The sequence below is a fragment of the Methanosarcina spelaei genome (assembly GCF_002287235.1).
Classification (GTDB): domain Archaea; phylum Halobacteriota; class Methanosarcinia; order Methanosarcinales; family Methanosarcinaceae; genus Methanosarcina; species Methanosarcina spelaei.
Genome location: NZ_LMVP01000002.1, coordinates 1 through 51,763, shown reverse-complemented (window position 1 = coordinate 51,763; position 51,763 = coordinate 1). Strand labels below are relative to the sequence as shown.

The following is a 51,763-nucleotide window of genomic DNA, read 5'->3' as shown; positions in this document are numbered from 1 at the left end:
ACCGGGGAAGTTTTCCATCCCCGCAGCAAGCTAGCGGGGTATTCGACTGAAATAAGTTTCAATGGGTTAAAATAAAGTTTATAAGTGAGTTTACTTTCGATTTATTGTAAATCCATTTCATAATAAGTAAATTGTTAACTTAACTTTTCGAGGACATTTCAATATCTGGAAGTTCTTCAATTTCAGCGCCTCCTTCAAGGACTAAAGGAACCCCAGCATCCTGCTTTATAATGACCTTGGACTGAAGATTATATCCGAATATTTTCTTAAAATGCTTTTTCTGCTTCTCTACTTCCCAGATTTCAAGCTGGCACTCATGACGGGCGTGTGTTTCAAGCACCAGGCTGTCGGTAGAAGCTATGTAAAATCGGACGTGTGAAATAACTCCATTGTGAGAACGGTCCAACCCTTCAGCAATGCGGAGCAGGGCACTGAGAACTTTTATACTTTTTACGATATCTTTATTGAGCCCAACAAGATTAGGATGTTTCTTCTTAGGCGTGTTTTTACTGTGGAAATAGGCAAGATTTGCTATTATTTCAATTTCTTCAGGATGGAAACCTGGAAGATTGCTCTCCCTTATCAGGTGGTAGGCGTGAGCCTGGTGGGTATCATACGATAGAAATGTCCCTATGTCGTGCAGGGTGGAACCGTATTCAAGAAGTTCCCTTTCTCCTTCCCTGAACTTATAAATTCCAAGCGCCTGGATACTGTCAAAGAGCTCAAGGGCAAGTCTGGTAACGGTATGAGCATGTTCTTCATCGAAATTGCAGGTAAGCCCAAGCTGCATGATGCTGCGCTTTCTTACCGACATCTGCGTAATCATGTAGGAGAATTCACTCTTTGAGATATAATCTACAAGCAGCCCCTCTCGAAGCCCGCGTTTACTTATCCTGATTTCGGAAAGCCCCATCTCTTCCATAAAAGTTTCAATAATTGCAGCCCCCGCGATAATGATATCAGCTCTTTGCGCGTTAATTCCCGGAAACCTGCGCCTCTCTTCGAGGGGTATGGCGCTCATTGCCCTGACTATTTTCTTCAGGTCTTCATACTCCAGTTTCTCAAAACTCTCACTGGCTGTTTTATGCAGGTAGATAAAAGCGATTCTTGCAAGGTTTTCAATTGTTCCAGAGCTTCCAATTGAACAATTTATATCGTACTCGGAAAGGTCTTTTGTTACATCTGTAATCTTATGTCGAATGTGATTTTTAATCTGCTCGTACTGTTCCTCGGAAACAGGCCCGGCTTCTTCCGGCAAAAACATATTTGTCAGCCTGACAGCTCCAAGGTTAAAAGAATAAAGATAATAACACTGGGTCTGATCCCCTACCGATACTTCGGTACTCCCGCCTCCGATATCTATGAACAGAGCTTTTAAGTTTCCAAGCCGAAGCCCGCTTGAAACCCCAAGGTAAATGAGGCGAGCTTCTTCGGTTCCGGAAATCGTACAGACTTCCAGGTTTGCCTCCTCTTTCAACATTTCGAGAAGCTGAACCTTATTGCTCGCATCTCGCGTTGCCGAAGTCGCCACAGCTATGATCTCTTCTGCCCTGTAGGCTCTGGCAAGTTCCACAAACTTTTTACAGACAACAACTGCGCGTTCTATCGCTTTCGGTTGCAAAATCCTGTCTATGAATTCTCCATCCCCGAGCCGGACTGTTTCCTTCTGCTTGGTCAGGGGAAAGTAAGACCCATTGGGATTTATCCGGACCAGAAGAAGTCGGATGGAGTTAGTGCCTATATCGATAAACGCAACAACTCTGCCTTCGGAAATTCTCTCGGGTTCCATTGTTACCACCTGAAAGCCCTGTTTTTCTTTTCTCTCGAAGGAGTCGAGAAACTCAAAATAAGCTTCACAATACTAGTTCATATTTTTATTCTATTTGAGATTATTTAGTAGTGTACCGAAAGTTTGTAATCGTTGTTATTTTCACACAACCTCTTTCTATATGTTGAAATAGTTGATTATTTATATACATTATAAAAAAAGAGTATTAAGAAAGATGTTTTTAAAAAAAGAGTATTAAGAAAGATGTTTTTCCGGCTTTTTGGATATTCGTTATATGGAGATCAAGCCATTTGTCATTGAAAAACATGTATCTGTAGGGATTTAAAATACTTTTTGTGCTTCATGTCGAGGTAGAGTGCAGGAACCCCAGTATTCATATAAACCAGAGACAATTTAAGTTTATAGACACATTGAAGTTGCAAAAAATTTAGTTTTTTAATTTGTCATTTTGTTGTTTTTGGGCAGTGTGTCAGTTTTTCATATAACCATAAATCTCAAAAAGTTAGAATGTATCAATTCCATATCAGAAGCTCAATTTTCCCATCGTACAAGAAATGACTTTAATTTATAGCAAATTCACGGCACTGTCAAGGGAGGAGGCAATGAAAATGAAAACTAAATTTTTAAATTCTTTAGTTTCGGCGTTATTGATAATAGTAATAATTCCGGGATTAATACCCAGCATAGTATCTGCTGCAGATGGACAATTTGCAGACGGTGGAAACTCGACAAATAGTACACTAAACTCCAATCTCATTTTAGAAAAACTCTCCACTGACCCTGACTATCCAAAGCCCGACAGTAAGGTCGCTATTAATTCACTAGTTAAGAACACAGGAACTGAAGCCTCAGAGCCTACGAATATAATATATAAAATTGGCGAAACCGAGGACAAAGAAGAAGTCCCTGCAATAGAGGCTGGATCGGAAACATTAATTTCCCACACATGGATAACTCCTGACGAAGAAGGAACAGTGTCAATAAAAGCCTCTTTAGAAAACGTAGAGAATAGTGAGAAAGAAATTTCTGTGAAGGTAGTACAGGAAACACTTCCGGATCTGATAGTTGAAGACCTGTATCCAGAATCATCAACACAACCCGAAGCCGGAAAAACTTTGAATTTTACCTTGAAAATAAAAAATATTGGAGAGGAAACTGCCAGCAGTAGTACTGCAAAATATAGTTTTAACGGAACTTCAGAAGGAGAGATTTCTATCCCTGAACTTTCAGCAGGGACAAATACAAATGCAGAGTTTTCTTATACCCCTGGAAACGAAGAAAACATCAGTGTAACAGTAGTCGCAGATTCTGGGAATATCGTTAGTGAAAGTAATGAGGATAATAATAGAATGTCAAAAACCATAAGTATGAAACGCGAACTTCCTGACCTGAAAATAGAATCTATTTCTCTAAGCCCTGAAAACCCTCATCCTGAAGAAAACATAACCTTTACTGTAACAGTAAAGAATAATGGGTCTGCAGCTGCTGAAAACAGCCAAATTAATTACGATATCAAAGGAAACAATGAAAGTTACACTGGAGTTACATCGATACCAGCACTTGCAGCAGGCGAAACCGGAACAGGCACTTTTTTCTGGACTCCTGAAAACGAAGGGCAAATCGAAGTGAAAGCAACCGTAGATGTAGAAAACATCATATCCGAAAGTGATGAAACCAATAATGAGTTCACAAAAACCGCAACCGTATATAAGAAAACAGTTTCAAGCGACTCAGGAAACGATTCAGGAAATGAGAGTTCAGGATCTTCAAGTAGTGACTCCGGAAGTAAGAGTTCAGGATCCTCCAGCAGCAGTTCAGGAGGCGCCATTCTTTCTAAAGAGCCAGTAAGCAATGTAGAAGCAAAGGAGCTTGCCACCGGAAACGTTCAAAGTGGTTATCATGTCAAGTTCGATTTTCCGGAAGGCGTCACATGCATTACATATATCGAGTTCGACCCAATAAAAACATTAAAGAGGACAACCACAACTGTAGAAATGCTCAAAGATAAATCTACTTTTGTCTCAGAAGTCTCTCCTGGGAAAGTATATAAATATGTGAATATCTGGGTAGGAAATTATGGAGCAGGAGTCGCCAATTATTTTGAAAATGGATTTATAGAATTCAAAGTTGAAAAGTCATGGCTTGAAGAAAATAATATTAGCCAGTCACAGATAACTCTTCAATGGTATAATAAAGGCTGGGAGACCCTAGCTACAGAAAAAGTTAAAGAAGATACGAGTTACGTATATTTTAAATCGAAAACACCTGGATTTTCCTGCTTTGCAATAACCAGTTATTCTGCAGAGGGAAAAAATATATTGGAAGGCAATGGATTAGCAGAAGAGGGAGTGTTGAGAAACTGGAATGGTGAAACAAACAAGAGTGCCGTCAACGGAAGTGCAAAAACGGATGACAAAACCAAAAATCCTCTGGGGAAAGCCAAAATAATTCTGGCAATTTCTCTGCCCCTTTTCTTGATTCTTGTAGAGTACTTTGTAATGAAGAAAAAGATTTGAAAATCTCTTTCTTTATAATTTTAATTTGAAATTATGCGTGGATTATTGAAACCTATAAACAACAGACTAATTTTATAATTGAATCAAGTGTCGAGGATATGTTTTCTTTTTTGGAACTGATCAATAACTCACAGAAACGAACAGACAAAGAGTAATAAAGGAACAAAAAGAAGAGATTCTAAGAAGAGATTGTCTTTTTAACCTTTCTTAGAGCTTAAATCCCAGCTTCTGCTATTCTCAAGCATCCATGATTGAGAATCCAGTTCTTCTTCTTCAGGTTGCGGGTAGATCCTTTCAGTCTTGCCGTTAGGGAGCAGCAAGCGGGCTTTTACGTTATCTTTAAGATGAGTGCCAAGGATTACGTCCCTCACGACAGGAATATACTCGGCAGATATCGGAAAGAGAACTTCTACCCTGTTGTCCAGGTTGCGCGGCATAAGATCTGCGCTTCCCATAAGGATCTCTTCTTTTCCTCCGTTCCTGAAATAATATATCCTGGAATGTTCAAGAAAACGACCGACTATCGAGGTAACTCTGATATTTTCACTGAGCCCAATAATACCTGGCCTGAGGCAGCAGATTCCCCGAACAAGGAGGTCAATTTTCACTCCGGCCTGAGAAGCTCTATAAAGTTCCCGGATACACTGGTAGTCCACAAGAGAATTCATTTTAAAGATCAGGTGCCCATTTCCATACTTCTCATGCAGATCAATTTCACGCCTGATGCGCTCTAAAATCTGGTGCCTTAGAGTCTGGGGAGCTACAAGGAGTTTGATATAATGGTCCTTTCGCGAATATCCGGTAAGGGCATTAAAAAGGTCAGAGACATCCTTGCCTATGCATGGGTCACTTGTCAGGTAGCCCATATCGGTATATAGCTTTCCTGTGACTGCGTTATAATTTCCTGTGCTCATGTGCACATAATACCTGATACCTTCTTTTTCGGCCCTGACAACCAGGCACATCTTGGCATGAGTCTTACGTCCTGGGAAGCCATAAGCTACATGAACTCCTTTGCGCTCAAGTTCTTTTGCCCAGCCTATATTGTTCTCCTCATCGAAACGGGCTTTAAGTTCCACCAGAACCGCTACTTGCTTTCTCCGGTCAGCAGCCTTCATAAGGGCCTGAATTATTCTGGAATTGTCATCCACCCTGTACAGGGTCATTTTGATTGCCAAAACATCAGGATCGTCAGCAGACTCTTCCACGAAATCGATTACGGATTCGAAACTGTCATAGGGATGATAGAGAAAAACATCTCTTTTTTTCAGAGTTGCAAAAATTTGCTCTCTGTTCGCTAACTGAGAATGCTTTTTAGGCTCGAAGTGCTCATACTTAAGTTCAGGACGGTTGATCTGTGCAAGTTTGATGAGATTTGATAGTCCCAGAGGAGCCGCAGACCTGAACATAAGGGAAGGGGAAAGTTCCAGGTTTTTAAGGAGGATATCCGAGACTTTTATTGGCATAGTATAATCGGTCTCAAGTCTGACAACAGACCCGAAGTAGTTCCTGCCGACTCTCTGTTTTACAGCGGTCAGAAGGTCTTTGTCTCCATCCTCATCAAACCCAAGGTCTGCATCGCGTGTGATCCTGAAAGGATAAGCTCCCAGGATTCGCTGCCCGGGAAACAGAAGATCAAGGTTTGCAGCGATAAGTTGTTCAAGCCAGACGAAATGACCGTTTTTTAGCTCTTCCAGACTGGAAGTTATTCTCTCCTGGTCACCTTCAGGAACAACTATTAGTCGCATAAACATCGGAGGGATCTTGACCCTGGCAAAACGTTCCCCAAAATCTGGATCATCAATTAATACTGCAAGGTTAAGGCTGAGGTTGGAAATATGAGGGAAAGGATGTCCTGAATCAAAACCGAGAGGAGTAAGTAAAGGGAAAATATTTCTCTCGAAATAATCTCTCAATTTTTCTCTTTCTTTTTTAGAAAGCTCAAAGTAATTAAGGACTTTAATTCCTTTTTCCCTGAGAGCAGGCTCAAGCATTTTGTTCCAGCAACTGTCATTGAGAGGAAGCTGCCTGAGAAGCTCTTCCCGGATGATGCGAAGCTGTTCCTGTGCAAGCTCATCTGTCCGGTCATCTTTTGCAGCTTCCATTATTCTCTTCTGGATGCCTGAAACCCGGACCATGAAAAATTCATCAAGGTTACTTCCGAAGATAGAAAGAAACTTAACTCTTTCAAGTAGAGGATTGCGATCGTCAAAAGCCTCTTCGAGTACCCTGTCATTGAACTGAAGCCAGCTATACTCGCGGTCCGTGTATAAACATGGATCGCTGAGGTCAGGCATACCGGAAACTTCTACCCGAGTTCCTTTAACATTATCCATAATCAGCCTATCAAAATCTGCACACTGAATGGGGAAGTTCCGCTCCATTGCTATCACGCGTGACCTGGGTTTTGCACTTATTCAAACTAATCTTTAAAAATAATAAAAGATCTGAAGATAGGATCTCTGTAAATAGGATCTCTGTAGATCTCATGTTCAATTTCATTACCTGATTGGCACCCGGTTTTACTGGGTTGAAAAGAAGATATCCCCCGGGTTCACTCAAACAACTTAGTACAGTTAGCCTTAAGATAGTATAGTTAGCCTTAAGAAATTTTTCCTTGATAACATCAACCCTGTTAACCGATTAGAGTTTTGAGTCCTTTTGCAGAGGGGGAGCACAATCTCCTTATTAAGTTATCGGACATGCATTGACACCAAAATATATATAAACTTTTGTATCGGCCGGATTTCAGGGATCTAAGGAATCTCTGCTGACTCATTACTATTTATTAGTATATAGAACTAAAGATTTATAATATTATCTCTTCAAACCAATTACTGACAAAAACAAAAAAAAGATGCCCCAGATAAAAAAGAAAAAAAGTAATGGAAGATTGCCAGAAAAGGTCAGAAACTTCTAAGTAAATTCTTTATTAATATTTTTTAAATAGTGTACTAAAGTTTATTTAAAAGTTGCTTTTGAGCTGGTTTTAAATTTATCTTTTAAATGAGAGTAAAACTCCTGCTCTTTTCCAGTGGTCTTTCTGAACAGCCGTTCCACAATCAGCTCTGGAGTGCTTCGAGCAATACGGTTGTATACAGGGTTCCGGTTTACAATTAGTTCCAGATGGGAATCGAGCCCATCTGCCTCAATCCCATCAACTCTTACTTCAGTTCCGGTATTTTCAAGGATGAGTTCTGAAAGATGGGAAACAAAAACCCCAAGACTCTGTTCATTTTTGGATAGATATTCAAGAATTCCTGCTATAATTCGTGCAGAAGCTCCAGGCTCAGTGATGGATTCCAGTTCGTCCGCAAGTACCAGTTTTTCTGAGGCTTCGGAGAGCACTGAGAATTGCTTGAGTGTAGTCTCAAAAGCTCCTGCATCGAGAGTTCCTTTTGATTTTCCGAAGTAGTAGAATTCTTCTACAGGCCCGAGTTCAAGTTTTTTTGCAGGAACTGGAAAACCCATATACCCAAGAATTACGCATTGGGCAAGGAGTTCAAGTAGGGAAGTCTTACCTCCTGAGTTTACTCCACTCAAAAGTACAACTCTGTTTTCCATGCCTGCCGGGGAAAATCTAGTTTTTCCGATGGAATAACTGACAGGATCGATTTCTCCATATCGGGCTTTTAAAAAAAGATTTTCTCCACCTATAAAACCTATTCCAGTTTCAGGAATAAGTGTGGGCAAATTAAGCCGGAATTTTGTCGAGAAACAGGCAATTGAAAAACCCAGGTCAAAATCCAGGACTTTCCTGACAAGTTTTTCTACAGGCTGGTGAAAACCTGAAAGCATTTTTGCCAGTTCCCTTTTTCGGGCAAGCCGTGTTTTCTCAAGGCTATTGTTCAACTTTTGCCTGAGAAACTGCAACTGAAGTTGATTTGCGTAGAGAGGGTAGGAAATTTCATCAGGAAAGAGTGAGTCAAGCATTAGTTTTTCTTGCTTTTGAAGCCCTAGTTTTTCAGCAAGTTCTTCTTTGATTGCTTCAGTCTCAGTTTTATAGATTTTATTAAGTTCCTTTGTAAGCAGGTCTTTAATCTCCATTCCTCCGCTTACAAGCCTGACGAGTTCCTGCCCTCTAAGAGTAAGGGAACTTGCCTCAAGGGTTCGGTTCATGCGCTGGTTAGCCTCATTCAGAACCAAAGTCAATGCAGGGTCCAGGTTTTGAAGGGCTGCTCCGAGCCTGTCAAGTTCAGGATCAAAACCTTCAACAGGTTTTCCATCCTCACTGAGCTTTAAGAGAGCAGCCTCAAGTGTATCAAGCTTCTCTTTTGAAAGCTCCTCAAAAAGCTCAAAGTTCCCTGAACGGAGAGACGATACAATACTCAGGCAGGAACGGATGCAATCCAGATTACGCGCAAAAAACGCCAGTTCTTTTTCAGGCAAAACCTGCCAGAATTCAGCTCTGGAAAGGTCCTGGAAGTATTCGGGTTCAATGCCTTCGGGTAGATCAAAGCCAAGATAAGTATCATCAAAAACGATTACACTGGAGTAACCCCTTGCAAGGTCCACAAATTCCGATAAATTTTCTACGGCCTGGACAGGCAAAAAGTCCTGGAACTTTTCTCTAGCTGCTTTAAGAATTTTTGAATTTCCGCACAGAATTATCCGGTCCCTGACTCTGAGGTTCCCTGGAACTGGCCTGAGTTCACTGACTCTCGTAAGCAATTTTAGAAATTCGGAATTCTCAGGGAAGGCATTTCCCAGTTCAAGATACTCTCTTATGAAAGCCTGTCTCTCCCGGATAAGATCCATGCGTGAAGCAGGTAATGGATAAAAAAGGTTTAGTTTGTCCCTGGCATGCGTCGTATGGGCAAAACTTTTTATTAGCTCAAGCAGGCGAGAATAAAGATCCAGAGCTTCTTTTGTCCTGAGAAAGTCGGAAATTGAGCATCCCTCATCCACGGATCTGGCATACCTGGCAAGGGAAAGAGCAAAATTGCGGCTAATCCCGTTGACCTCAGAAAGCGAAGCTATATCACCCTCGCAAATAGCCTGAAGAGCAGCTTCCTCAGTTCCAAAATGCCCAGTCAGCCTATCGGCTACCCGTTCACCTATTCCATGAATTTCCCGCAGGCTTGAGAGCGGATGAGAAGTTTTCATACCCAAAATACTTTTCATATGCAAGATACTCTTGTTTCAATAAGTTCAGCTGGGCATTAAGCCCGTATTATTTACTTCAAAAGAAAGGCAAGTTCTTTTTCAAGATAGGGACGCATTGAGGTTGTATATCCGTGTGTTCCTTCAGTAACGTTATACATTGCTTTTGGCTCTTTTGCAAGGGAATAAGTCCTGAGCGCCAGATCGTGGGAGATTACCGGATCATTAAAAGAATGAATCAGCACGAATTTCGCAGGCGGAAGAGTAGAGAGATAAGTATCCGGGTCAATTGAACGATAAAAGCGGTAAGCTTCAGTATCATCTGCAAGGGAAGAATCAATTTCTTCAGTGCCGTACCCTGAGGTGCTGATTCCAATAACTCCTTTAAGGGAAGGGTTAAGAGCACAGGCAAGAATTGCAAATCTTCCACCATTGCTTTCCCCCATGATTGCAAGCTTTTTCGGATTAATTTCAGGCTGGGCCGCAAGCACATCTGAAGCTTTAAGAGCATCATAAACCATGGTATATTCCACGGGCTCAAGGCTGGTTTTGAAAAGTTCAAGGTCTCTTTCCGTATTTATGCCGCCCAGGTTGCGCTGGTCAAGAGTGAGAGTTGCATATCCCATTTTAGAAAGTTCAGCAGCCAGACCTTGCTCGGCTTCTTTGCTAACACCTGCCCCAGGCAGCAGAACCAGGCCAGAAGAAGAAAAGGAATTTGCAGGAACTCTTAAAAGAGCCTTGATTTTTTCTCCTTTACTTTCAAAAGACAGAAGTTTTAAAGTATCCGAGCTTTCAGGAGCATATACATCTTCGATTTCCTGAGATGTAAATACTGGCTTTTCTCGCTCTGGAAAAGATAGAATGCCTGCATCCGAAACCTTCCAGGGAGCCGTAGAGCTTGTAGAGTTGGAAGGATTATACAGGACTCCAAAAATACCCACAAGTATGAGAAGAAAACCCAGAAGAAAAATTGTGGGCTTGGAGATTCTAGTCCCTGAAGAAGCCCTGCGTTTAGTTTCTTTTTTTCCTGAATTCTGCCTGCTCAAGGAAACCCTGCCGAAAAAATTGCAATTACGGCCAGAAACCATTTACAGCACTTAAGAATAGTACTGCAATGCCAGCAATAGCACCGACAATAAGCACTATCTTGGGCTGGATTTGAACTGCATTTTTATCTGCTTCATAATAGCGCATGAGCCCTGCAGAAGACTGGAGCCCCGAACCTGATTTTTTAGCCATGTGTTAACACCTGTGTGAGCGCATTGATTGGGATATAATTTCACTGCCTTTACTTGCCTGTAATAGGTTTTCTGGCTGATAATTAAAGACTATGTGGAAGTTAACAGTTAAGAACTAGAATTAGCATAGCTGCTAATTAATTATGATGTTTGATAATTAATTATTGAGTTTGATAATTAACCATTAAATTTACTAACTAACTATTGAGCTTATTAATTATTAAATTTACTAACTAACCATTGAACTTATTAATTATTAAATTTGCTACTTAGGAGTCGTCACAGAACAAACTATGTATAAGTTTCGATTGGATGCCTTGATTTTCAAGATCATTATCACCAATTAAAAATTAACTTTATGAAAAGTTTGCCTAATCTGTTTTGTGACAGTTACTTAGTATTAAATTTGCTAATTAATTATCAAATTGCAATTAACATTGAATAACTGTTAAATCTCCTCTTAAATTTGGTAATGATCACTAATTTACAGTTCTGATATATAAATCCAGCAGAGAAACTTCTTGATAGCCAGGACTCAAAGAACTTGAAGGGAATTTGTCACTCTCTTGAAACAGGCAATTTTCAGACAAGTACTTCGTCCAGCAGAAAAGGTGGATAAAACACTCCTTTCTCAGTAATTATAGCAGTTATATTTTCCATGGGAGTTGCGTCAAAAGCAGGATTGAAAACTTCCACGTCTTTTGGAGCAAGCTGTTCAGATCCGAAAAAGCGCAACTCATCCGGGTCTCGAATCTCTATCTTTACACTGCCTTCCCAGCCATTGAAATCGAAAGTAGAGGTGGGGGCTGCTACGTAAAAGGGAATACCATGCTCTTTTGCAAGAATTGAAAGAGAATAGGTACCTATTTTGTTGAAAACGACATCCTGGGTAATCCTGTCAGCTCCTACAAGCACACTGTCTACAAGTCCCTGCTGCATTACCCATCCAGCCATAGAATCCGAAATAAGGGTTACTGGAATCTTATCCTGCATCAGCTCCCATGCAGTGATCCTGCTTCCCTGATTCAATGGTCTTGTTTCACAGGCAATAACCTTGATCTTTTTGCCTTCAGCAATTGCCGAACGCACAACCCCAAGGGCTGTACCCCAATCCACGCAGGCTAACCTGCCTGCATTGCAGTGTGTAAGTACAGTATCTCCGTCCTTCAGGAGTTCTGCTCCGGATTCACCTATCGACTTGTTGGTGACTACGTCTTCTTCTGCAATGTCCCTGGCTTCCCGAAGGGCAATTTCCCGGACACCTTGAACATCAAAGGCATCCGAAACCGCTTTCAGAACCCTGTCCACACCCCAGCTAAGGTTTACTGCTGTAGGGCGAGTTGACTTAAGGGTTTTTCCCGCAATTTTAAGGTCTCTTATTATTGTTTCGAAATCTCTAGCCCCACTCAGGAAAGCTGCAAGGGCAATCCCGAAACCTCCTGCTACACCTAGAGCAGGCGCGCCTCTTATCCTGAGAGATTTTATAGCCTCACAGAGAGAACTAAGGGTTTTGCATTCTATTATCCTGTACTCTTTAGGGAGAAGGGTCTGATCTACCAGCACCACAGAGTTGGACTCTTCCTTCCAGTCAATTGTCCTCATTAAATCACTTTCCGATATAAGCGTAAGATTCTGCCGGAAAAGTTTCCGCTTTTCTTTCAAGCTCCACATAAGATAAAAACCTATTCAACTGACACGGCTCGTTACTCTCTTCTCGTTATCGTTATCGTTATCCAGCTACTCTCTTGTTTCACTATCCAAGTGTTCTGAGAAACTTAAAAAACAACATTAAAGATGATCCTTAAACTCCAAATAAATAGAAAAATGCGGCAAGCCAAGCTTCTGGCAGCCGGCATCCATAATAAAAACTTTGTTTAGAGAATAAGTAACACGTGAAATATAAATAAACCAAACCCTTTTTCCATATAGCAAACTTACATATAATAGATTTATAGAGTAACAGAGCAATAAGACAAGACTTAAAATCCATAGTTAAAATACAAGAAGTCGTAATTTTCAGAGATATAAATCATTAAACTTCATGGACCTTGAATCCGTAAATCCTTGAATCTATAGATTTAAAAATCATAAGAGATCTGTCATTTCATTAATGCGGTTTATGAGAATCTGGGTATTCATCGGAGAGTAAGCGCTTATGACAAAAATAAAAATAGCAATTGCAGGAATCGGGAACTGTGCAAGCTCTTTGATACAGGGCATTGAGTACTATAAAGCCGAGGATAAAGAACCCATAGGACTGATGCACAGGGAAATTGGAGGGTATAAACCTGAAGATATTAAAGTTGTTGCTGCCTTTGACATTGATGCCAGAAAGGTAGGAAAAGATGTTTCTGAGGCCATCTTTGCTCCCCCGAACTGCACAGCGGTTTTTTGTCCTGATGTTCCGTCTACAGGTGTGAAGGTTAAAATGGGCAGGGTTCTCGACGGGGTCTCTGACCATATGAAGAACTATAAGGAAAGTCAAACTTTTGTTGTCAGCGAGGAACAGGAAGCCACAAAAGTCGATATAGTGAACGAAATTAAAAACTCGGGTGCCGATATGCTTCTCAATTACCTGCCTGTAGGTTCTGAAGAAGCAGTCCGTTTTTATGCCGAGTGTGCCCTTGAAGCAGGTGTGGCTTTCATAAATAATATGCCTGTTTTTATCGCAAGCAATCCTGAATGGGCAAAAAAATTTGAGGAGAAAAATATCCCAATTATTGGTGATGATGTCAAAGCCCAGCTTGGAGCTACTATTACGCACAGGATTCTTGCAGACCTTTTCGAAAAGCGAGGCGTAAAACTCGAGAGAACATACCAGCTCAATACCGGAGGAAACACGGACTTTCTTAACATGCTCAACAGGAACAGGCTTGCTTCCAAAAGGGAATCAAAGACCGAAGCTGTGCAGTCCGTGCTTTCCAGGAAGCTTGAGGACGACAATATTCACATTGGGCCAAGCGATTACGTTCCCTGGCAGAAAGACAACAAGGTTTGCTTCCTGAGAATGGAAGGAAAGCTTTTTGGAGATGTGCCTATGAACCTTGAACTACGGCTTTCCGTAGAAGACTCTCCGAATTCCGGCGGTGTGGTAATCGATGCAATCCGATGCTGCAAGCTAGCTCTTGACCGTGGAATCGGAGGTGTGTTGTATTCTCCTGCTTCCTACTTTATGAAACATCCGGCAATTCAGTACCCTGACGACGAAGCTTACAGGCGGACTGAAGAATTTATATCTGGAACCAGAGAACGTTAAAATTCTGGTTAGAGGTTCCTGTAAAAAGGAATTCTAAAACCCCCGGAATACCGGGAGTTTTAAGTTTTTCTGTCCAGAGTTATCAAAAGAGTGATATTAAAAAGCTCTTCTAAGAATATTTCCCGATTTATTAATTCGGTTTATCGAATCTCTTTAGCTCAGCGAATTTACTCAACTTAGCAAATTCCTTCGACTTAACGAATTTCTTCGACTTAACGAATTTTCTCAGTTTAGCGAATACCTTCGGCTGTAATTCTAAATTCTGCACTCGAACCTTCCGGGCAGGACCGATGTTTATACAGAATGGCACGTCTGGTTCCTTCGCCAGTTTTTTCAAGCTGGATAATCGTCTTTGAAATGTGTTCCAGAGAACTACCACCAAGCGGGCGCACCCCTCCTGAGGTAATATCGGAATACACCTGATTAGTTATGACTGCAACAAAACCGTATTTGCGGGCAAGAGCATGCAAAAATCCTATCTGGCTAGCAAGTTCTCTGCGGCTTTTCATGCCTGTCTCATCGTCTTCAAGCTCGAACCTGTAGTATGAGGTTGCAGAATCCAGGATCACCAGACCGATATTCTCACTAGCTATTTTCTCCACCTCTCTTACGGCCGCATATTGTTCCTCAAAATTCAGGGGTTCATAGATAATTATGCTTCTGGCTATTTCTTTTGCGTTTTCCCCTGCAATTTGTTTGAAACGGACAGGAGAAAGCCCTTCGGTATCTATGAAGATGACTCTCTGCCCTTGTTTTACGCATTCCACTGCAAGCTGAATGCAGATATTTGTTTTCCCGGTTCCTGCAGGTCCGAAGATTTGAGTCACAATCCCTTTCTCGAAGCCTCCTTCCAGAAGTTCGTCAAGGGGCTTGCAGCCGGAAGATAATAATTTCTCTATGAAATGACACCTCTTTTGTACTTGATCAATATAACTGACCCATGATATAACGTTTTTTTATGGTTTTCAACCGTTCCAGGAAAATTAAAGATTTTCTAAGAGGAATAGAAAAGATAAGGGGATATAAAAGAAATGCTCGGGTATAGGTCCTCAACCTTGCTAAGAATTAAAAGATTTCATAAGAGTAGTGAAAATGAAAAGGATATTTTGGTAATATTTTGTAAAGTTTCGAGGAATAATTCCTTATACATGTTAGCCGTACCTGTACCCGGCAAATCATCTGCGGATATTCCTTAAAGCCGTCCGTGCGTGAAATGATTTAACCAAAGATGGCAGTTTTGCAAAAGCAGGAGTCCTTAAATTTATTACCAGATTTGGTAACAAAGAGAGAGTCTTTGTATACAAAAAAAGGGTGTTATTGTATCCAGACAAAAGGATTATTGTATTCAGAGCTGAGTTGAAAAACGATTATTAAGTGAAATAGCATTTAGAATATTTACCTCAAAATAAAGGTCATTTTCATTTAATAGAATGAAAAAAACAATATAAAGGGGAACTTTTTAGAAGCCGTACCCCTTTCCGATATTGCTGACTGATATTTGAAAAGGCACATTTGTAGGGACTATAAGGGTTAGCTGAGGAATGGTAACCCATGTGGGGCTTTGTTTTATGCTGTAGTGCGCTCTGTACCTGCGCGCTCACCCCGAATACAATAGAAATAAATATGAGATGTATGGACGAGTGTAAGAACGAAGCAAGCCCTATGCAAGAAAAGGTAGCTAAAAATCAGATTAAAAATTAGAGTAAAATCAGAGGGACGTAAAGCATGGCAAAAATAATCATATACACAACGGAACGCTGTCCGAAATGCAATAAATTAAAAACTTTCCTGGAGGCACACTCAGTCGCTTTTGAGGTAGCCGACATGTCTACCCCCGAAGCTCTAACGGAACTGCGTTTCAACGGAGTCTTCACAGTGACAGCGCCTGTTTTACAGATCAATGATACATTCCTTACGCACGAGGAAATCTTCAGTGGGGGAGAAGTAAACCCTGAAAAAATCCAGGAAATCCTGCGATGAAGAAAATCCTGTGATAATAAAGGTCTGAAATTAAAAATAAATGAATATTTCTTCAAATTCATTATTAAACTCTATTATTAAGACAATCACTGAAAAATTAAGACAATCACTGAAGATGAGAAAATGACAAGCGAGATTCTCTTACCAGATTACCAGTTATCTGACAACCAATCAGCCCAAAAGACGCTTGAAGAATTGTCCGTCTCTCCTCTCCCCAAAAACGACCAGTTATCTGATAACCAGCCAGTGCAAAAAACCCTTGACGGGCTGTCTGTTTCCCCTCTTCCAAAGGTAAGGACGACAGATGGTTTCATTCTTAACTGGGATAGAAACATCATTGTAAACCAGCTTCTGAAAGAAACAAAATTAAGCGAAGTTTTCTATAATAAACCCTCAATCACAAAAGAAGAAGCTATTGAGATTGCGAAGGATGCAGAAAAGATCATTAAAAAGATGAATCTTAAGTTTCTCTCAGGTCCTCTTATCCGGGAAATAGTAAACAATATTCTGCTTGACAGAGGGCATGTTGAATGGAGAAACATAATGACCAGAGTCGGAGCCTCGGTCTACGACGCCTATGAAATCGATACTGGTTACGGCTTTGAAGCAAATGATAACGCAAACCAGCTGAATAACGCCGAGACCTCACATAAAAGAAAAGCCGACAAAATGTCCAAAGAGCAAAATCTCCTTCTGATGCCAAAAGAACTTGCCGACCTTCACCTTAATGGAGATTTTCATATCCATGATCTTGAATATATGGGTACAAGACCATTTTGCCAGGACTGGGATCTACGTTACTTTTTTTACTATGGGCTCATGCCTGACGGAGTAGGAACTCAATCAAGCGTGGCAAAACCTGCAAAGAATGCTGAAGTAGCTTTCCTTCATGCTGTAAAAGCTATGGGTTCAGCTCAGACAAATTTTGCAGGCGGGCAGGGTTTTTACAATTTTCTGACTTTTATGGCTCCCTATCTTGAAGGCAAGTCTGAAACCGAGATAAAACAACTTATGCAGATGTTCGTCTATGAGATGATGCAGATGATGTGTGCAAGAGGCGGACAGACTGTCTTTTCATCTGTTCAGCTTTCTCCCGGGATTCCGAAGCTCTGGAGAAACATTCCTATTGTCGCTATGGGTAAAGTTTGGGACGGAAAGAAGGCTCCTCTCAGAACTTATGGAGAATTTGAAAAAGAAGTCCGTCTCGGGTTCAAGGCTCTTATGGATGTTATGCTTGAAGGAGATGCCTGGGGCAAGCCTTTCAGCTTCCCAAAACCCGAAATCTCCATTGAACCTGACTTTATGGAAGAAGACAAAGAATTCAATAGAGCTCACCCTGAGCTTCCGACTTATAAAGAGCTGTACAGGATGACCTTTGAGCTGGCTGCTAAATTCGGGACTCCTTACTTTGATAACCAGCTTCCTGAGTACAGAGGAGCAGGAGAAGGGATTTCGTGTTATCAATGTTGTGCGTATCAGTTTTCTGCAAATCCTACTGATGATAAAGAGTTCGATGATAAACTTCATTTCAAGGACGGAAAACACTTTTCAATGGGCTCATGGATGGTCCTATCTTTAAACTGCCCAAGGGTCGCATACAGAGCTGAACATAATGATGAAAAACTTTTCAATGAGCTAAAGACCCTGATGAATCAGGGAGTGGAAGTTTTCAAGATCAAACGTAGATGGATGAATAGTCTGATCAAGAAGAACAGAATTCCCTTTGCAGCCCAGTGTCCCAAAGATCCTGGGACAGAGGAAAAAGGGGCTATAGCTGTGGACTTCGAAAGCCTTGTCTATACTATCGGAGTAGTAGGAATCAATGAAATGGTCCAGTACCATACAGGCTATCAGATCCACGAGTCTCCTGCTGCTTATAAGCTTGCTATCAGAACTATGTTTGAAATGAAAATGCACGCTCAAAAGCTTTCAAATGAAAATGGTATGGAGATTGCTCTTGCAAGAACGCCTGCAGAAACGACAGCCCAGCGCTTTGCAGTCTCGGACCTCCTGCATAAAGAGTATGCCGACAAGGCCGAATTTACAATTAAAGGGAATTTAGAGGCCGCAAAGAGTGAGTTGAACCAGACGCATGACCTGCCAATCTACTATACTAACGGGACTCATGTTCCAGTTAATGCAGATATATCTCTGCCTGAAAGGATAAAGTATGAACATACTTTCTTCCCGATTGTGGACGGCGGAAATATCATGCATGTCTGGCTTGGAGAAGGACAGCCCGATCCTGACGGCCTTCAGGAGCTTGCCATGCATATAGCAAAGAACACCCAGACAGGTTACTTTGCCTTTACCAAGGATATGACCGTATGCACCGATGAAGGATACGTAGCCGATGGGCTGCTGGATAGATGCCCGAAGTGTAAGTCCGAAAATGTGCAGCACCTCTCAAGGATTACAGGATACCTTCAGTCGGTCGAAGGCTGGAACAAAGGCAAACGTCAGGAACTTCTGGACAGAAAGCGATACAGCACAAGGGAACTCAGGTAAGGGTCCCTTAACCCTTTTATTATACGTAAAGGCGTGAGAACGGTAGGCCATGAAAGTAAACTACGCAGGTACTGTCCCTCTTTCGACCGTGGACTGGAGAGGGAGGGCTGCAGTTACTATCTTTTTTAGGGGATGCCCCCTTCGCTGCCCCTACTGCCAGAACCATCCCTACCTCCAGGGACTTAACCTTGTAAAATTGGAATTCGTACAAGAGCAGATTAAAGAATCAAAACCCTTTGTGAGTGCAGTTGTATTTTCAGGAGGGGAACCTTTGATGCAGAAAGCAATTGTGCCTCTTGCGGAGTTTGCAAGAGAAATGGGGCTTTCAATTGGGGTTCATACAAACGGCTACTATCCTGAAACAGCAAGCGAAATGGTTAAACGAAAGCTGGTTGATAAATTTTTTATCGATATAAAAGCTCCTCCGGATGATCCCGAACTTTATGGTAAAATTACGGGCTTCGAAGAATATGAATCAGTGAAAAAAAAGCCTGAACAAGTTACTGCATCTATAATAAAAACGCTTGAAATTGCAGACTCCTGTGACTTGGAACTGGAGCTTCGGACGACATTAATTAGAGATTTTATAGGAAGCAAGGAAGAAATTACCAGCATAGCTGCCTGGATCTCGAAACATATGAAGAACGAGGAACTTACCTATGTACTGCAGCAGGGGATTCCGGAACATAGTTTGCAGGAAAATTTAAGAGAGCTGCGGGTTCTGGAAAGGGAAGAACTATATGAACTCGGTAAAATTGCAAAAAGGTTTCTGAAAAATGTGAGGATAAGAACAAAAGAAAGCGGAGAAGAAATAATCTCTAGCTCTGTATGACCGAACCTGACAGAATCCAGAGTCTGGTTTGTCTAATCTTATCTGATGTTTATTGATATGAGACTGTATTGATATGAGACTGTATTGATATGAGACTGTATTGATATGAGATTGTATTATTGATATGAGATTGTATTGATATGAGATTGTATTGATATGAGACTGTATTGATATGAGACTGTATTGATATGAGACTGTATTGATATGAGATTGTTTTTTCTTCTTGTACTTTTCTTTTTTTGTCCGAAACGCGAATAAAGTGTAAAATATTCTCTTTTAGAGTCCTACAGAAAACAATGCTTTAAGTTCAAATGAATTTGAAGTTTACAAAAGTCTTATACATTCCTAGAGATAAAATGAAAATGTGAAGCCTTTAAGAAATTTATTTAAGAAAATTTGTTAATTCAATGCTAGTGGAAAGAAGTAGAATTTTTAGAAAAATATATCATCCAATGCTGAAAATGATTCTGAGAAGACTGTTGTAATTTTTGTGTAACTTTACATGTTACACAAATTAAATAAAGGAGAGGAACTCAGTGTTTTTTGGCTCACATAATGCATTTATTTATAGAAAAGAAAACAAGAATTAACATTTTCAAAAAAGACCATGAAAAACACAAGAGTATCTTCAGTTGGAGAGCGCGCTCTAATCTCCATTTTATCGGAGATTTTCAAAACATCTGATGGCAGGGAGAAAGAACAGGAAGGAATCCTTATAGGCGCAGGTTCGGATGACTGCGCCGTCATTGACCTGAAAGGTGAAGACTGCCTGGTTGTTACTACCGATATGCTGCACAGGACTACTGATTTCCCGGAAGAGATGACACCCTGGCAAATAGGCTGGATGTCAGCAGCCGTAAACTTCAGTGACATCGCAGCCATGGGTGCAGAGCCCACAGGACTTGTTATGGCAATTGGAATGCCAGTTGATACCGAAACTGCTTTTGTTGTATCCCTTGCAAAAGGTATGCAGGCATGCGCCGAATTCTGCGGAACTGCGATAATCGGAGGCGATCTTGATACACATGCAGAACTGACAATTACAGGAACGGCACTTGGCAGGGTAAAAAAAAGCCAGCTCCTTCTTCGGCGCGGAGCAAGACTAGGTGATCTTGTCTGTGTCACTGGATATACAGGATCGGCCGGAGTAGCTCTGGAAGCCCTTCAGTCAAGAAAACAAGTAAGTGAAAACATTCTAAAAGCACTTTTTGAGCCTGTCCCGCGCACGAAAGAAGCAAGGATACTTGCAGAGTCAGGAGCAGTCACATCCATGATGGATACAAGTGACGGCCTTGCGATGTCCCTTTATGATCTCTCCAGGCAGAGTCATGTAGGCTTCAGGATCAGAGAAAGTGCCCTTCCTATCCTCAAGGAGGTCCGTGAATTTGCTTTAAACCCGGATAAACTGAGGGAGTTTGCTCTTTACACAGGTGGAGACTTTGAACTTCTTATTACAGTTAACCCGCAAAAGATCAAAAAAGTACAAAATATATGTAACTTAGTCGTTATAGGAGAATGTACAAAGTATGAAGCAGGCATTGTACTCGAATCCCCGGAATGCAAGCTTATAACTATAGAGCAAAGAGGATACCAGCAGTTAAAAGCTAAAGCTGTTGATAGATCCACTGATTAAAGGTAAATTACCCCCGTGAAACAGAAGCCTGGATTAGAAAGATGAAAATAAAGAACTCTTGGTTTAAGCCCGAAAGTTTACAAAAATAGATCAAATGTCAGAATAAACTGACTAAACTCATAATAATTTATGCACAAGGTTCAGAAGGATAGAACATGAAAAAAACTAGTTTACAGATATTTACAGCAATTCTGGTGCTAGGTCTATTTTGCGGAACTGCAGCTGCAGCCCCGAGCATAATAGCAGCAGTGCCTGGAGAGAATGCGACTGTCAATAAGATAGTCGGCGAGACTCAAGATTTTAGCATTCAAACAAACGAGTCAGCAACTATTGACTGGCAGGTTGACGGAAGCACTGTTTCCCAAACATCGTATGATAGTGCAACAAATACCTCTACCCTCAATCACACCGTTAATCAAGGTACATACAATGTTAAAGCGACTGTTCAGTCAACTGGAGATAATAGAACCTGGAGTGTAACCGGAGGATCAAACGTACCGGTGATCACATTATCTACTCCTTCATCACCAACGGTTAACAATAACATAGGAGAATCAAGAAAGTTTACTGCAACTGTTAGCCCTACATCAAACGTGACATGGTATGTTGATGATGTCCAGGTTCAGAAAAATGAGTCTGTCACTGAGGCATCATATACCAACACTTCTGCAACACAGGGTACGCATACAATTAAAGTGAATGCAGAAAATGAAAATGGCAGTGCAGAATCAAAATCCTGGACATGGAAAATGCCAACTACCGGAGGATTATCTGTTAATCTTGACCCCTCCGAAGGAACTGTTTCAGTCGATAAAGGAGTGTCTAAAACTTTCAAAGTCAATTCCAGCACGGATAACCAGAATGTTAATGTTGAGTGGCTTGTTGGTGACGAATCAAAGAAAAAGGATGGAAGTGTAACCTCTTCTTCATATGACTTTGAAGAAGACAGTGCAGGAAATTATACCCTCAAAGCAGTGATCAGTGATCCCAACGGCGCTTATAATTCATCGACAAAAACATGGACTGTGACCGTCGGATCTACAGACAATTCAACTGGGAACAGAATATGGGAAGAGGGAATGCCAGAAACTTACACATGGACTGCCCAGAGTTACTCAGGCTTCTATTATGACCTTGATTCCGGAGTATCCTCAGAAGAGATGACCATTAAGGATATAGATAGAAGCATAAAATCAGAAAACATTGAGTACTCCACAAAACCTACCAAAACTGATTTTGAGTACAATGCATGGGGTTCGTACCAGATAATCGGCTTCATGGCAGAGAAATACTTCGCAGGGTATACTGAAAATTCCACGGTTATAGACGATGACATTAGTCCCATTTCCGAAGGTATTCTTTCCAAGATTCTCATAGACAGTGACGATAAAAAATCAGCAAATGCAGGAGATTCACTTGTTCTCGAAGAAGGATATTCCCTGAATATCGTGGAAGTGGATATCAATGGAAAATCTGTCAGGGTCCAGCTTGAAAAAGATGGCGATGTAGTAGACGAGGCATTCCTCCAATCAGGCGAGAACTATGTCTATAAAACTGATCTTGGAAAAGCAGAAGATGTGCCCATAATCATTGCTCATATCGGTTCGGTTTTTCAAGGAAATGAAAATTCTGCCGTATTCATACAGGGTCTCTTCCAAATTTCGGACCAGTACACCGAAGTCAGTAATGGAGATACCTTTGGGGAAATGAAAGTAACTTCCGTAAGTAGCAGTGAAATAAAGATGGAGAATGATGATAGCGTCGGACTTGATAAGGGAGATACTGTAGACCTTATGGGTAAAATACAGCTTCAGGTAGCTGATGATAACACACTGCGCTTTGCCCCGACTCTTGACACCTCGGAAGCTGGTGAATACGAGCTGCGTGGGACTGTCTATGACAGGGACATTAATGGTAACTCACCCCCTAGCTGGACACCCCTTAACTTTGAAGGTTTCTATTACAACATAGACGAAGGAATCGGGACTGAAAACCTTACAGTGGAAGAGCTTAAAGACAGGAATATACCTTCAGATAAACTAGTTTACAAGTCCACACCTCAGGCTGTTGATTTTGATCACAAAAAATGGGGCAATTTCACAGTTATTGGTTTCATGGCAGACAAGTACTTTGCCGGATACACTGATGACTCTGTTAATGGGTCTGTTGATGATGTGAGCCTTCTTTCGAACAATATTCTCTGTAAAGTCCTTACCGACAACGACGACAAAAAGTCTATGGATTCGGGTTCTGCCCTTACCCTTGAAGATGGTTATTCTTTGAATATCGTGGAAGTAGATATCAATGGAAAATCTGTCAGGGTCCAGCTTGAAAAAGATGGTGATGTAGTAGATGAGGCATTCCTCCAATCGGGCGATGACTATGTCTATAAGACTGATCTTGGAAAAGCAGAAGATGTGCCCATAATCATTGCTCATATCGGTTCGGTTTTTCAAGGAAATGAAAATTCTGCCGTATTCATACAGGGTCTTTTCCAAATTTCGGACCAGTACACCGAAATCAATAATGGAGATACTTTTGGAGAGATGGAAGTCACCGGTGTCTCTGAAAGCGGCATTACAATGAAAAACGATGATGATATCGGGCTTGACAAGGATGAGACTACTGAAATAATGGGCAATATCAGTTTCAAGACTGCTGATGACAATACTCTCAGATTCTACCCCTTCGTGAGTGTTGAAACTGGAGGTAATGGAAATGACAACAACTCACTGAAAATAGATGTGCCTGATAAGATCTATGCCGGAGATACGTTTAATATCGAAGTAACTGCTGGCAATAAGTCTATAGCAGGCGCTAATGTTTCGGTTAACGACAGTAGTATAGGCGAAACCGATGATGGTGGAGTCGTTGAATATACAGCCAAAGATGTCGGTACCTTCAAAATAACTGCAGAAAAGGACGACTATAAAACTGCAAACAAAAATATTAACGTCAGTGCTCCGAAAGGAGAAATGGTAATTACCGTTTCACCTGAGACAGTTTATGTTGGAGATACCCTGAACATTGAGATTGTCAAAGCGATCGGTGGTGACCCAATTGAGGGTGCAGACGTATCGATTGATGGAACCGTCATTGGTAAAACAGATTCCAGCGGAAAAATCACCTACAAGACAGATAAAAGTGGCAATTTTGAATTGGATGTAACAAAGGAAGGATTTGAGGACCAGGAAGTAAACGTAAAAGTAAAAGACCTTGAAGCTACCTTCAAATACTCAAACCTGGTAATCAATCCTTTAGAGGTAAGTGCAGGAAAGAACGCAACAATCTCAGTTAACCTAGGAAACACAGGCAATGCTGCAGGAAACGAAAGTGTAAAGTTGCTTATTAACGGAAACGTAAGCGACTCAAAAGATGTTTCCCTGGGCATTGGGAACAATACTACTGTAACCTTTGAGCACGTAGAAGAAGTACCAGGAAATTACACGGTAGAAATTGGAGGAGAAACCGCAACCTACAATGTAAAAGAAAAGTCTTCCTTACTGTTCTACGCTCTTGGACTCATTGCCCTGTTAATAATTGGTGGAGCTGCTTATTATTTTACAAAGGGTGGCGGAAACATGGAAAAACTATCTGAGCAGATAAAGGAGCTTACTAACTCGATAAAATCCAAAAAATAAAGCGGTAGGAAAATAAAAAACTCAGAGATAAAAAACTCAGAGATAAAAAACTCAGAGATAAAAAATTCAGAAATAAAAGAATAAGACTTAGAATTCCCGCGTTAACCTCAAAACGCGGATTTTTCCTATTTTTAAAAACTATTCAAACTTGGTTTAAGTTCAGCAGTCTTTCAGAGTTTTGCTGACAGATATTCTGTGTTTTTAACTTTAAGAAATTTTTTGTTCCACACGAAGCAGCATTTATTTCTAGCGCTAGATGTAGTTTTACTCCATCTTTTTGAGCGCAAGCTCAATGGCATCTATAAGGCTGTTCTTCGGGATAATGGTTGTTACTGGAATATTGAGGATTTTTTCCACTGTAGGGCTCACTATAGGAGCGCAAACAAGGGCTTTTGCTCCATCCCTTTCAGCGTTAACGGCTGCTATTATGGCTTCTTCCATTGAGGTTGCCGAGTATTCCCTGATTGTGACTAGCCTACCAGCTATCTTTTTCTTTGTTTCTACGATGTTATCAAGCACTGAGCGAGTTGCAATCACAGCTATAAAATCTCCACTATCTGTTTCTTTAATATCACGGATGGTTTTCACGATCTGACGGAGAGTTTTAATATTGGGATCCCGGTTCCCTGACAGGATTTTGTAAAGGGTACTCGGAGGGATATTTGCTTTTTTGGCGAAATCCACTGCAGTAAGATTAAGATCCTCCTTTATTACAGTGGAAAGCGTTTTTTGAAAAACCTCATCTGACTCGAATGCGGATTTGATAACTTTGTCTGCAACATTCATAAAATTCGACCTTTTAAATTCCGTAAAGAATTTTTACAACGGAAAATAATCTACATTTCACAGGAAATTAGTCCTTAATGAGAAAATATATCCAGATATATTAATACATTTGGGATATAATCAAGGCTTCTTTGAGAGATTATATATAGGGAGTGTAAAAATATTAATACACCGTTAGGTATTTATTTTTTATTTTTACCAGGATTCTTATCTGAAGAAAAATAAACTTTATTGTAAAAGAGTTTATGGATAGTTTATGGAAAGCTGACAAAAAAACTAGAAACTTGTTGATTTTTTAATAGGAGGACACGCTTCCAAAAAACGACATTTTAAGATGCCATTTTAAGTTATGAAAGTTACCACCTTAGTTCCCAAAATTTAAGCGCATATATGTAGTAATGAGAATCTGCGAGGTCAGAAGACCACGATTTTGAAATTCTGCTACAAATATTATGTGCTTAAACTTAAGCGCATACTCCGATATCAGGAGACACTTATGCGCCTAAAAATGCGGAACTTAGGTTACCATTATATGGATCAATATCAGTATATGGACTATTGTTAATATAGGAATAATTGTCAGTAATATAAGTAATTATCAGTACATGAATAATTATCAATAAGATTATTACCAGTTCTAAGAGTATCGAGGTGAAACTTTGAAGAAATTAAGCATAATTGTACTTGTTTTACTGCTAGTCGCATCAATTTTCGTATCTGGATGCGCATCTAATGATAAGAGCAATGTCACCGAACTGAAATTTGGCTATCAACCAAGCACCCATCAGATCGCATATATGACAGCAGCTGAAAAAGGATGGTGGAAACAAGATCTTGCATCTTATGGAGTTAAAGATATTACAGAGAAATCTTTCCCTACAGGAGATCCTGAAATGGTAGCTCTGAAGACTGGAGATATAGATGTAGCCTATGTTGGAGCAGCTCCTGTTATTACAGCCATCAGTCAAGGCGTTGATGCAAAGATTGTTGCACCTGTGCAGATAAACGGCTCAAGTCTTGTACTCAGGTCTGAATACAAATATGAAAGTCCTAAAGACCTAAAGGGACGTACCATTGCTACCTACCCACCAGGAACAATTCAGGATACAGTACTCAGAGAATGGCTCAAGAAAAATGGGCTTGACCCTGATAAAGATGTGTCAATTCGTCCAATGACTGCTGGAGATGCCATTACCGCTATCTCAGCCAATACCTCAGGCAAACCGGCTGTTGACGCTGCCTTCCTACCTGAACCATCCCCTACAGTTATCGAAAAACAGGGCGCTGGACGTACTGTTGTGAAATCCGGACAGATGGATCCAAACCATGCCTGCTGTGTACTCGTAGTTAGTGGAAAACTCATAAAGGAGCATCCAGATATTGTGGAACAAATTATAAAGACGCATATTAACGCAACAGAGTATAATAATGCGCATATGGATGAAGCCGCCCAGATTTTCTCGAATAAGACTTCAGTTGATCTTGAAACTGTAAAGACATCCTTAAAAGAATGGGACGGAGCCTGGATTACAGATCCATCACTCGTTGAAGACTCAACTGTTAATTATTCGAAAACTCAGTATGATCTTGGATACATCTCAAAAACTCTGACAAAGGATGATATCTTTGACACTAGCTTCTATGATAAAGCTGTCAGTGGAAAATAAGAAAGGATAAACAAAAACATAAATTAGAAAGGTGTTTAACTGCCTCTATTTCAAAAAGGCAATTTGAACCCTTATTTTTTATGGAAATAAAACTGCCGGAAGGATAAAAAAGTAAAGATTCTTTTATTAGAGACATGAAAATGAATTTCATAAAAACAATAGAAGAAAAAGGTATTGAGGTACTCTCTCTCATAACCGCAGTCGCGATATGGCAGATTGTGGCAGATAAGGTCGTGCATGACACGTTTCTTCTGCCAAGTTTTTATGATGTAATGAGAGCTTTCTTTACCATAGTGAAAAGTGGACTAATTTTTACGGATATATTGACAAGTTTACTTCACTTTTCAATTGGCATTGTTGCTGCGTTTATAATTGGAATTCCTCTTGGAATATCTATGGGATGGTTCAAAAAAGCAAATCAGGCAATTGACCCTATAATTGAGATATTGCGTCCTATTCCTCCTCTTGCCTGGATCCCATTTGCAATCGTGTGGTTTGGGCTTACACATCAGGCTGCAGGTTTTGTCATATTTATAGGAATGATCTTTCCTATTATTATCAATACGTATACAGGTTTCAAAAGTGTGCCGAAAGTTTACGTCGAAGCGGCAAAGGTTCTTGGTTGTACCCGAAATATAGATCTCATACGTTTTATTGCGATCCCCTCAGCTATGCCTTCAATTGTTTCAGGAATAAGAGTTGCCATGGGTGTAGGCTGGATGTGTCTTGTTGCTGCAGAGATGTTCGGAGTCAGCGATAGGGGACTTGGATACCAGATCTGGCACTATTATTACCTGCACAGAATGGATGTTGTACTCGTTTACATGCTCATATTGGGGTTCATGGGTCTATTAATTGACCGTTTCTTCAGGTATTATGTAGACGCAAAACTACTGAGATGGACATCAGGAACTGTGGTATAAGATGGGCAGAGTAAATGTAAAAAATGTTTCACGTATCTTTACTAAAAAAGAAGATAATGGTAGTATGGAAGCTCTACACCAAGTGAGCTTTGATGTTGAAGATGGGGAGTTTATCTGCCTTCTGGGGCCCTCTGGCTGTGGAAAAACCACTCTGCTCCGTATAATTGCAGGGCTTGAAACCCAGACTTCAGGAGAAATTACACTCAATGGAGTTCCTATAACGGGCCCGGACCCTAAAAGAGGAATGGTGTTTCAGCAATATTCATTATTTCCCTGGAGAACAGTTATCGATAATATTACTTTTGGGCTTGAAATGCAGGGAATCAGTAAGACTGAAGCCAGGAAGCAGGTGGAGAAATATATAGACCTTGTGGGCCTGGAGCAGTTCAAAAGCAGTTACCCATATGAGCTTTCCGGAGGTATGCAACAGCGTGCAGCCATTGCACGAGCCCTTGCCAATGAACCCGAAGTCCTTCTTATGGACGAGCCTTTTGGAGCCCTGGATGCCCAAACTAGAAATATCCTCCAGGATGAACTCCTGAAGATATGGGAACAAAAACATGTGACATTCCTTTTCGTAACTCATAGTGTGGATGAAGCAGTTGTTCTCTCGGATAAGATAGTGGTCATGACCGCAAGACCGGGAAGAATAAAAGAGATTGTAAAAGTAGACCTTCCTCGCCCACGCTCCAGGACAAGTCACGAGGTTAACCTTTTGAGGGATCGTGTCTTGAAACTTCTGGAAGAAGAAAGGTTCCACAGGTAAAGTACCAGGTAAAGTACTATTTTGAAAAAACTAAGTAAATCTACAGTGCTAAAGGCAGAGAATAAGAAAGAGAAAAAAGATATGAAGAGAGAATCAAAGCTGCGCTGGCGCACCCCGCTGCAAGCAACGGGGTATGTTCGCGCCACCGCTCAAAATTCCGTTAAAGGAAGTAATAACCCCAAACTGTTTGGTTTGATCAGAAGTTAACAACCGAAAATGAAATTGATAAATTATATAGTCATCAACGGTTACCGGGGAAGTTTCCATCCCCGCAGCAAGCTAGCGGGGTATTCGACTGAAATAAAAGGGGAAAAAACTGAGAAAAAAGAATAAGAAAGAGAAAGAACTGAGAAAAAGAGAATAAGAAAGAGAATAAAAGTTAAATACTTGTTGGAAAAACCCGATTATTCTTCAGCCCGAATAATCACTTTCGTTAACGGCTCTACTTTCCTGACAAGAGCTTTTCCAACAATTTCAAGCGTACCATCTGCTTTTACGGAGTCAATAACGCACCCCGGCCTGACGCGGATATCCCCATGGCAGGCTGCGGCGCTTATTTTGGCTTTATCGAGAAGGACAAGCTCAGAAATTGTTTCTATGTTACCCAGAATTTTTGCCTTTGAACAGACAAGAGCACTTCTGGCTTTTACATTGCCTCTAACAACCGAACCTTTTCCGAGTTCAAGCCTGCCAGTTACTGTGAGGTTCTTCCAAAACTTCACTTCTTGCCCGACAATTACATTGCCATCCAGAGTAAGATCCTCATCAAGAAAAGCTTGTTTTTCAATAACGTAAGTATTGGACCTGGGGTGGTACTTGATAAAACTAATCATTGGAAATCACTCCGGGCTACTCTCCCGGTTATAGATATAAAGTAAACACTTATTCTGCAAGGCATTTACAAAAATTTGTTAATTGAATTTTCAAAGTATGATTGAATATCTATTATTTAACAGCATCGAATGTTCACTATCAGACGCCATGAACAAGTAACTAAAGCATAAACTACATGCTAAAAAATAAGCGAAAAATAAATCCTATCAAAGTAAACTGAGAAACATAACCACATCAAAAATAAGCTGAAAAGGAAATAACAGGATAAAAGTACCGATAAAAGTAAAATGCGAATTATAAGAAAAATAATTCCGGTAATAAAGTATCCGGAGAGTAATTAATGTATGTGAATGGAAAAGAGACTGAAGAATTAGATATAGATATCATTTTTCAGTCTCGGTTTTTCTCGTTTGAAATGATCCTGCTTATTCAACGAGGCTGGCGAAACCGTATTTGGGAAGAACCCTTTCGATTTTAATCCGGACGTTATCGTCAACTTTAGTGCCTGGGACAAAGATAACAAAACCTTCAATACGAGCAATGCCATCTCCCTGACGAGCGATGTCCTGGATAGTCACATCGTAAACTTCGCCTTCTTCAACAGGAACAGAGCTACTTTCGTCTCTGAACATGAAAACCATTCCTAATGACTTAAATTGAAGTTGATATGATTTATTTCCTGTATTTACTCGACAACGCTTGCAAATGCAAACTTGGGAAGAACTCTTTCGACTTTAATCCGGACTTCGTCTCCAACTTTGGTGCCCGGGACAAAGATAACAAAACCTTCAATACGTGCGATGCCGTCTCCCTGACGAGCAATGTCCTGAATTGTTACATCGTAAACTTCGCCCTCTTCGACAGGGACTGAGCGACTTTCTTCTCTGAACATGAAAACCATTCCTTTAACTTACTGAATTTAACGTGGTAACTTTATTTTCCTGCATTTACTCGACAACGCTTGCAAATGCAAACTTGGGAAGTACTCTCTCGACTTTAATCCGAACCTCGTCACCAACTTTGGTGCCCGGGACAAAGACTACAAAACCCTCAATGCGAGCGATGCCGTCTCCCTGACGAGCAATGTCCTGAATTGTTACATCGTAAACTTCGCCCTCTTCGACAGGGACTGAGCGACTTTCTTCTCTAAACATTAAAACCATTCCTTTAATTTACTTTCAACGTGATTCTTTATTTCCCACATTTACTCGACAATGCTTGCAAATGCAAATTTGGGAAGTACTCTTTCGATCTTAATCTGGACTTCATCGCCAACACTCGTATTCGGGACAAAAACCACAAAACCTTCGATACGGGCAATGCCGTCTCCCTGGCGAGCAATATCCTGAATAGTGACATCGTAGGTTTCGCCCTCTTCAATGGGCACAGGAGCACGTTCATCTTTAAACATTACATTCATTCCTTTAACTTCTATTAATTAGCTTAAGAAAGCTCTATCGACAGAAAAGAGTAAAAGCAGTACTTAACAAACCAAACTTGAAAACCCAAATTCAGGAAGTACACATTCTACTTAATCTATTTTCTACTTAATCTATTTGATTAACTGATCCCCAACAGAGCTTCGGATAAGTCAATTAATTGGTCATACTCATATTCGCTTGTATATAACGTTTTGCTTTCTTGTCTGTGAAAAAAGAAAAATAATGAAGTTTAAAAAACGTTCAATCCCTAGTTATAAAACTTCTGATTTCTAATTTCAAAGATACGCAAATAAGGACAATTCATTAAAAAAATAAAATTACTCTGAATAAAAAAATATTTCTCTATTAAATGTAAAGATTTCTGAGGAAGAGTTTTTTCAAAGAAAGCCCGAGTAAACTTTATAAGTTAGGGTTCAATTTCGAAAAGATTAGAAGGATAATGGATTATACCGAAACCTATAAATAATTAAAACTCCATTGTGAGAATCGTTCGCTCAATAAGGATAACAATGTGTGGGCCCGTAGCTTAGTCAGGCAGAGCGATGGACTCTTAATCCATAGGCCGGGGGTTCAAATCCCTTCGGGCCCGCTACCGTAATTTACTTTTGATAATTTTTTCCACTGATTTTGAGTATTATTTTACTTATTTTAGAAATTCTTTTATTGATTTTGGTATTATTTAACTAATTTTAGGCATACTCTTAGTAATTTGGTTATAAGCTGATCCTAAAACTCAAAATTGCTTCTCTAAGTACAAGATCCGCAATAACCAATAAATCTTCTAACCACAAAAATAATTTTAAAATTTTATTAATTTGAAAGTAAAATTAGTTTTGGGATAAGTTCCTTATTAAAATATCAGTTATATATTTAAAACGATTAATTGCTAAAAATCAGTAGTTGAAAACTGCTAAATAAACCTTAAATATATAAAATATCTCATAGGTGCAGCTCTAATGCCAAAAGTAAGCGTTGAAATTCCTCAAGAACTTCTGGATGACCTCAACAAGCATGTAGGAGATAATAAAAAATTTGTCAGTCAATCTGATGCTATCCGAACCGCTATTAGAAAAATGCTAGATATGATGGACGAGATCGATAGAAGGCATGGGAGACTCGAAAAGTAATTAAAAATTTGGAAACGGAAGTTGATTGTGAAAACCAATTAAAAAATCAATCATAAAATCAATTAAAAAATCAATTAAAAAAGCAAGCGGAAAAGTAGTCAGAAAAGTGATCAAAAACTAATTAAATTAAATTAAAAGAATAAAAATAAAAGAAAAAATAAAAACATTATAAAAGTACCCCTTTATTTCCACTGTGCTTTGATATCTGTCGACTATTTTTTAAGAAATCCAGGTTTATTGGATAGCTTCTACTGGAAGGAAAAACGAAGCCTGAGCTCTCAGGCTATGGCCTTTTAGGACATGAATTTTTAAAACAAATTTCATATAGAAGCTAATAAAAAGATAAGGATCAGAGAGATTCCCTGAAATCTTTTATACCCTGAGCTACATTGGAAAGCAAGATGAAAGCTATTTTCTGGTTAGGCCAGGAGCCTAGCCCGCAATCAGGACCTACATACTTTATCAGGTTGCCAAAACGCCTGTAGTACACCTTCAGCCTTTTAGTTATAGTAGCTGGGGTCTCAAGCCCGCTAACAATTTCTGGAAGATATTGTTGATCTTTCCAGACATTAGTACAGTACTTTTCACTAATGATTCCTGCCAGTGTGTAGATGTCAGTTCTTGCAATCCCAAGCCTCAGGAAAGAGTCCGTATCCTCCAGAGTTTTCTTGTCTATCAATTCCAGATAAGAGGGCGTGCCTGCGGATTCTACTCCTATGACGTTTATTGTGGGGACTTGACAGGCAAGGTTATAGTAGAGAGGAGAATGAAGGTGAATCTGTACATCGGCTCCCCACTTGCTGGCAGCTTTTGAAGCGCTGGTAAGAGCAGAAATAATATCGTTCTCATCAAAAGCAAGCTCAGGGTTCAGCCCTATACTTGGTTCATCAATAGAAACTGTTGCAATTTTGAAATTTTTTGCAGATCTCATGGAATTTCTTACAAAATTATTCACGCTTTTTGCAAAAAGAGAATAGATATCCGTATACCGTGTACCTCCGAATTCCTTCAGATAAAGTTCAGTTGGACCTGTAACACAGACCCGAACCTTGAGTGTCTCTCCGACTCTTTCCTTATAGGCTTTTGCAACCTTCTCTATAGCCTCAAGCTCCTCAATCCTGGAGCACTCAAGTTTTACCTCAAATGGGCTGTCACAGCAACTAGAGTCTCGAATAACCCTCAGGAACTGCTCATTCATATCCTGATACTGAGGATAGGTAGGAATATCAACACCTGCATCTACTTTTTGCTGAAAGGCGTCATTGATTACCGTAAAGAGTTTCTCATCTTCGGTTCTCGTTTTAAAGGCATTTTGGACCCATTCCTTACTGATTCCTTCAGGAAGGGGATAACTCCCAATATCGTCAAAGATGATTTCTTCCATATCCTCTTAGTAGACCTGTAAGGATTTAGCGTTATTGGAAAGACAGAATAAATATAAAAAAAGAGACCTTTTGGGAAAATTTAAATTTCGTCCGGTTATTCGATCACTTGAAAATTAGAAGGGTTTACTCTTCTCGTTTTTCCTTCTCTGCATTAAACTTGTTAATGCCTTTTGCGGTATTCTCAAGAAGTTTGAAGGCAAGTTCCTGATCCGGCCAGAAAGCCAGCCCACAGTCCGGACTTGCATACTTTATCCGGTCTCCAAGGATAGAATAAGCTGTTTCAAGCCTCTTTTTAACTACATCGGGAGTTTCCAGGTCAGTAACGATTTTTTGCATGTACTCCTTTTCCTTCCAGACATTGACCCCATAATTTTCGTTGATAATACCTACAAGACTGGAAATATCGGTTCTCGAAACTCCGAGCCTGACATAAGTATTTGAATCTTCAAGCACTTTTTTATCCAGAAGGTTAAGGTAAGAAGGAGTTGCCGCATACTCAAAACCGATGACATTAATTGGGGTCTCGCAGACAAGTTTGTATTTTAACGGTGAATGCAGATGAATTTCCACATCAGCTCCCTGTTTACGGGCGTAGGTAGAAGCGACTGTGAGAGCAGAGATTATATTGGCGTCAGAAAACTGGATTCTGTCATTTATCCCGAGGCTTGGCTCATCCAGAGCTATGACCTTTATTTTGAAATTTTTCGCAGCTACAAATGCCTGTTTTATAAAATCTTCAATATCCAGTGCAAGGATATGATAAGCGTCCACATAACCCGTTGCCCCGAAGGCCTGGAGGTAGAGGTCTATTGGGCCTGCAATACAAACCCTGACTTCAAGCGTTTTTCCTGTCTCTTCCCTGTACTGTTTTGCAACCTCGTCAATTATCTCCAGCTCAAGGATCTTTGCATTTTCCTCTTTCAGTACATAAGGCTCATAACAGTTCTTTTCATCTTTAATAATGTCCAGAAATTGTCCTATCATATCCCTGAACTGAGGATAAGTGGGTACATGTACTCCCACATCGATTTTCCTCTGGAAAGCATTCCTTACCATAGAAAAAAGTTTCTCGTCTTCATCCCGGTTTTCAGCCGCAGTTTCTACCCATTCCCTTGTAATACCTTCAGGCATAGGAAGGCTGCCTCCATCAATAAAAGTAATGTCCTGCATGCCTGTTATGTAAGACAGTATCAAGTATTATAAGTATTGGAATTGATTTGAGTTAAAAAGTTTAAAATAAAGAATTCAAAGTAAAGAAGTAAAAGTAAAGGAGAAAAGCCGATTTTATTTATAGATATCCCGTCGGTGCCCAATTTTAAGCACGAGTATTTTCAAGCAGCTGCCCTGAATCTCCAGGATTACTCTATAATCACCGACCCTCAAACGGTAATTTGGAGACCCGACTAATTTTGTTACATAGCGAAACGGATCCTCTTTCAGCTCAGAGACCTTATGAAAAATGCGTTTTGCCAGCTGATGATCGAGTTTTCTGAGCTGATTGACCGCAGGTTCAGACCAGATGATTTGGTAGTGCATCAAAATCTCGCTCTTAGAACCAGCTTCTTAGAAACCTATCTCTTTTTTTAAATCTTCATGTGTTATGTACCTGCCTTCCTTAACAGCTTTTCGGGCAAGTTCGATTTCTTTTTTCGTTTCCTCATTTAGTTCCTGGACTTCTTCCAGTAACCGCTCAAGTACCTCGTTGTAAGTTTCCCGCTTATAGATCTTCATTTTTTCAAGAGCTTCTTTAGTGCTCTGTTTCACTTGAATGGTTGTTGTCTCAGCCATGTTTTACTTTATACAGAGAGATTTACTTATAGTTTGTTATAATCAGTTATAACAAACTATAGCGAGAAATTGACATAAATATAAATCGATTAGAGTGGATAATAAAATACTGAAGATTCTCAAGTACAGTTAACGAAATTGAGTTAACGAAATTGGAAATGAAATCTTGACTCATTTTTCTTCAGTTTCAAGATCTTCATCTTCATCTTCCAATTCAAGTTCTGTCTGCAACTTAGATTCTTTTTTCTCTAAGACTTTCAAAACAGCAGAAACAGGGACAATTAACCCATTGATCATTACGAGCTCATTAAAAGGATTATCCTTTTGCACCCTTTCTGTGGAGAACTCCTCATTAAAATATCTCATTTTGAACATATCGCGTATTTTCTTTGCTTTCTGGGAGACTGTGCTCTGGCTTGCCCCAAAATAATCACAGAGATCAGTAGCACTTACGTAGGGCTCGAAACTTCTATCAAAAAGAAAGTTGATCTGCCCAAGCGCATAAACCACTGCAGCAGCCCAAATTTCTAACCTTCCTGAAAGAAAAGGTACCTGCCTTTTCCGGCTCATTTTATTGATTAGTTTTTGACACAGCATTTTATAGTCTTCATCAAGGTAGCTATCTGCAAATCCGTCTGTCATCTGGATAAGAGTGTCTTTCTTTTGTTGCACAAGTTCGCGGTCGCTCATAGTTTATCTTCTAGATATAATTATAGATATACTTTACAGTTTTTCAAAACCCAAAAGAAAATTCAGTTCTCATCGAATTCCATAGAAAGCATAGAACAGGCCCAGGTCCGATGTGTCTTCCGCCCGAAAAACTCTCAAACAGAGTTTTCCGGGTTTAATCCCGGTAATAATAAAGAAATTATTCAGAATTTCAGAATAATCTTTAACAGGATGAGCCCAACCGTTGAGATATTCTTCAAAATAATAAATCGCTTCTTCATACCCCGAATAGGTTTTAGAACTCAGGCGGGCTTGCTGTTCAGACAGGAACTCCTTCAGAATTCCACGAATTGATCTATTGACTGTTGTTTTCATTTTATCGACCTTACAGCTCTTTTCTTTGATATTCGATTTCGTTAAAAAATCCCCGGAAATATTCAATAATTCCGGAAAGTGCTGAGATTTTCAATAAGGACAGCGGGAAGAAACTCCCTCTACATATACTATCTGCCAGAAGTCCCCGACTTTTACTATTCCGAAATTAAGGTACCAGCCTACCTTTGCCAGCGAACTCACCTCTTCCGAAACCTTAACAGGCCCGATTTCTCTGTAAGGATCCAGATAATCCTCTACCCATAACTTTCCGGGTTCGACCCTCTTTATCTCAAAATCTCCCCCTTTCCACTCTGAACTCTCTTCAGCCTGATGTGCATCTACATAATCGCAGAGCAAACTGCCAAATTTCTGAACCTGAGAAGCAGTCTTTTTCCCCTTTTTTCTTATATTCCCGACAATCTCAGCAAATTCACTATAATGCTCTGGATCAAGGTACTCTTTTTCATAAGCCCAGGACAGGAATTTGCGGAAAAAACGCCGCGAAGTTTCAACGAAAGCTGCACTCCCTCCAAAATCATTAATCAGATAATCCTCAAGGAAATATTCAATATATAAAGGCGCAATATACGCAAGGTCAAAAACCTGGCAGTATTCTTTATGCTCGTTTTTCTGCTTCTCTTTATAGAGCTCCTGATCCTCTTCATAAAGGTCATCAAAAGCACAAACGTCAAGATACTCCTCAAAAAGAGAGATTAAATTTTCATATTCCTGATAAGTCCTGGGACTCAGCTCTCTTTTTTGCTCTTCTAAAAATTCCAGAAAAGCTTCATCTATCGTCTTCATGGTAGTTCTAAAAGATGATTGTTTTTCCAATTTTTCAAGATTTTGCCCTGCTTTTGAGAGTTTCCGGCCTACACCACTTTCACAGAAGAAAGAACCTCTAAAGGTTTGATAAATAAACAAAATAAATGAAATCAGCAGAACTAACGGGATTAACAGAATAAGCAAAAAAAGGAAAAGGATTGCCTGAAAACAAGCTTCTCAGGCCTCTATTCCAGAAAAAGGTTCTTCTAATACATATCTCTCTTCAAAACATTTTCTGGTATCTCTCAATCCTCAAAGATTCAATGAGTCTGAATAATTGCAACTGATTTTACACGACATTTTTATTGATAATGCGGCATCAGTACCTTTTTTTATACTTCCTGAGAACCTCGCTGTTTACTTCAAAAGCTTTCTCGTCAATGTAACCCTTTTCCTGAGCCCATTCAAAGAATTTTTCAAGGACTTTTGCAGCTGTACCCGTGAATTTTTTGCCTCCTCCTACCTCAACTACATAATCATCGAGGAATTCCTTAATTCCTGACGGAATGAGATGCTCAGGGCCGAAAATATCGCAGTATCTCTTGTTCTCGTGTTCGTGCCGGGCATTATAAAGTTCCCTATCTTCTTCAGAAAAAGAATCTTCTGCGCTGAATTCAAGGAATTCCTCATAAAGAAGGATCACATCTTCAAGATCCAGGAAAGCATCCGGTTTCAAGCTGGCTTCCTGTTCATTCAAGAACATCCGAAAAGCTTCATTTATCGTGGTCATAATATCCTGCAGCAGTAGTTGTAATTATCTTTTTTGCTGCAAAAGATTTTATATTTTTCTCAAAGCTGTTTGCACAGGAGTATATGTTTATCAATAGCCAGTATCTCCAGGAGGCTCACAGACAGCCTCAAACCCACTTCAAAACAGAAAAGTAAAAAAGAAAGATTGAGAGAGTATGTTGATGAGGCAGACAAGACGGACAATAATGGGATCAAAGAGAGTTAAAGAAGACTCTTATCGAAAACCAGACGATGACTAGCAGATCTTATTCGAACTTCAAGTAAATGAAAGAAACTGGTATCCTTCTTACAATTCCGAATCTTCAGGAACGAACAAAAGTCCCTATCTGGAAGTTTGAGTAGACACTTTAGAGGCTAAAAGGTCATGGGAGATATATACTTTCCAAGTGGGGACAGGATTGGGCTGGTTAATCAGGGGAAAAGTTAAGGTGGCGTATTAAAATGGACGATGACGATTTTTTGTATCCATCGGATGACGAAGATAATTACTATTATTCAGATGACGAAGGCGTGGATGAGGAGGAAGTTGCTAGTCGGGAGTCGATCGAGACTCCTGAGAAACTGCTGAAGCAATGGAATAGCAAAGAGTATGCCCATATCATCGAATGTTTCCCTTCCCTCAAATACAATATACGATGTGCACAACTAGAGATATTGAAGAGGACAATAAAAGCACTCTATAACGGTAAGATGACAATTCTTATTCAGGCTCCAACCGGAGTTGGGAAGAGTGCTATAAGTTATACAGTTCTAGTATTTTCCGAGTATGGATATGTGTGCAGTTCCACAAAGGCTTTGCAGGAGCAGATTCTTGGTGATTATTCCGATCTTGTAAGAGCATATGGACGAGCAAATTTTACATGCCTTAGACGAGGAATCAACCCAAAAACCAAAAAACCCTATAACTGTGAACATGGAGCTTGTCAAGTACTCAAGGAATCCTGCCCGCTAAAACCAACATTTAAAAAAACTCCTTGGAAGGCGTATTTCTCAGTAAAAGATCACAAACAAAAGTATTGGCAAATTGATCCCAAAAAAACTAGAGTATGTCCATACTGGGAATCGAAAGCTACTGCCCTGAATAACTTCGCTGTGGTGCATAATTACTCCTATATTTTGGCAGAGGCGAATCATGCCCGTGAATTTACTACTCGACTTGTGCTAATTGGTGATGAAGCACATAATATAGAGTCGAAAATTATTGATTTTATCAAAATTCCAATCACGTTAGACCATCTCGATGTTATCAATAAATTTCTTGACGCTGATCAGAAAGTCCGATTCGTCAAGACAGACAAGGATATGCCAAATTTCACTAAGATGCGACTTTATGCTGCATGGGTCACGGATTTAAGCAATAAAATTCCAGTTGTTCAGGACAGGATTAAAGCCGAAGCAATGAAAGCAATGGATGAAAGAGAGGAACTTCAAACAAAGTTAGCTGAATGCGTAAAAAAGAAGGAAAAATGGCCGGAAGAAGAAAAACGTGACCTAGCAGAGAGGTTAGAGGCAAAAGAGATGAGACTTGAAGATCTCTTTGATATTCAGAACAAGATTGATAAGCTAATGAAAAGGCAGATAAATTTTTACCTGAAGGATATTGCAGTTCATCTTGAAAACTGGGTGGTCAAGGTAGAAGAGGATAAGTTATTTGGAATAAAACGCATTGAGTTCCAGCCAATTGAGATATCCCAGTACGCTAAAGGTCTGTACTTCCGTCTGGGAATAGTTAATATTTTACAGTCAGCTACTATTCTTGATCCTGTACGATTCTGTACCCGGTTAGGGCTTGATCCTAATCCTAACGTTACTGAGTATATAGAAATAGAACCTAATTTTCCGGTAGAAAACCATAAAATTTTCAACCTCAATTGGGCAGATTTTGGGCAGTGCAAAAATGAGACAACAGAGACAACAGAGACAGAAGAAGAATTAGAGGACTTTTACCGGAGAGTTATCGAGAGGATTGATATAATAATTGACCTTTTCCCAGATGAGAGGGGAATCATTCATGCAACTTCTTACCCGATTGCTGAATATTTTATGAAATATTCGAAGCACGCTAATTGGAGACTCACTTTTCACGGAAAGGAGGACCGAACAGAAAAACTCGAAGAACATAAAGAGAAAAAGGGATCAGTTTTAGTTTCTCCAAGTATGACCGAAGGAGTGGATCTAAAGGATGATTTGTCGAGATTCCAGATTTTGATAAAAATCCCGTTCCCTGATATGTCAGATGAGAGGGTAAAGGCGAGGATGGCAAAGGATACAGAAGGATATTACTATGAAACTGCTGTAACGCTGATTCAGTCGATTGGAAGATCGGTTCGATCTGAGAAAGACCATGCTATAACTTTCTGTCTTGATAACCGAATGCCAGGATTCATACGCCTGAATAGAAATATCATGGATCTCTATACTAGATATCTGTGCCCAACATGGGAAATCAAAAAGCTCGATAACCTGAAAGATAAGCCAGAAGTCGCAAAATTGCTAACTCAAAAAATTAAAAGACCGAAAAAAGAAGCGGAGAAATTAATGGATAAAAAGAAAAGAAAGTATTCAAAATTATTTTAATCTTTTCTCCTCTTTAAATTTTATCATTGTAGCACTTATCCACACCTTCCGAAGCTCCTTTATCTGATCCAAATGAGGAAGCCCTTCATAGGAGAAAGAGAAGGGAAGAAAAAAATTTCCCACATTCATGTTTCGTTTTTCTTAATTCTAATACCGATTATTTAGCATGAAAATGCTGCCATCAGCATGCATTTTCATATAGTTGTGCATGTTATTCAAGGAATATCATGTTTGTTTTCTATCTTTGTTCATTAACTTTCTTTTTATATTTTTATAGATTTAGCCTTTATTTACATGGATTCCGGAGCTGCAATTCCAAGCGTGTCAAGCGAGTTTGCAAGCACAATCCTTGCGCAGTTCACGAGAGCCAGTCTTGCAGCCCTGACTTTTTCGTCCTCAGCAGCAATTACAGGGACAAAGCGGTAGAACTGGTTAAAAGCATCGGCTAGTTCGCGGGCGTAGATTGCAAGTACATGAGGTTTGAGTTCACGGGCTGCAAGGTCGATTATACTGTCAAACAATGCTATCTTCTTGATGAGATCGATTTCGGTATCCTCAACAAGTAGAAAAGGCTCGATTTTTGCAGAGGGGTCCCAGGCAGCTTCTTCTTTTGCCTTCTCAAGAATACTGCAGGCACGGGCATGGGAGTACTGAATATAGGGAGCGCCCTGCTTCTCAAAGTCCAGAGCTTCTTTCCAGTTGAAAACCGTGGATTTTTCCGGAGAGACTCTTACTATATCGTACCTTACCGCACCAATTCCCACCATTTCAGCAACCTGTTTCTTGAACTCGCAAGAAGTCTCTGGACGGCGGGTTTCTACCTGTTCAAGGGCAGCTTCCGTAACCCTGTCAAAGAGATCATCCGCACTTATGAACTGCCCACGGCGAGTGCTCATTGAACCTTCAGGAAGGGAGACGAACTCGAAGATGACGACCTCAGGTTCTTTGATCCCAATTGCGTTCAGTGTAGCCCTGAGCTGGCCTGAGATCAGCTTGTGGTCAGCTCCGAAAACATCGATTATGCGATCTGCCTGTCCAGCTTTCCATTCATGGTAAGCAAGATCTCTGGTTGTGTAAAGAGAAGTGCCATTTGAACGCTGGATAACAAGGGTTTTTTTAAACCCGTAGTCAGAAAGGTCTACTACAAGAGCTCCTTTGTCTGTTTTAGTCCTTCCGGTTGCCTTGATCCGCTCGACGATATCATGTACTGCGCCGGATTTAAGGAAAGTGGATTCATTGACAAATTTATCATGGACAACATTTAAACGAAGCAGGGTCTCTTTGATTCCGGAAATCGCCAGGGAAACTGCGTTATTGAAACTGTCAATTGTCCTGACATCCCCAGCTTCTACCTTTTCCATAAGGGCATCGATTTCCTTTACATACTCCGGATTTTTATCCAGTTCGGCATTGGCTTTGATATACACATCAGCAATGGCAGAATCGGGTTTTTTTGAAAGGTCAAGCTCAAAACGTTCACATGCCCAGGAAACTACTGCAATCTGACGTCCCATATCATTGACATAATACTGTACCTCCACACTGTATCCTGCACGCCTGAGAATACGGGCAAGAGTATCTCCGATAATAGAATTTCGGATGTGCCCTACATGCAGGGGGCCATTAGGATTTGCTGAGGTGTGCTCAAGCAAAATTTTATCCTTTGGGACTCCACAGCCAAATTTCTCCTTTTCTTCAAGAACTGTAGTAACCGTTCTGTCCAGATAGAGCCTGCTTGCATGGAAGTTAATGTAAGGGCCAGAAGCACTTACGTTTCCTATGCACGAACCATCAGGAATTTCGACTGCGGAAACGATACGAGTTGCAAGTTCTTTCGGGTTTTGCTTGTACAGACCTGCCAGTCTGAAAGCAGCCCTGCTTGCGAGGTCAGCGTAAGAAGAGGTTTCGAAATAAAGTTCGGAATCTTCAATTTCAAGTCCGGCCTTTTGGATAGCGCCTTTTAAGATTGATGTAGCCTGAGCTTTTAATTCCAGGAACAAGATAAATCACCTATGAAAACTACGAAAACAACGGAATAACCTTAAATTACTGAGTTTAATTCACTAGCTTTAATTTACTAAGTTTAATTTACTAAGTAACTGTCACAAAACAGATTAGGCAAACTTTTCATAAAGTTAATTTTTAATTGGTGATAATGATCTTGAAAATCAAGGCATCCAATCGAAACTTATACATAGTTTGTTCTGTGACGACTCCTAAGTTTAATTTACTAAGTTTAATTTCTAAAGTTTGACTTAATAAATTTAATTTCTAAAGTTTGACTTAATAAATTTAATTGAGCAATTTTAATTCACTAAACTTAATTCACTAAACTTAATTCACTAAGTTTAATTGAGCAATTTTAATTCACTAAACTTAATTCACTAAATTAATTCAACTGTATTAGTTTGTTTTTTGATTAAGTTATTTTAATTTACCAATTTTAATCCAGTGATCTAATGACGGTTTAATTAAAAAAGTATTGGATGAAATTATTGGTTGAAAAATGTTGGGAGAAGTATTTGCTAGGAGTCTGGATGAAATCAGACTCCAGTACTGTACCTGAGAACTGCAGCAATGCCTCCAAAAGCGTTCATAAGTTGTGACCCTTCGTCAAAATCAGTAGATACGAAAACAACTTTTGCGTTGCTTTTGTCAGCAAGGGCTGAAAGCTCGTCAACAATGTCAGTAACATCCGTAACTTCAAGGGAAGATCCGCAGTTTGGACAGTTACCCGCTGTAGGAGCAGATTCTCCAGGTTTCCATCGTCGTGTCCACTTATTTTCATATCCGCAAACACTGCAATTAGTGGTTACCCTTTCAGCCCGCAGATCTTCGGAAAGCAGAAGCATGTCCACAGCATTGATTTCAAGGTTTGCCCTAACCTGTGTTTCTCCATAGGCTACTTTGCCTGAGTCGGAGATAAGTTCTTTGAAGAAGGCCCTGACAGCGTTCTTCTCCCCCATGAGCTCAAGGTCCTGTAACTTATCTCCGGCAGCATTCACAAGTTCCGAAAGCCCGGATTCATCAGTATAAGCCGTATCAAAGAGCCCAAGGATCTTTTTCCTAAGCTCGTGATGCAGAAACTCCCCGGCATAGAACTCTTCTTTTGTAGGAGAAGGCCCTCCTATCAGGATACCTTTGAGATCTTTAGGTTCAACGGCAAGGAAAATGTCACTTGCGGCATCTCCTATCCTCTTATAGAAATCATGGATAGCAATGAGCCTGAGCTGCTGAAAACGATGAGCGCTCTGACCGCCCTTTCTCTGCTTCCCCGGAACTGTTGAGGTCAGGTTGCGGAAGGCCTGGATCCGCTTTCCGACCAGAAGCCCTACCGTGGCTTCTCTGCGGTCAAGCACCAGAAGTCCAAACGTGCCCTTATCCTTGAGCATATCCTCCAGAGGCTCAAGATAGAAAGCGGAGTCGCAGTGATATTTATAAACAGTAATGGGTTCAGGAGGAATAATTACTTCGCTCTCCATGCTCGTCTTGTTGGCTCCAATATCCACGGCCCCTGTGAAATATACGATTCCGTTTTCAGGAACCTTGTCCAGGTATCTGAGCCTTGAAAGGAGAGATTCAATGGCCCCCTGTACATTAGTCCTGGTAAGTTTGGACTTGATATTTGCAGCCTGCCCATGTTCGTCTTTCAACTGGTTTGTAACGTCAAAAATTTGCTTGTCAGGAGGGATATAAATAGAGATAAGCTCGGTACTTCTTCCTTTTTTATCCCTCAGGCTTTCAAGCTTCTTTTTAAATTCGTACTTTTCGTGTGCAGATTGTTCAGTCATTTTAAATATTCCCCATGAAGATAGCAAAATTCTGATATTTCTTGTAAACTTGAGATGAATTCGTTATTGAATTTTGAATTACCTTTTTGATTTAGATTGATAAATTTAAGATGAATTAACTTGGGCTACTGAATAAGTTTGAACTGCTGAGTCTATCGAGGTTTTAAATTGGACTGGTTAGCATTTTTGAAACTTTCTATCAAATTTGAAAACATAGATAAGAATTTCAACTTTTATATTTAAGCGCGGTATCTTTGTAATTTTTATTATTTAGTCCAACGTTCGTTTAGCTTAACGGTTCGTTTAACAAGGGTGACAGAGGATTTGATAACGACAAATCATACAGCGAGTCCTATCTCACCGAAAGCTGAATGTAAAAATCGCTCTGAACACAAAAAACTTAGAGTAAGAATACGCCGCCAGGAAAAATGACACTATAAAACTCCGGGAAAAATATTCGGAAATCCCGGAAAAAAGCTAGCTCCTTTGCTGCGTAAACTTGTCCTGTTTCGTGCTCTATTGATATCACTAGATGTGAGACATAATTTTACTCAAACTGTATATGAATATAAAACTGAATAAATTCATGATGGAGTTATACCCTAAATGAAACCTGAGTTTATATTTGTTTCTATCACATTGACTTGTTTTATATATTCACAAACATATAAAAGTCTTTCTGTGCATCCAATTGGTTTACACTACTGGTACTAAAGATAAAAACGCGAATTTGATCAAGGTAGTGAACCTTTTTTGACAGGAGACTTTTTCCCGTCCTTTGATAACAGGACTACCCTGCTGATTTCAGATTCATCTGCGACTTTATACCCAAGATGTTTTGCAAGTTCCTGTGAGAACTCGATAACCTCTTCATGAGTAGGCATTGCAGAGCGATCAAGCCTGAGTCGTGAGAAGCCCAGATGCATATACGCTTTTATTTCCACAAAGTCAGGGGAGGCTTTTTCCATTAGCCTGGCATAAGCCTCAGGTTTGAACAGGTTTTCACCTTTCACAAGGGTGGTTCGGATAACTGTCCTTGATTTTTTCTGCTTCATCAGGGACAAAGATTCATTGATCTTTTCCCAGAGGACAGGCGACCTTGGCTGGCAGACTCTCAGGTAAGTCTCAAGGTCCGGCGCATCGAGACTCATGTATAACTGGGAAGGGGAAACCTTTGCAAGCATCTCGGGAATTGTGCCGTTTGTGACAAGAAAGGTCGTAAAACCTCTTTTTTCATACTCCTCGATAAGTTCCGGGAGATAAGGGTAAAAAGTTGGCTCTCCTGACAGGGAGATTGCAACATTGTTAGGCTCATTACCCTCAAGCCAGCGTTCCTTAAGTGCGTTCGGAGAACCTCCAAAGCCGGTGATTAACTTACGCTGGCAGACAATACTTTCTTCCACTATCCTCTCAGGTGAATCCCATTCCTCAGGTGCAGGAACAGGAACTTCAGTCGGACGCCAGCAGAAAAGGCAACGTTGATTGCACATAAGCGTTGGAGTCATCTGAAGACAGCGATGGGACTGCACTCCATAAAACTTAGATTTATAGCAGAAGCCCTGGTCATTCATAGCGTGCCTTAACCAGAGGCAGGTCTTAACAGCTGAGTGACTGCCTGCCAGGGCATAGCCCTGCTTTTTCAGGAGAGTTTTAAAATCAGGAATGTCAAAAGGAAGCAAAGCAGTATCTTCCTTCCTGTTTTCTTCCTGAAATCCCGAGAAATCTTCTACATAATTTTCCTTTTTTTCTTCCAGCGGCATTTTCCTCATATTAAATCTTTGTGGTATATATAAGGATCGGAAAATAATTTTGGAGAAAGCTTCAGTGATCCAGTTAAAATGCAGTGATCCAGTTAAAATGCAGTGATCCAGTTAAAATACAGTAACCCAGTTAAAATCGAATAAACTTTGGAAAAGTTTATAAAAATTAGTCAAAAGCAAGAATCTTTACATCGAAATTCTCTAGATCCACAATCGGAACCCTTGCAGGAACAGGCACTAGATTCACACGTTTCTGAAACTCTGTCTGGTCCTGCCAGGTTCCGGAATTGACCAGAAGGACATTTTTATAGCGCTGGACTCCCAGGGTATGGACGTGACCCGTATGAATAATATCAGGTACAGGGTCAATTATAAAGTAATCCTTTTTCTCAGGGGATATGGAAACTCTACTCCCATAGGTCGGAGCAAGATGCCTGCGTTTCAGCATCTCAAGGACTGCTCCCGAAGGCTCCTGATACGAGACTCCGGGGACACTCGCCACAAGATCGTCAATTGATCTGCCGTGGTAAATAAGAAGACGGACACCGTCAAGCTCCAGAAAAGCAGGGTTACCAACAAAAACAATATTCTCAGGGAAATATGCCTGAATATTTTCCGGTAAGGCAGGCTGGGGTTCTGCCTGGCGAACAGCATCGTGATTGCCTGGGCTTATTATAACACGAATGTGCTCGGGAATTTCCCTGAAATATTCTGCAGCCTTCTTATACTGTTCGTAGACATCCAGAATGTCAAGTTCCATTTCCTGATCAGGATAGATCCCTATCCCATCAACAATATCTCCTGCAACAACAAGATAACGAACACTGGCTGCAATTTCCCGCATATCATCTGAATCCGATTCTCCCTTCAAAAAGTCCAGGAAATCCAGCCAAGCATCTTCTAAAAACTTGGAACTGCCCACGTGCACATCCGAAATAAGTACAGCTTTCCCGTGGCTTCCGGTTCTGCGCTGAATATTATTCGGGACATCGGGTTGTATTAGCTTTGTTGCCAACATGAGGCTTCCGTCATTGGTTATCGAACCGGCCACCCCTATGACCTCATCAAGGAGAATTCCTGATGCAAGTTCAAAAAGCTCTTTATCGGAATTTCGAATAAGGACTGAAAAAGAACCTGTCGGGTCCTCCAGAGAAAGAATTTTATGGCCATTTGTTGTGCTGCTGATATCCGAAACCATACCTATAATCGAGATTTCCTCAGAACCTGCATCTCCCCCTCTGCGGAAGTTTCTTCTTTTCAAGCTTTCGATAGGGCGTGCGTTAATTCTCCCCCGAATAATCTCCGAAAGCCTGCTATATCTGTCCCTGAAATATTGTACAAATTGCATATATTCCCCGACACAGGTTGAGTGGCCTGTTATATCTGAGACTACGGTCACAGGATTTTTACCTGGGTAATGTTTGTACTCGTCCCTGGAACTCGAAAATATCCCTCTTTCAGAAGAGGAGGAAGATTGCTCTGCCCTGAAAATCCGATTTGAAGAAGAGAATGGAAGAGAGTTTTCCTGTCCGAAAAAGGGAGAATTTGATCTGTTTATAACCTGGGAGGAACGAGATAAGAAAGTCAGAGGCTCTGCCTTCACCGAAGAAAGGGAGTCTGAGGCAAGATAGGAGGCTGAAGTTTGGTCAGATGAAGTTACGCTTGATTTAGTGTCTAGAGTGTTTGGAGTATCTAGAGTGTTTGGAGTATCCAGAGTGTTTGGAGTATCCAGAGCTGGTTCATAAGCAATATCCTGAAGCATATCCTGAACTGAAACAGAATCTGGAACAGAATCTAGAACAGAATCTAGAACAGAATCTAGAACAGAGTCCTTAGATGATTTTATAATTGGGTCAGGAGCTGCAGTAACAATATCGGGCTTTAAAGAAAGAGTAGGCTTTGATAGGGAATCGGGCACTAAAAGAGAGTTAGGTTTGGAAGATGGATTGTCTGATCTGGAAGAAAGTATGGAAGCACTGGAAAAAATTTTCTTTTTTTCTGTACGGAAAACATGTACTTTATCTGAAATTGACTCACCTGCTGAAAAAGCAGCAAAGTCTTCAAGATCTATATGTTCGGTCCCTATGACAATAACAGAGTCATTTACAGTTGAAAGGACATATCTGAGTAGGGCTTCGGGAGAATTACTGGAACAAATAAGTTCTACAGCCTCAGGGCTGATCTGATACTCTTTTTCCATAACAACCCTTATAATATCCTTTCTGTCCATGATTCCAGCCTGACCTTTCGAAACTGACTTGAGTTCTTCTAAATTTTCATGCGATCTGGTACTATAACCAATCTCATTCAAGACTTGTAGAGACTAAATCAAAAGCCTGTTTAAAATATAAAAACTAATAAGATACGAAACTAATGTACTAAATTTAGTTTGTTATCATAGAGAAGAATTTATAAAATCTTTGTACGCTCGATAGATTACTTATAGTTATTAATTCCTATCTATTGTAGAATAGAGTACTAGTTCCTATGTAATGAAGGATGAGTATTATTCCTATGTAATGAAGAATGAGTATTATTCCTATGTAATGTAGAACAATTCTGTTCATCGTGTATTAAAAAACAATAAGAAACAACAAAAATTTTAAATAATCAATAAAAAAGACTCAGTACCAAAATCTAGTGATGAATGTAAAATTCAAAATCACTAGATTTTGTAATTGGTCACAATTCTTGTGATATAACTGAGGGATTGAAGTCTTTAGATATCGAATATTGATCTTGACGAAAACTGGAGTCTTCTTGCGAAATCAGATTTTCAATCAAAAAATGCAAAAATCACTAGATTTTGGAACAGAGTCATAAAAAATATTAAAAAATAGATAAATCAATTGACAGACTTAGTTGAAAAACGTCAATTGAAAACTAATATAAAGTAAAAACAAGTCTTCAGTATCATTGAGAAAGCTCAATAAATCAATTTTTTACTAACTTATATAAGTCAGAAAAATAGAATGTAGGGCTAAAATAGTTTTGCAGCTGCATTATACTCTGAAAATTGTAATAAGTCCCTGGGCAATAATATTTAGCCAGATAAGATTTCGAGTAGGACAAAATTGAATGGAATATAACACAGCACCCTAGCATCTATAAGAATAAAATCAAAAGAATAAAGGCTTAACATGAGCGAGATTAATAAGGAAAAAAGTGTCCAGGAACAAGAAAACACCTGGGTTTCCCTTGGAAAGGACTTGCTGTCTGTTGTAGCTGTCGTGATCATTTTTATGGTTATTTCCAAGCTGGCATTCGGACTCTGGACTCCGATGGTTGCGGTGGAGTCGGGGAGTATGGAACCGCATATGCAGATCGGAGATATTATTTTCATCAAAAGTATCGATAAAACGAACATTACCACGAACGAAGAAGGGAAAAACACAGACTATAAGTCCTTTGAAAATTACGGAAATGTGATTCTTTATCGCCCGTATGGAGAGGAAGGAGCAACTCCGATAATTCATAGGGCTATGTACAGAGTGGAAGCTGGAGAGCCGATGTGGAAAGACGGTCCACCTGCTCCTTATTCCGGTTATATTACTAAGGGAGATAATGTTATAACCAATAGTCACTATGACCAGGAAGGACAGATAAGTTATAATATGCCTGTAAAAGATGAATGGATTATAGGGACTGCGCAGTACAGAATTCCTTATCTGGGATATGTCAGACTGCTCTTCTCATGAATCGGATTCATGATTCATATATGACTCTCAACATATTTTTCTGAACCCCTGAATCAGTTTTTCTTTATTAACTGGTTTCAGGCACTCTGTTCTTTATTTCTTGCATCTCCAAGTATCTGGTTTGTATTTTTATCTTATTATATTCTTGGTTACGTAAATTCCTAGTTGCGTAAATTCCTGATTGAACAAACTTCTGATTGCGTAAGTTTTGGGCTTCAGCGTATTAGAGAGAACTCACATAAAGATAAAGAGTTTCAGGAAATCAAAAGAAGATTAATAAATCACAAAAGGTCTCAGTTACAGGAGACTAGAGGCAGCAATCTTTAAGGAAGCAATTCCAAAACAGATAAATAAGGGAAAGGAATGAGAAAAACACCAGGAAAATAATCTAAAAAACAGTTAAAAAGGTCAAAAACGATCAAAAAACAAGAAAAAATCAGAAAAAAGAAAAAGGCAACCAAAAACAATCAAGTACTATCAAAAACAATCAAAACCGAAGATAATTGAAGACAATCGAACTAGTACTGCGATTCCGAAATAGGCTCATAAAACTTGACTTTTGAATAGAACCTGAGATCATGAATTTTCCCAAGAAATAAAGAATCTATTTTGGAATCGAAACACTAGAATCAAATATTCAGAAATCATTGGAAAAATGAAACTTAATAAATTAAAAATCGGCAAAACCGAAACATCTGGAAACCTTCTTCTTGCGCCTATGGCAGATGTGACAAATCTGGCTTTCAGGCTGCTCTGCAGGCAGAATGGAGCTGACCTTACATATACTGAGATGATCAGCGCAGATGCCTTGCTCAATGAAAATCGAAAATCTATTCTCAAAGGGCTGTCGTCCCCTGAAGACCGACCTTTTGGAGTTCAGCTTGTAGGAAGTTCTCCTGAGAAACTGAGGGAAGCTGCACTTTTTATTGAAGACGAGTACAGACCTGAACTCATCGACGTGAATATGGGCTGCCCTGCAAAGCGAATTATAGGGACAGGATGCGGCTCGGCTCTTCTCAACTCCCAGAAACTTGTATATGAAATTATCTCTGAGCTAACCGGTGTGCTGAAGACTCCTGTAACTGCAAAAATCCGTATTCTGAGGAGTGAGGAAAAAACCCTCGAAATTGCACGCCTGATCGAAGAGGCTGGGGCTTCGGCCCTAACTGTACATGGCAGGAGAGCAGAGCAGATGTACTCCGGAAATTCAGACCTTACAGCAATAAGAACCGTTAAACAGGAACTTTCCATTCCAGTGATTGCAAACGGAGATATAAGGGATGAGGAATCTGCCGAAGCTGCACTTGATTTTACTGGCTGCGACGGGCTTATGATCGGCCGTGCAGCAATGGGAAATCCCTTTATCTTCAGAAGGATAAGGCATTATCTGGAAACCGGAGAAAGGCTGGAACTTGACAGACACGTTCGGCAATTGGAGGACTTTGAGAATTATATTGCCTTACTTGAAAAATATGGTCTCCAGACGTCTACAAATCTAAGAATGCATGCTCACTGGTTTACAAAAGGGTTGCGCGGCTCGCGGCAGATCAGGGAAAAGATTAATAATCTGAAAGATGGAAAGGCGATGATTGAGTTAATAAAGGATTTCTCTAGGGAGAAATATTAAAGTATCCCATATTTTTAGAGAGATGATTGTTTACGGTTATTATGCAATAAAAACGTATGCTTGAGACAGGTTAACCTGAGAATAACAGATATAATAAATTTAAAAAAATAATTGTAAATTAGAAATATATAAAGAATATATTTCAATTCACCGAAAACCTAATAATATTCTACACTATTATCCATGAACTATCAGGCATAAAACAGTGTGAACCTAGAATTAAAAATAAATCTTTCAATAATAATTATAATTCATGATATGAAAGAGATCCAGGTTAACAATTTACCATATAGGTTTTTGGATCCCCGACATGAATGTACATGTCACACTTATTATATTAGAATAATGCTTGAAGAAAGAGTCAGATGCTGTTATTGTTCTGACAAAGTAACAAATGCTGATTATGTCTGATAAAGTAAACAAATGCTGATTATGTCTGATAAAGTAAACGAATGCTGATTATGTCTGATAAAGTAA

The 51,763-nt window shown here is 40.0% G+C and carries 40 protein-coding genes and 1 tRNA gene; 16 read left to right on the top strand and 25 right to left on the bottom strand.

Annotated features, from left to right (window positions below):
- Positions 1–139: 139 nt before the first annotated feature.
- Positions 140–1,789, bottom strand: coding sequence for a Ppx/GppA phosphatase family protein (locus tag ASJ81_RS00560; RefSeq protein ID WP_095642759.1), 1,650 nt, complete (start codon positions 1,787–1,789; stop codon positions 140–142).
- Positions 1,790–2,397: 608 nt separating this feature from the next.
- Between ASJ81_RS00560 and ASJ81_RS00555 the strand changes: the two genes are divergently transcribed.
- Positions 2,398–4,305 carry a PGF-pre-PGF domain-containing protein gene (locus tag ASJ81_RS00555; protein WP_170943129.1) on the top strand — a complete coding sequence of 636 codons (1,908 nt, stop codon included), beginning with the start codon at positions 2,398–2,400 and terminating at the stop codon, positions 4,303–4,305.
- Between the two features lie 197 nt (positions 4,306–4,502).
- Here the strand turns inward: ASJ81_RS00555 and ppk1 are convergent, their stop codons facing one another.
- The 5 genes from ppk1 to ASJ81_RS00530 form a co-directional block, all read right to left on the bottom strand.
- Entirely contained in the window at positions 4,503–6,689 is a 2,187-nt protein-coding gene (ppk1, locus tag ASJ81_RS00550; RefSeq protein ID WP_095642761.1) for a polyphosphate kinase 1, read from the bottom strand.
- Positions 6,690–7,266: 577 nt separating this feature from the next.
- On the bottom strand, positions 7,267–9,429 hold the full coding sequence (locus ASJ81_RS00545) for a MutS-related protein (protein WP_095642757.1): 2,163 nt from the start codon (positions 9,427–9,429) through the stop codon (positions 7,267–7,269).
- Positions 9,430–9,482: 53 nt separating this feature from the next.
- Positions 9,483–10,454, bottom strand: a complete 972-nt coding sequence (locus tag ASJ81_RS00540) for an alpha/beta hydrolase family protein (RefSeq protein WP_245859643.1) — start codon at positions 10,452–10,454, stop codon at positions 9,483–9,485.
- 25 nt (positions 10,455–10,479) lie between these two features.
- Positions 10,480–10,647 carry a preprotein translocase subunit Sec61beta gene (locus tag ASJ81_RS00535; RefSeq protein ID WP_095642755.1) on the bottom strand — a complete coding sequence of 56 codons (168 nt, stop codon included), beginning with the start codon at positions 10,645–10,647 and terminating at the stop codon, positions 10,480–10,482.
- A 581-nt stretch (positions 10,648–11,228) separates the two neighbouring features.
- Positions 11,229–12,248, bottom strand: a complete 1,020-nt coding sequence (locus ASJ81_RS00530; protein ID WP_095642760.1) for an S-methyl-5-thioribose-1-phosphate isomerase — start codon at positions 12,246–12,248, stop codon at positions 11,229–11,231.
- Positions 12,249–12,801: 553 nt separating this feature from the next.
- Here ASJ81_RS00530 and ASJ81_RS00525 point away from each other — a divergent pair.
- Positions 12,802–13,902: an inositol-3-phosphate synthase gene (locus ASJ81_RS00525; RefSeq protein WP_095642754.1), complete on the top strand. Its 1,101-nt coding sequence runs from the start codon at positions 12,802–12,804 to the stop codon at positions 13,900–13,902.
- A 230-nt stretch (positions 13,903–14,132) separates the two neighbouring features.
- Here ASJ81_RS00525 and radB read toward each other — a convergent pair whose 3' ends face one another.
- Complete coding sequence (gene radB / locus ASJ81_RS00520) at positions 14,133–14,801, bottom strand: DNA repair and recombination protein RadB (protein ID WP_245859644.1); 669 nt, start codon at positions 14,799–14,801, stop codon at positions 14,133–14,135.
- Positions 14,802–15,627: 826 nt separating this feature from the next.
- Between radB and ASJ81_RS00515 the strand changes: the two genes are divergently transcribed.
- The 5 genes from ASJ81_RS00515 to ASJ81_RS00495 all read left to right on the top strand — a co-directional run bounded on the left by ASJ81_RS00515 (position 15,628) and on the right by ASJ81_RS00495 (position 24,496).
- Positions 15,628–15,882 (top strand): glutaredoxin family protein, encoded by a 255-nt coding sequence (locus ASJ81_RS00515; protein WP_095642752.1) that lies wholly within the window; start codon positions 15,628–15,630, stop codon positions 15,880–15,882.
- Between the two features lie 123 nt (positions 15,883–16,005).
- Positions 16,006–18,390, top strand: coding sequence for an anaerobic ribonucleoside-triphosphate reductase (gene nrdD / locus ASJ81_RS00510; protein WP_095642751.1), 2,385 nt, complete (start codon positions 16,006–16,008; stop codon positions 18,388–18,390).
- Positions 18,391–18,439: 49 nt separating this feature from the next.
- Positions 18,440–19,222, top strand: a complete 783-nt coding sequence (locus ASJ81_RS00505; protein ID WP_095642750.1) for an anaerobic ribonucleoside-triphosphate reductase activating protein — start codon at positions 18,440–18,442, stop codon at positions 19,220–19,222.
- A gap of 607 nt (positions 19,223–19,829) precedes the next feature.
- Complete coding sequence (gene thiL, locus ASJ81_RS00500; RefSeq protein WP_095642749.1) at positions 19,830–20,855, top strand: thiamine-phosphate kinase; 1,026 nt, start codon at positions 19,830–19,832, stop codon at positions 20,853–20,855.
- 155 nt (positions 20,856–21,010) lie between these two features.
- Positions 21,011–24,496, top strand: coding sequence for an S-layer protein domain-containing protein (locus tag ASJ81_RS00495; protein ID WP_095642748.1), 3,486 nt, complete (start codon positions 21,011–21,013; stop codon positions 24,494–24,496).
- A gap of 264 nt (positions 24,497–24,760) precedes the next feature.
- On the opposite strand, the gene ASJ81_RS00490 is transcribed toward ASJ81_RS00495, so the two are convergent.
- Positions 24,761–25,282, bottom strand: a complete 522-nt coding sequence (locus ASJ81_RS00490; protein ID WP_095642747.1) for a helix-turn-helix domain-containing protein — start codon at positions 25,280–25,282, stop codon at positions 24,761–24,763.
- A gap of 659 nt (positions 25,283–25,941) precedes the next feature.
- On the opposite strand from ASJ81_RS00490, the gene ASJ81_RS00485 reads away from it, so the two are divergent.
- The 4 genes from ASJ81_RS00485 (at position 25,942) to ASJ81_RS22440 (ending at position 28,845) form a co-directional block, all read left to right on the top strand.
- Entirely contained in the window at positions 25,942–26,949 is a 1,008-nt protein-coding gene (locus ASJ81_RS00485) for an ABC transporter substrate-binding protein (RefSeq protein ID WP_095642746.1), read from the top strand.
- 134 nt (positions 26,950–27,083) lie between these two features.
- Positions 27,084–27,872, top strand: a complete 789-nt coding sequence (locus tag ASJ81_RS00480; RefSeq protein WP_095642745.1) for an ABC transporter permease — start codon at positions 27,084–27,086, stop codon at positions 27,870–27,872.
- A gap of 1 nt (position 27,873) precedes the next feature.
- Entirely contained in the window at positions 27,874–28,638 is a 765-nt protein-coding gene (locus ASJ81_RS00475; protein ID WP_095642744.1) for an ABC transporter ATP-binding protein, read from the top strand.
- Positions 28,639–28,659: 21 nt separating this feature from the next.
- Complete coding sequence (locus ASJ81_RS22440; protein ID WP_095642743.1) at positions 28,660–28,845, top strand: hypothetical protein; 186 nt, start codon at positions 28,660–28,662, stop codon at positions 28,843–28,845.
- A gap of 197 nt (positions 28,846–29,042) precedes the next feature.
- On the opposite strand, the gene ASJ81_RS00465 is transcribed toward ASJ81_RS22440, so the two are convergent.
- From ASJ81_RS00465 to ASJ81_RS00445, 5 genes are all read right to left on the bottom strand, one after another.
- The gene (locus ASJ81_RS00465; protein WP_095642742.1) at positions 29,043–29,471 is read right to left on the bottom strand and encodes a bactofilin family protein; all 429 of its coding nucleotides are present in this window, start codon (positions 29,469–29,471) and stop codon (positions 29,043–29,045) included.
- Positions 29,472–29,897: 426 nt separating this feature from the next.
- Complete coding sequence (locus tag ASJ81_RS00460; RefSeq protein ID WP_048109738.1) at positions 29,898–30,104, bottom strand: TRAM domain-containing protein; 207 nt, start codon at positions 30,102–30,104, stop codon at positions 29,898–29,900.
- Positions 30,105–30,157: 53 nt separating this feature from the next.
- Positions 30,158–30,364, bottom strand: a complete 207-nt coding sequence (locus ASJ81_RS00455) for a TRAM domain-containing protein (protein WP_011033303.1) — start codon at positions 30,362–30,364, stop codon at positions 30,158–30,160.
- 55 nt (positions 30,365–30,419) lie between these two features.
- On the bottom strand, positions 30,420–30,626 hold the full coding sequence (locus ASJ81_RS00450) for a TRAM domain-containing protein (protein ID WP_011306043.1): 207 nt from the start codon (positions 30,624–30,626) through the stop codon (positions 30,420–30,422).
- Between the two features lie 50 nt (positions 30,627–30,676).
- On the bottom strand, positions 30,677–30,883 hold the full coding sequence (locus tag ASJ81_RS00445) for a TRAM domain-containing protein (RefSeq protein ID WP_048109740.1): 207 nt from the start codon (positions 30,881–30,883) through the stop codon (positions 30,677–30,679).
- Positions 30,884–31,429: 546 nt separating this feature from the next.
- Here ASJ81_RS00445 and ASJ81_RS00440 point away from each other — a divergent pair.
- Positions 31,430–31,503: transfer RNA gene (locus ASJ81_RS00440), tRNA-Lys, on the top strand.
- Between the two features lie 367 nt (positions 31,504–31,870).
- Complete coding sequence (locus tag ASJ81_RS00435) at positions 31,871–32,041, top strand: ribbon-helix-helix domain-containing protein (protein WP_048109742.1); 171 nt, start codon at positions 31,871–31,873, stop codon at positions 32,039–32,041.
- A gap of 349 nt (positions 32,042–32,390) precedes the next feature.
- Here the strand turns inward: ASJ81_RS00435 and ASJ81_RS00430 are convergent, their stop codons facing one another.
- From ASJ81_RS00430 to ASJ81_RS00395, 8 genes are all read right to left on the bottom strand, one after another.
- Positions 32,391–33,425 (bottom strand): methionine synthase, encoded by a 1,035-nt coding sequence (locus tag ASJ81_RS00430; RefSeq protein ID WP_095642741.1) that lies wholly within the window; start codon positions 33,423–33,425, stop codon positions 32,391–32,393.
- Between the two features lie 124 nt (positions 33,426–33,549).
- Positions 33,550–34,596 (bottom strand): methionine synthase, encoded by a 1,047-nt coding sequence (locus ASJ81_RS00425; protein WP_095642740.1) that lies wholly within the window; start codon positions 34,594–34,596, stop codon positions 33,550–33,552.
- Positions 34,597–34,710: 114 nt separating this feature from the next.
- Entirely contained in the window at positions 34,711–34,962 is a 252-nt protein-coding gene (locus ASJ81_RS00420; protein ID WP_095642739.1) for a type II toxin-antitoxin system RelE family toxin, read from the bottom strand.
- 27 nt (positions 34,963–34,989) lie between these two features.
- Positions 34,990–35,214: a DUF7557 family protein gene (locus ASJ81_RS00415; RefSeq protein ID WP_048109749.1), complete on the bottom strand. Its 225-nt coding sequence runs from the start codon at positions 35,212–35,214 to the stop codon at positions 34,990–34,992.
- Between the two features lie 171 nt (positions 35,215–35,385).
- The gene (locus ASJ81_RS00410; RefSeq protein WP_095642738.1) at positions 35,386–35,904 is read right to left on the bottom strand and encodes a DUF6398 domain-containing protein; all 519 of its coding nucleotides are present in this window, start codon (positions 35,902–35,904) and stop codon (positions 35,386–35,388) included.
- 69 nt (positions 35,905–35,973) lie between these two features.
- Entirely contained in the window at positions 35,974–36,258 is a 285-nt protein-coding gene (locus tag ASJ81_RS00405; protein WP_095642737.1) for a hypothetical protein, read from the bottom strand.
- A gap of 90 nt (positions 36,259–36,348) precedes the next feature.
- Entirely contained in the window at positions 36,349–37,062 is a 714-nt protein-coding gene (locus ASJ81_RS00400; RefSeq protein ID WP_141241545.1) for a hypothetical protein, read from the bottom strand.
- A gap of 340 nt (positions 37,063–37,402) precedes the next feature.
- Positions 37,403–37,813 carry a hypothetical protein gene (locus tag ASJ81_RS00395; protein WP_095642735.1) on the bottom strand — a complete coding sequence of 137 codons (411 nt, stop codon included), beginning with the start codon at positions 37,811–37,813 and terminating at the stop codon, positions 37,403–37,405.
- A gap of 461 nt (positions 37,814–38,274) precedes the next feature.
- Here ASJ81_RS00395 and ASJ81_RS00390 point away from each other — a divergent pair, with 461 nt between their 5' ends.
- Positions 38,275–40,410, top strand: a complete 2,136-nt coding sequence (locus ASJ81_RS00390; RefSeq protein ID WP_095642734.1) for a helicase C-terminal domain-containing protein — start codon at positions 38,275–38,277, stop codon at positions 40,408–40,410.
- A gap of 290 nt (positions 40,411–40,700) precedes the next feature.
- On the opposite strand, the gene argS is transcribed toward ASJ81_RS00390, so the two are convergent.
- From argS to ASJ81_RS00370, 4 genes are all read right to left on the bottom strand, one after another.
- Positions 40,701–42,410: an arginine--tRNA ligase gene (argS, locus tag ASJ81_RS00385; protein WP_095642733.1), complete on the bottom strand. Its 1,710-nt coding sequence runs from the start codon at positions 42,408–42,410 to the stop codon at positions 40,701–40,703.
- A gap of 543 nt (positions 42,411–42,953) precedes the next feature.
- Positions 42,954–44,201, bottom strand: a complete 1,248-nt coding sequence (prf1, locus tag ASJ81_RS00380) for a peptide chain release factor aRF-1 (protein WP_095642732.1) — start codon at positions 44,199–44,201, stop codon at positions 42,954–42,956.
- 734 nt (positions 44,202–44,935) lie between these two features.
- Positions 44,936–45,961, bottom strand: a complete 1,026-nt coding sequence (gene twy1, locus ASJ81_RS00375; protein ID WP_095642731.1) for a 4-demethylwyosine synthase TYW1 — start codon at positions 45,959–45,961, stop codon at positions 44,936–44,938.
- A gap of 166 nt (positions 45,962–46,127) precedes the next feature.
- A complete protein-coding gene (locus ASJ81_RS00370) occupies positions 46,128–48,191 on the bottom strand; it encodes a DNA-directed DNA polymerase II small subunit (RefSeq protein ID WP_095642730.1) in 2,064 nt (687 codons plus the stop codon).
- Between the two features lie 910 nt (positions 48,192–49,101).
- On the opposite strand from ASJ81_RS00370, the gene ASJ81_RS00365 reads away from it, so the two are divergent.
- Together ASJ81_RS00365 and dusB are read left to right on the top strand one after the other, a co-directional pair.
- Positions 49,102–49,659: a signal peptidase I gene (locus ASJ81_RS00365; protein ID WP_095642729.1), complete on the top strand. Its 558-nt coding sequence runs from the start codon at positions 49,102–49,104 to the stop codon at positions 49,657–49,659.
- A 655-nt stretch (positions 49,660–50,314) separates the two neighbouring features.
- Entirely contained in the window at positions 50,315–51,286 is a 972-nt protein-coding gene (gene dusB, locus ASJ81_RS00360; RefSeq protein ID WP_095642728.1) for a tRNA dihydrouridine synthase DusB, read from the top strand.
- Positions 51,287–51,763: the final 477 nt, after the last annotated feature.

Coding starts and splice junctions, on each gene's coding strand:
- ASJ81_RS00490 (WP_095642747.1), bottom strand. CDS start 25,282: ATGAATGTTGCAGACAAAGTTATCAAATCCGCATTCGAGTCAGATGAG.
- ASJ81_RS00400 (WP_141241545.1), bottom strand. CDS start 37,062: ATGAAGACGATAGATGAAGCTTTTCTGGAATTTTTAGAAGAGCAAAAA.
- thiL (WP_095642749.1), top strand. CDS start 19,830: ATGAAAAACACAAGAGTATCTTCAGTTGGAGAGCGCGCTCTAATCTCC.
- ASJ81_RS00435 (WP_048109742.1), top strand. CDS start 31,871: ATGCCAAAAGTAAGCGTTGAAATTCCTCAAGAACTTCTGGATGACCTC.
- ASJ81_RS00430 (WP_095642741.1), bottom strand. CDS start 33,425: ATGGAAGAAATCATCTTTGACGATATTGGGAGTTATCCCCTTCCTGAA.
- ASJ81_RS00560 (WP_095642759.1), bottom strand. CDS start 1,789: ATGGAACCCGAGAGAATTTCCGAAGGCAGAGTTGTTGCGTTTATCGAT.
- ASJ81_RS00365 (WP_095642729.1), top strand. CDS start 49,102: ATGAGCGAGATTAATAAGGAAAAAAGTGTCCAGGAACAAGAAAACACC.
- ASJ81_RS00555 (WP_170943129.1), top strand. CDS start 2,398: ATGAAAACTAAATTTTTAAATTCTTTAGTTTCGGCGTTATTGATAATA.
- ASJ81_RS00450 (WP_011306043.1), bottom strand. CDS start 30,626: ATGTTTAGAGAAGAAAGTCGCTCAGTCCCTGTCGAAGAGGGCGAAGTT.
- ASJ81_RS00495 (WP_095642748.1), top strand. CDS start 21,011: ATGAAAAAAACTAGTTTACAGATATTTACAGCAATTCTGGTGCTAGGT.
- ASJ81_RS00410 (WP_095642738.1), bottom strand. CDS start 35,904: ATGAGCGACCGCGAACTTGTGCAACAAAAGAAAGACACTCTTATCCAG.
- ASJ81_RS00535 (WP_095642755.1), bottom strand. CDS start 10,647: ATGGCTAAAAAATCAGGTTCGGGGCTCCAGTCTTCTGCAGGGCTCATG.
- ASJ81_RS00405 (WP_095642737.1), bottom strand. CDS start 36,258: ATGAAAACAACAGTCAATAGATCAATTCGTGGAATTCTGAAGGAGTTC.
- ASJ81_RS00475 (WP_095642744.1), top strand. CDS start 27,874: ATGGGCAGAGTAAATGTAAAAAATGTTTCACGTATCTTTACTAAAAAA.
- ASJ81_RS00370 (WP_095642730.1), bottom strand. CDS start 48,191: ATGGACAGAAAGGATATTATAAGGGTTGTTATGGAAAAAGAGTATCAG.
- ASJ81_RS00445 (WP_048109740.1), bottom strand. CDS start 30,883: ATGTTTAAAGATGAACGTGCTCCTGTGCCCATTGAAGAGGGCGAAACC.
- ASJ81_RS00455 (WP_011033303.1), bottom strand. CDS start 30,364: ATGTTCAGAGAAGAAAGTCGCTCAGTCCCTGTCGAAGAGGGCGAAGTT.
- ASJ81_RS00465 (WP_095642742.1), bottom strand. CDS start 29,471: ATGATTAGTTTTATCAAGTACCACCCCAGGTCCAATACTTACGTTATT.
- ASJ81_RS00395 (WP_095642735.1), bottom strand. CDS start 37,813: ATGACCACGATAAATGAAGCTTTTCGGATGTTCTTGAATGAACAGGAA.
- nrdD (WP_095642751.1), top strand. CDS start 16,006: ATGACAAGCGAGATTCTCTTACCAGATTACCAGTTATCTGACAACCAA.
- ASJ81_RS00545 (WP_095642757.1), bottom strand. CDS start 9,429: ATGAAAAGTATTTTGGGTATGAAAACTTCTCATCCGCTCTCAAGCCTG.
- ASJ81_RS00420 (WP_095642739.1), bottom strand. CDS start 34,962: ATGCACTACCAAATCATCTGGTCTGAACCTGCGGTCAATCAGCTCAGA.
- ASJ81_RS00425 (WP_095642740.1), bottom strand. CDS start 34,596: ATGCAGGACATTACTTTTATTGATGGAGGCAGCCTTCCTATGCCTGAA.
- ASJ81_RS00515 (WP_095642752.1), top strand. CDS start 15,628: ATGGCAAAAATAATCATATACACAACGGAACGCTGTCCGAAATGCAAT.
- ASJ81_RS00480 (WP_095642745.1), top strand. CDS start 27,084: ATGAAAATGAATTTCATAAAAACAATAGAAGAAAAAGGTATTGAGGTA.
- ASJ81_RS00415 (WP_048109749.1), bottom strand. CDS start 35,214: ATGGCTGAGACAACAACCATTCAAGTGAAACAGAGCACTAAAGAAGCT.
- ASJ81_RS00390 (WP_095642734.1), top strand. CDS start 38,275: ATGGACGATGACGATTTTTTGTATCCATCGGATGACGAAGATAATTAC.
- ASJ81_RS00525 (WP_095642754.1), top strand. CDS start 12,802: ATGACAAAAATAAAAATAGCAATTGCAGGAATCGGGAACTGTGCAAGC.
- ASJ81_RS00530 (WP_095642760.1), bottom strand. CDS start 12,248: ATGAGGACAATTGACTGGAAGGAAGAGTCCAACTCTGTGGTGCTGGTA.
- ASJ81_RS00505 (WP_095642750.1), top strand. CDS start 18,440: ATGAAAGTAAACTACGCAGGTACTGTCCCTCTTTCGACCGTGGACTGG.
- ASJ81_RS00460 (WP_048109738.1), bottom strand. CDS start 30,104: ATGTTCAGAGACGAAAGTAGCTCTGTTCCTGTTGAAGAAGGCGAAGTT.
- dusB (WP_095642728.1), top strand. CDS start 50,315: ATGAAACTTAATAAATTAAAAATCGGCAAAACCGAAACATCTGGAAAC.
- twy1 (WP_095642731.1), bottom strand. CDS start 45,961: ATGCCGCTGGAAGAAAAAAAGGAAAATTATGTAGAAGATTTCTCGGGA.
- ppk1 (WP_095642761.1), bottom strand. CDS start 6,689: ATGGAGCGGAACTTCCCCATTCAGTGTGCAGATTTTGATAGGCTGATT.
- prf1 (WP_095642732.1), bottom strand. CDS start 44,201: ATGACTGAACAATCTGCACACGAAAAGTACGAATTTAAAAAGAAGCTT.